This window comes from Microbacterium sp. Be9 (assembly GCF_011754135.1).
GTDB lineage: Bacteria > Actinomycetota > Actinomycetes > Actinomycetales > Microbacteriaceae > Microbacterium > Microbacterium maritypicum_A.
On record NZ_WNWT01000001.1, the window covers coordinates 1 to 56,120 of the forward strand.

Annotated in this window: 55 protein-coding genes and 3 tRNA genes (1 of these 58 running past the window's edge); 15 read left to right on the top strand and 43 right to left on the bottom strand. The window is 68.0% G+C overall.

Features of this window, described 5'->3' with window-relative positions:
* Positions 1-136: 136 nt before the first annotated feature.
* The 4 genes from truA to GLO27_RS00020 all read right to left on the bottom strand — a co-directional run bounded on the left by truA (position 137) and on the right by GLO27_RS00020 (position 3,511).
* Positions 137-991, bottom strand: a complete 855-nt coding sequence (truA, locus tag GLO27_RS00005) for a tRNA pseudouridine(38-40) synthase TruA (protein ID WP_021199046.1) — start codon at positions 989-991, stop codon at positions 137-139.
* A gap of 43 nt (positions 992-1,034) precedes the next feature.
* Complete coding sequence (rraA, locus tag GLO27_RS00010; protein ID WP_167253048.1) at positions 1,035-1,502, bottom strand: ribonuclease E activity regulator RraA; 468 nt, start codon at positions 1,500-1,502, stop codon at positions 1,035-1,037.
* Between the two features lie 2 nt (positions 1,503-1,504).
* A complete protein-coding gene (locus tag GLO27_RS00015) occupies positions 1,505-3,046 on the bottom strand; it encodes an APC family permease (protein ID WP_021199044.1) in 1,542 nt (513 codons plus the stop codon).
* Between the two features lie 99 nt (positions 3,047-3,145).
* On the bottom strand, positions 3,146-3,511 hold the full coding sequence (locus GLO27_RS00020) for a helix-turn-helix domain-containing protein (protein ID WP_021199043.1): 366 nt from the start codon (positions 3,509-3,511) through the stop codon (positions 3,146-3,148).
* Between the two features lie 93 nt (positions 3,512-3,604).
* Between GLO27_RS00020 and GLO27_RS00025 the strand changes: the two genes are divergently transcribed.
* Positions 3,605-4,453: an SDR family oxidoreductase gene (locus GLO27_RS00025; protein WP_029259831.1), complete on the top strand. Its 849-nt coding sequence runs from the start codon at positions 3,605-3,607 to the stop codon at positions 4,451-4,453.
* A gap of 32 nt (positions 4,454-4,485) precedes the next feature.
* Here GLO27_RS00025 and GLO27_RS00030 read toward each other — a convergent pair whose 3' ends face one another.
* The 5 genes from GLO27_RS00030 to GLO27_RS00050 form a co-directional block, all read right to left on the bottom strand.
* Positions 4,486-4,845: a hypothetical protein gene (locus tag GLO27_RS00030; RefSeq protein WP_029259830.1), complete on the bottom strand. Its 360-nt coding sequence runs from the start codon at positions 4,843-4,845 to the stop codon at positions 4,486-4,488.
* Positions 4,845-5,465: an Asp23/Gls24 family envelope stress response protein gene (locus GLO27_RS00035; protein WP_021199040.1), complete on the bottom strand. Its 621-nt coding sequence runs from the start codon at positions 5,463-5,465 to the stop codon at positions 4,845-4,847. Before GLO27_RS00035 ends, GLO27_RS00030 begins: the two co-directional genes overlap by 1 nt.
* Positions 5,462-6,028, bottom strand: a complete 567-nt coding sequence (locus GLO27_RS00040; protein WP_021199039.1) for an RNA polymerase sigma factor — start codon at positions 6,026-6,028, stop codon at positions 5,462-5,464. The genes GLO27_RS00035 and GLO27_RS00040 overlap by 4 nt, the downstream gene beginning before the upstream one ends.
* A gap of 120 nt (positions 6,029-6,148) precedes the next feature.
* Entirely contained in the window at positions 6,149-6,322 is a 174-nt protein-coding gene (locus tag GLO27_RS00045; protein ID WP_029259828.1) for a CsbD family protein, read from the bottom strand.
* Positions 6,323-6,381: 59 nt separating this feature from the next.
* Positions 6,382-6,822 carry an Asp23/Gls24 family envelope stress response protein gene (locus GLO27_RS00050; RefSeq protein WP_021199037.1) on the bottom strand — a complete coding sequence of 147 codons (441 nt, stop codon included), beginning with the start codon at positions 6,820-6,822 and terminating at the stop codon, positions 6,382-6,384.
* 178 nt (positions 6,823-7,000) lie between these two features.
* Here GLO27_RS00050 and GLO27_RS00055 point away from each other — a divergent pair, with 178 nt between their 5' ends.
* The 5 genes from GLO27_RS00055 (at position 7,001) to GLO27_RS00075 (ending at position 11,434) form a co-directional block, all read left to right on the top strand.
* Positions 7,001-7,639: a TetR/AcrR family transcriptional regulator gene (locus tag GLO27_RS00055; RefSeq protein WP_021199036.1), complete on the top strand. Its 639-nt coding sequence runs from the start codon at positions 7,001-7,003 to the stop codon at positions 7,637-7,639.
* Positions 7,640-9,319, top strand: a complete 1,680-nt coding sequence (locus GLO27_RS00060) for an MDR family MFS transporter (protein ID WP_167253050.1) — start codon at positions 7,640-7,642, stop codon at positions 9,317-9,319.
* 105 nt (positions 9,320-9,424) lie between these two features.
* A complete protein-coding gene (locus GLO27_RS00065) occupies positions 9,425-9,733 on the top strand; it encodes a hypothetical protein (RefSeq protein ID WP_021199034.1) in 309 nt (102 codons plus the stop codon).
* Positions 9,734-9,821: 88 nt separating this feature from the next.
* Positions 9,822-10,649: a CPBP family intramembrane glutamic endopeptidase gene (locus GLO27_RS00070; protein WP_021199033.1), complete on the top strand. Its 828-nt coding sequence runs from the start codon at positions 9,822-9,824 to the stop codon at positions 10,647-10,649.
* The gene (locus GLO27_RS00075; protein WP_021199032.1) at positions 10,646-11,434 is read left to right on the top strand and encodes a CPBP family intramembrane glutamic endopeptidase; all 789 of its coding nucleotides are present in this window, start codon (positions 10,646-10,648) and stop codon (positions 11,432-11,434) included. Before GLO27_RS00070 ends, GLO27_RS00075 begins: the two co-directional genes overlap by 4 nt.
* Here the strand turns inward: GLO27_RS00075 and GLO27_RS00080 are convergent.
* On the bottom strand, positions 11,423-12,487 hold the full coding sequence (locus GLO27_RS00080) for a zinc-binding alcohol dehydrogenase family protein (protein ID WP_243844685.1): 1,065 nt from the start codon (positions 12,485-12,487) through the stop codon (positions 11,423-11,425). The genes GLO27_RS00075 and GLO27_RS00080 overlap by 12 nt on opposite strands.
* Positions 12,488-12,648: 161 nt before the next feature.
* On the opposite strand from GLO27_RS00080, the gene GLO27_RS00085 reads away from it, so the two are divergent.
* Complete coding sequence (locus GLO27_RS00085) at positions 12,649-13,359, top strand: META domain-containing protein (protein ID WP_167253054.1); 711 nt, start codon at positions 12,649-12,651, stop codon at positions 13,357-13,359.
* Positions 13,360-13,416: 57 nt separating this feature from the next.
* Here GLO27_RS00085 and GLO27_RS00090 read toward each other — a convergent pair.
* From GLO27_RS00090 to GLO27_RS00135, 10 genes are all read right to left on the bottom strand, one after another.
* A tRNA-Met gene (locus GLO27_RS00090) sits at positions 13,417-13,490 on the bottom strand.
* Positions 13,491-13,525: 35 nt separating this feature from the next.
* A tRNA-Thr gene (locus GLO27_RS00095) sits at positions 13,526-13,597 on the bottom strand.
* Positions 13,598-13,665: 68 nt separating this feature from the next.
* Positions 13,666-14,874 (bottom strand): M23 family metallopeptidase, encoded by a 1,209-nt coding sequence (locus tag GLO27_RS00100; protein ID WP_167253056.1) that lies wholly within the window; start codon positions 14,872-14,874, stop codon positions 13,666-13,668.
* Between the two features lie 121 nt (positions 14,875-14,995).
* Positions 14,996-15,790 carry an inositol monophosphatase family protein gene (locus GLO27_RS00105; protein WP_029259810.1) on the bottom strand — a complete coding sequence of 265 codons (795 nt, stop codon included), beginning with the start codon at positions 15,788-15,790 and terminating at the stop codon, positions 14,996-14,998.
* Positions 15,787-16,821, bottom strand: coding sequence for a hypothetical protein (locus GLO27_RS00110; protein ID WP_167253058.1), 1,035 nt, complete (start codon positions 16,819-16,821; stop codon positions 15,787-15,789). Before GLO27_RS00110 ends, GLO27_RS00105 begins: the two co-directional genes overlap by 4 nt.
* A 117-nt stretch (positions 16,822-16,938) precedes the next feature.
* Complete coding sequence (locus GLO27_RS00115) at positions 16,939-17,739, bottom strand: enoyl-CoA hydratase/isomerase family protein (protein WP_167253060.1); 801 nt, start codon at positions 17,737-17,739, stop codon at positions 16,939-16,941.
* Between the two features lie 46 nt (positions 17,740-17,785).
* Entirely contained in the window at positions 17,786-18,277 is a 492-nt protein-coding gene (locus GLO27_RS00120; RefSeq protein WP_021199015.1) for an FBP domain-containing protein, read from the bottom strand.
* A 39-nt stretch (positions 18,278-18,316) separates the two neighbouring features.
* Positions 18,317-18,952 (bottom strand): DUF2510 domain-containing protein, encoded by a 636-nt coding sequence (locus GLO27_RS00125; protein WP_167253062.1) that lies wholly within the window; start codon positions 18,950-18,952, stop codon positions 18,317-18,319.
* A 150-nt stretch (positions 18,953-19,102) separates the two neighbouring features.
* A tRNA-Tyr gene (locus tag GLO27_RS00130) sits at positions 19,103-19,187 on the bottom strand.
* 86 nt (positions 19,188-19,273) lie between these two features.
* The gene (locus tag GLO27_RS00135; RefSeq protein WP_167253064.1) at positions 19,274-20,203 is read right to left on the bottom strand and encodes a PfkB family carbohydrate kinase; all 930 of its coding nucleotides are present in this window, start codon (positions 20,201-20,203) and stop codon (positions 19,274-19,276) included.
* A gap of 87 nt (positions 20,204-20,290) precedes the next feature.
* On the opposite strand from GLO27_RS00135, the gene GLO27_RS19975 reads away from it, so the two are divergent.
* Positions 20,291-20,425, top strand: a complete 135-nt coding sequence (locus GLO27_RS19975; RefSeq protein WP_279587966.1) for a hypothetical protein — start codon at positions 20,291-20,293, stop codon at positions 20,423-20,425.
* 212 nt (positions 20,426-20,637) lie between these two features.
* Here the strand turns inward: GLO27_RS19975 and rpoC are convergent, their stop codons facing one another.
* From rpoC to GLO27_RS00165, 6 genes are all read right to left on the bottom strand, one after another.
* The gene (gene rpoC, locus GLO27_RS00140; protein WP_021199011.1) at positions 20,638-24,513 is read right to left on the bottom strand and encodes a DNA-directed RNA polymerase subunit beta'; all 3,876 of its coding nucleotides are present in this window, start codon (positions 24,511-24,513) and stop codon (positions 20,638-20,640) included.
* A gap of 79 nt (positions 24,514-24,592) precedes the next feature.
* Complete coding sequence (locus GLO27_RS00145) at positions 24,593-28,096, bottom strand: DNA-directed RNA polymerase subunit beta (protein WP_021199010.1); 3,504 nt, start codon at positions 28,094-28,096, stop codon at positions 24,593-24,595.
* 244 nt (positions 28,097-28,340) lie between these two features.
* Complete coding sequence (locus tag GLO27_RS00150) at positions 28,341-30,059, bottom strand: ABC transporter ATP-binding protein (RefSeq protein ID WP_021199009.1); 1,719 nt, start codon at positions 30,057-30,059, stop codon at positions 28,341-28,343.
* The gene (locus GLO27_RS00155) at positions 30,056-31,021 is read right to left on the bottom strand and encodes an ABC transporter permease (protein ID WP_021199008.1); all 966 of its coding nucleotides are present in this window, start codon (positions 31,019-31,021) and stop codon (positions 30,056-30,058) included. The genes GLO27_RS00150 and GLO27_RS00155 overlap by 4 nt, the downstream gene beginning before the upstream one ends.
* Before the next feature lie 34 nt (positions 31,022-31,055).
* Complete coding sequence (locus GLO27_RS00160) at positions 31,056-32,060, bottom strand: ABC transporter permease (protein ID WP_017828176.1); 1,005 nt, start codon at positions 32,058-32,060, stop codon at positions 31,056-31,058.
* Positions 32,061-32,148: 88 nt separating this feature from the next.
* Positions 32,149-33,822, bottom strand: coding sequence for an ABC transporter substrate-binding protein (locus GLO27_RS00165; RefSeq protein WP_021199007.1), 1,674 nt, complete (start codon positions 33,820-33,822; stop codon positions 32,149-32,151).
* Positions 33,823-33,985: 163 nt separating this feature from the next.
* On the opposite strand from GLO27_RS00165, the gene GLO27_RS00170 reads away from it, so the two are divergent.
* Positions 33,986-34,906: a sugar kinase gene (locus GLO27_RS00170; RefSeq protein ID WP_021199006.1), complete on the top strand. Its 921-nt coding sequence runs from the start codon at positions 33,986-33,988 to the stop codon at positions 34,904-34,906.
* Positions 34,907-35,008: 102 nt separating this feature from the next.
* On the opposite strand, the gene GLO27_RS00175 is transcribed toward GLO27_RS00170, so the two are convergent.
* From GLO27_RS00175 to GLO27_RS00195, 5 genes are read right to left on the bottom strand one after another with little or no spacing between them, the layout of a single operon-like run.
* Positions 35,009-35,875: a MurR/RpiR family transcriptional regulator gene (locus GLO27_RS00175; protein WP_021199005.1), complete on the bottom strand. Its 867-nt coding sequence runs from the start codon at positions 35,873-35,875 to the stop codon at positions 35,009-35,011.
* A gap of 15 nt (positions 35,876-35,890) precedes the next feature.
* Positions 35,891-37,402 carry a glycoside hydrolase family 3 N-terminal domain-containing protein gene (locus tag GLO27_RS00180; protein WP_167253066.1) on the bottom strand — a complete coding sequence of 504 codons (1,512 nt, stop codon included), beginning with the start codon at positions 37,400-37,402 and terminating at the stop codon, positions 35,891-35,893.
* Positions 37,399-38,232 carry a carbohydrate ABC transporter permease gene (locus GLO27_RS00185; protein WP_017828171.1) on the bottom strand — a complete coding sequence of 278 codons (834 nt, stop codon included), beginning with the start codon at positions 38,230-38,232 and terminating at the stop codon, positions 37,399-37,401. Before GLO27_RS00185 ends, GLO27_RS00180 begins: the two co-directional genes overlap by 4 nt.
* On the bottom strand, positions 38,229-39,203 hold the full coding sequence (locus GLO27_RS00190) for a sugar ABC transporter permease (protein WP_167253068.1): 975 nt from the start codon (positions 39,201-39,203) through the stop codon (positions 38,229-38,231). The genes GLO27_RS00185 and GLO27_RS00190 overlap by 4 nt, the downstream gene beginning before the upstream one ends.
* Before the next feature lie 15 nt (positions 39,204-39,218).
* Positions 39,219-40,508 carry a sugar ABC transporter substrate-binding protein gene (locus tag GLO27_RS00195; protein ID WP_029259799.1) on the bottom strand — a complete coding sequence of 430 codons (1,290 nt, stop codon included), beginning with the start codon at positions 40,506-40,508 and terminating at the stop codon, positions 39,219-39,221.
* A 150-nt stretch (positions 40,509-40,658) separates the two neighbouring features.
* On the opposite strand from GLO27_RS00195, the gene GLO27_RS00200 reads away from it, so the two are divergent.
* The 4 genes from GLO27_RS00200 to GLO27_RS00215 all read left to right on the top strand — a co-directional run bounded on the left by GLO27_RS00200 (position 40,659) and on the right by GLO27_RS00215 (position 44,056).
* A complete protein-coding gene (locus GLO27_RS00200) occupies positions 40,659-41,945 on the top strand; it encodes an LCP family protein (RefSeq protein WP_021199001.1) in 1,287 nt (428 codons plus the stop codon).
* 30 nt (positions 41,946-41,975) lie between these two features.
* Entirely contained in the window at positions 41,976-42,836 is an 861-nt protein-coding gene (locus GLO27_RS00205) for a fused MFS/spermidine synthase (RefSeq protein ID WP_167253070.1), read from the top strand.
* 157 nt (positions 42,837-42,993) lie between these two features.
* The gene (locus GLO27_RS00210) at positions 42,994-43,521 is read left to right on the top strand and encodes a hypothetical protein (RefSeq protein WP_021198999.1); all 528 of its coding nucleotides are present in this window, start codon (positions 42,994-42,996) and stop codon (positions 43,519-43,521) included.
* 46 nt (positions 43,522-43,567) lie between these two features.
* Positions 43,568-44,056 (top strand): SprT-like domain-containing protein, encoded by a 489-nt coding sequence (locus GLO27_RS00215; protein WP_021198998.1) that lies wholly within the window; start codon positions 43,568-43,570, stop codon positions 44,054-44,056.
* A gap of 7 nt (positions 44,057-44,063) precedes the next feature.
* Here GLO27_RS00215 and GLO27_RS00220 read toward each other — a convergent pair whose 3' ends face one another.
* The 11 genes from GLO27_RS00220 to GLO27_RS00270 form a co-directional block, all read right to left on the bottom strand.
* Positions 44,064-44,567 carry a DUF3054 domain-containing protein gene (locus tag GLO27_RS00220; protein WP_167253072.1) on the bottom strand — a complete coding sequence of 168 codons (504 nt, stop codon included), beginning with the start codon at positions 44,565-44,567 and terminating at the stop codon, positions 44,064-44,066.
* Between the two features lie 138 nt (positions 44,568-44,705).
* On the bottom strand, positions 44,706-45,365 hold the full coding sequence (locus GLO27_RS00225) for a 2-phosphosulfolactate phosphatase (RefSeq protein ID WP_021198996.1): 660 nt from the start codon (positions 45,363-45,365) through the stop codon (positions 44,706-44,708).
* Between the two features lie 18 nt (positions 45,366-45,383).
* Entirely contained in the window at positions 45,384-46,844 is a 1,461-nt protein-coding gene (locus GLO27_RS00230) for an FtsX-like permease family protein (RefSeq protein ID WP_167253074.1), read from the bottom strand.
* On the bottom strand, positions 46,841-47,602 hold the full coding sequence (locus GLO27_RS00235; RefSeq protein ID WP_021198994.1) for an ABC transporter ATP-binding protein: 762 nt from the start codon (positions 47,600-47,602) through the stop codon (positions 46,841-46,843). The genes GLO27_RS00230 and GLO27_RS00235 overlap by 4 nt, the downstream gene beginning before the upstream one ends.
* Positions 47,603-47,705: 103 nt before the next feature.
* Positions 47,706-48,341 (bottom strand): response regulator transcription factor, encoded by a 636-nt coding sequence (locus GLO27_RS00240; RefSeq protein WP_021198993.1) that lies wholly within the window; start codon positions 48,339-48,341, stop codon positions 47,706-47,708.
* Positions 48,338-49,516 (bottom strand): histidine kinase, encoded by a 1,179-nt coding sequence (locus GLO27_RS00245; RefSeq protein WP_021198992.1) that lies wholly within the window; start codon positions 49,514-49,516, stop codon positions 48,338-48,340. The genes GLO27_RS00240 and GLO27_RS00245 overlap by 4 nt, the downstream gene beginning before the upstream one ends.
* A 61-nt stretch (positions 49,517-49,577) precedes the next feature.
* Positions 49,578-50,369, bottom strand: coding sequence for a class I SAM-dependent methyltransferase (locus GLO27_RS00250; protein ID WP_021198991.1), 792 nt, complete (start codon positions 50,367-50,369; stop codon positions 49,578-49,580).
* 26 nt (positions 50,370-50,395) lie between these two features.
* The gene (locus GLO27_RS00255) at positions 50,396-51,550 is read right to left on the bottom strand and encodes an AMP-binding protein (RefSeq protein ID WP_208323442.1); all 1,155 of its coding nucleotides are present in this window, start codon (positions 51,548-51,550) and stop codon (positions 50,396-50,398) included.
* Positions 51,551-51,578: 28 nt separating this feature from the next.
* Positions 51,579-52,499: a 1,4-dihydroxy-2-naphthoyl-CoA synthase gene (locus GLO27_RS00260; protein WP_021198989.1), complete on the bottom strand. Its 921-nt coding sequence runs from the start codon at positions 52,497-52,499 to the stop codon at positions 51,579-51,581.
* Between the two features lie 10 nt (positions 52,500-52,509).
* Complete coding sequence (locus tag GLO27_RS00265) at positions 52,510-53,514, bottom strand: permease prefix domain 1-containing protein (RefSeq protein WP_167253076.1); 1,005 nt, start codon at positions 53,512-53,514, stop codon at positions 52,510-52,512.
* 1 nt (position 53,515) lies between these two features.
* Positions 53,516-53,848: a helix-turn-helix transcriptional regulator gene (locus GLO27_RS00270; protein ID WP_031206907.1), complete on the bottom strand. Its 333-nt coding sequence runs from the start codon at positions 53,846-53,848 to the stop codon at positions 53,516-53,518.
* Positions 53,849-53,967: 119 nt separating this feature from the next.
* On the opposite strand from GLO27_RS00270, the gene GLO27_RS00275 reads away from it, so the two are divergent.
* Together GLO27_RS00275 and GLO27_RS00280 are read left to right on the top strand one after the other, a co-directional pair.
* Positions 53,968-54,987 carry a GNAT family N-acetyltransferase gene (locus tag GLO27_RS00275; protein ID WP_167253078.1) on the top strand — a complete coding sequence of 340 codons (1,020 nt, stop codon included), beginning with the start codon at positions 53,968-53,970 and terminating at the stop codon, positions 54,985-54,987.
* Positions 54,988-55,027: 40 nt separating this feature from the next.
* Positions 55,028-56,011 (top strand): o-succinylbenzoate synthase, encoded by a 984-nt coding sequence (locus tag GLO27_RS00280; RefSeq protein ID WP_167253080.1) that lies wholly within the window; start codon positions 55,028-55,030, stop codon positions 56,009-56,011.
* 42 nt (positions 56,012-56,053) lie between these two features.
* Here GLO27_RS00280 and GLO27_RS00285 read toward each other — a convergent pair whose 3' ends face one another.
* Positions 56,054-56,120 carry the 3' portion of a TetR/AcrR family transcriptional regulator gene (locus tag GLO27_RS00285; RefSeq protein ID WP_167253082.1) on the bottom strand. Its footprint extends 557 nt past the window's final position, so the window shows 67 of its 624 coding nt (coding positions 558-624); its start codon lies beyond the right edge, outside the window; the stop codon is at positions 56,054-56,056.

Here is a 56,120-nt window from a genome sequence, read left to right on the forward strand (position 1 = left end):
GCTCGCCGGCAGCTGACACACGGCACGGTTTCACGAAGAGGGTCGACCACCACGGTCGGCCCTCTTCGTCGTATGCGCCGCTCTCACACCGAGTGTCCGCGCGGGAGGTCGAGTGCTGCTGGGCGCGCCGACGCCTTCAGTCGCTGCCACGCGTGTCATCGCGTCGCGCGCGGGTCTGCTCCGCCCGCGCCGAGAGCAGCGCGTCGGCCGGATACCCGACCTCGGTGAGGATCAGGCCTCGCGCGGCCAGCACCTTGAACTCGCTCGTCCTCGTCAGCGCGTCACGCAGCACCACCAGGTCGTCCACATCGAGACGCCGCTCCCCCACCGCCACGCAGGCGCCGACCAGTGCGCGCACCATGCTGTGGCAGAACGCGTCGGCCTTGACCTCCGCCACGAGCACGCCATCGGCATCGCGCTCCCAGCGGTAGTCGAGCAGGGTGCGGATCGTCGTCGCCCCTTCCCTGGGCTTGCAGTACGCCGCGAAGTCGTGCAGCCCGATGAGCGTACGCGCGGCGGCATCCATCGCCTGATCGTCGAGCCGCCCGCGAACCGTGGTCGTGTCGTGGCGGCGCAGCGGATCGAACCCGGCCTGCGCGTCGGCGAGACGGTATCGGTAGCGACGCCACACCGCAGAGAATCGGGCGTCGAACCCCTCCGGGGCGATCGACGTCCGCGTGACCGTGACGTCGGAGTAGGCGCCGAGCACGCCCCTCATGCGACCGGCGATGGTCTCCGCGGGCTCCAGCGGCGCGCGTCCCTGCCGGGCCTCGATGCGCGCCCACTGTCTCTCATCCAGGTCGACGTGCGCGACCTGGCCGCTTGCGTGCACACCGGCGTCGGTGCGCCCCGCGACCACGAACTGCACGTCGGATCCGACGATCCGGGCGAGCGCGGCCTCCAGCGTGCCCTGCACGGTGCGGAGAGTCGGCTGCTTCGCCCACCCGCGGAAGTGGGTGCCGTCGTAGGCGATGTCGAGCCGGATGCGCACGGAGCAAGCCTAGGACACGCACTTCTCCTCCACCGGTCGCCCCTCAGCGTTCGACGAGGATCCCGTCCTCATCGCTGTAGAGGTGGGCCCCGGGCCGGAACACCACTCCGGCGATCACGAGCGTCACGTCGCGCTCACCCGCGCCGAGCTTGGCGCTCTTGCGCGGATTGGTGCCCAGAGCCTTCACCCCGAGGTCGAGCGCGTCGATGGCGACGCTGTCCCGGATCGCCCCGTTGATGACCACGCCCGCCCACCCGTTCGCAACGGCCGATGCCGCGATCAGATCGCCCATGAGCGCCGTCTCGAGCGATCCGGCGCCATCGACGACGAGCACGGCCCCCTCGCCGGGGCTCGCGAGGACGGACTTCACGATCGCATTGTCCTCGAAGCAGCGGACGGTACGGATCGGCCCGTCGAATGCCGTTCTGCGCCCGAACGAGCGCAACTGCAGCGAAAGGGATTGGATCCCCTCTCCGAGCTGGTCGTAGAGGTCGGCCGTCGCGACCGGCATCCTCAGATGCCTCCGTCGATCGAACGGATCGTCACCGCAGGCTCGTCCGGCACCATCACCTCGGTCTCGCGGTTCAGGCTCTCGCCGCGGAAGAACCGCTTCGACCGCGGGAACAGGTACCAGACGAACATCAGCACCAGGCCGAAGGCCAGCGATCCGACACCGATGACGAAAGTGCCGCCGATGCCGAACAGCACCGTGTAGCCGTAGTCGACGTCCCACATGTCGATCGCCGACTGGAGGAACGCCCACGTGAGCATGAGTCCGCCCAGCAACGGGAACAGGCCCTTGAAGAAGAACTCGCGGGCGGACGACGTCAGGTCCTTGCGGAAGTACCACACGCAGGCGAAGCCGGTGATGGCGTAGTAGAACGCGATCGCGAGACCGAGCGAGAGGATCGAGTCCTGAAGGATGTTGTCGCTGATCAGCGTCATCCCGACGTAGTAGACGGAGGCGACCACCCCCATGACGATGGTCGAGAACGACGGGGTCTTGTAGGTCGGGTGCACGTCCTTGAACTTCGCGGGCAGGGCACGGTAGACACCCATCGCGAGTGTGCCGCGGGCCGTCGGCAGGATCGTGGTCTGGGTCGACGAGATCGCCGAGATGATCACCGAGACCACCAGCACCCATCCGAACGGGCCGAGCAGCCCGTCCTTGATCGCCAGGAAGAAGTCGTCGGCGTTCGCCTCGTTGCCCAGGCCCGTGCCGTCCTCGCCGAGACCCGCGTACATCATGGCCGCGATGGTCACGGCGACGTAGGTGAACAGCAGGATCACGGTCGTCAGCAGCGCGGCACGACCCGGGATGCGCTTCGGGTCCTTGGTCTCCTCGTTGAGAGCGAGGCAGGTGTCCCATCCCCAGTAGATGAACAGCGCGAGCAGGATGGCCTCGGTGAAGCCCGACCAGTCGGTGAACGCGAACGGGTTCATCCACTCCCAGTCGAAGGGGGTCGGGTTCGGGGCGGTGCCGGCGAAGAACTGCCAGAGCGCCGCGACGACGAAGATCGCGAGCGCCAGGTACTGGATCCCGAGCAGGATGTTCTGGATGCGCTCGCCGATCTCGACCCCGCGCCAGCTGACCCACGTCATCGCCGCGATGAAGAGCACGGCGACGACCACGACGCGCCAGTCGTTGTTCTCGAGGTCCTGTCCGATCAGCGACCAGAAGTAGACCGAGGCGATCTGGGCGAGGTTGGCGAGCACGACCATGCCGGCGACCGCGACACCCCAACCGCCCATCCATCCCACCCAGGGGCCGAACGCCTTGGTCCCCCAGGTGAAGGTCGTGCCGCAGTCGGGCACCGCGTTGTTCAGCTCGCGATAGGCGAAGGCGATCAGGAGCATCGGGACGAAGGCGATGATGAAGGCGATCGGAGCCTGCGCACCGACGGCGAGCACCACGAAACCGAGCGTCGCGACCAGCGAGTAGACCGGGGCCGTCGAGGCGAGACCGATGACGGTCGACCCCCAGAGTCCCAGTGTTCCCGCAGCCAGACCCTTGCCGTCGGGTCGTTCCAGATGAATCGGCGTCGTTGCTGCCATGTCAGAACAGTAGAGCCACCACGGTTATCGCGTCAATGGGTTTCTTCGACCATCTGAATCCGAAGCACAAGATGCGCCTTGACGACGGATTCCGTCGATTCAGGTCCTTTCGAGCATGGCGTCAGCATGATCGGCCACCCACTCCATCAGGGGCAGCATCCGCTCCATCAGATCGCGACCGAGCGGCGTCAGGCTGTACTCCACGTGCGGGGGCACGGTCGGGAGCGATTCCCGGTGGACCAACCCGTCGTCCGCGAGCGTGCGCAGAGTGGACGCGAGCATCTTCTCACTGATCCCGCCGACCTCCCGACGCAGCGCACCCCAACGGTGGGTGCCGTCGGACAGGCAGGAGAGCACGAGAACTCCCCACTTGCTCATGATGTGATCGAGGACGACCCGCGTGCCGCAGTTCTGATCGAAGACGAATGGAGTCGATTCCTTTATCTGCGCGAAACTAACCGTCATGTGGGTACCTTACTTCAAAGTGGGTACCGTCGGATTGGAATGCCGGACGCCCACCCCGGGGTTGTCGAGGGTGTCACCTAAGAAAGGACCCTCATGACCATCCTCGTCACCGGCGCCACCGGCAACCTCGGCCGCCTCATCATCGCCAGCCTGCTCGAGCGCGGAGCCGACCCGCAGTCGATCGTCGCCGGAGCCCGCGACACGGCCAAGGCCGCTGATCTCGGCGTGCGCGTCGTCCCCCTCGACTACACCGACCCCGCATCCGTCGCCGCTGCCGTCGAGGGTGTCGACACCGTCGTGCTGGTATCCGGATCCGAGGTCGGCCAGCGCGTCGCACAGCACCAGGCGGTCATCGAGGCCGCCAAGGCCGCCGGCGTCTCCAAGTTCGTCTACACGAGCGCCCCGAAGGCGACCACGAGCGACCTGATCCTGGCGCCGGAGCACAAGGCGACCGAAGAGCTCATCGCCGCCGCGGGACTGCCTGCGGTGATCCTCCGCAACAACTGGTACACCGAGAACTACGCCGCCGACCTCGCGCGCGCCGCCGAGACGGGCGTGCTCGCCGCCGGCGCCGGAGACGGACGTGTCGCCTCGGCGAGCCGCAAGGACTTCGCCGAAGCCGCGGCCGCAGTGGCGCTCGAGGACGGGCACATCGGCGAGGTCTACGAGCTGGGCGGCGACGTCGCCTGGAACTACTCCGACCTCGCCGCGGCGTTCGCCGAGGTGACGGGACGAGAGGTCTCGTACGTCCCGCTCGGCTTCGACGACCAGATCGCCGCGCTCCGCGGCGCCGGCCTCGACGAGGGTACGGCCGGATTCGTCGCTGCGCTCGACGCCGGAATCAAGAACGGCGCCCTCGGCGACACCGACGGCACGCTCGCACGTCTGATCGGCCGCCCGACGACCCCGCTCGTCGAGGGGCTGCGCGCCGCCTCCGCCTGATCCCGCGGCACGCGGTGGCTTTCATCGCTGGGTCAGGTCGCCGCGTGCGCTTGCACCGGAACCTGCACGTGAGCGACGGTGAGGGTGATGCTCTCACGGCGGACGCCGCGCTCCGCGAGCACCGCATCGACGGCCGCCTGCACGGCGTGGAGGATCTCCGCCGAACGCGCTGCGGAGTCGACACCGAGGGTCGCCTCGATGACCACACCGTCACCGTTCCCGGCGACGGAGACGATCGGCTCCTCGTTCGTGCGCACGCCGATCGCCTCGGCCCCCGCACGCAGCAGGTTCGAGATCAACGACCCGGACCGATAGACGCTGCGGACGCCCGGCGTCGACCGGACGACCGCCTCGATCGCTGCGGCGAGCTCGCCGCGCTCCTGTGCATCCATCAGCTCTCCCCCGCCCACGACGACACCTCCCGGATGTCTCTGATCGCGATGTCGATCGCGACGACGTTCAACTCGGTGTGTGCACGCAGACCACGATCCACCTCGGCTCGCAGCTCGGCGGCGACCTTCGGGATGGACTGTCCGTGCAGCGCGCTCGCATCGATCTCGACACGGATCGGGGTCCCGGGTCGGGTCACGTCCCCGTCGAGTCGGCACCGTCCGATGAGAAGGCCGGGCACGGCGTTCTCCGCCGACCGGATGAGTCCTCGCACCGCACCCTCGGTGATCGCGAGATCCACCTGCGGATCCGGAGACTCGAATGGGATGCGCCTTCCGGCGCGCGCATCCATGGCGATGCCACTGAGGATGCGATCGACCCAGTTCTCGTCGACCGGAGGTTCGGCAGCGGCTTCCGCAGCGATGAGCTCGGCACCGAGCCCCTGCAGCCGTGTCAGTGCGTCGAGTGCGAGCTGGCAACCGGGAGACTCGTCGATCGAGCGATCTGCGGGCTGTCGCCCCGCATCGAGATAGTCGGTGAGCTCGTCGAGCGTGTGCCCGTCGAGATCGGTCGGTTCCAGGCCGAGCCGGCGGACGTCGGGACTCTCTCTGTCGTCGGTCATCGCCACTCCTCCATCCGTACGATCATGTATTTCCGTGCTCGGGCGAGCAGTCCGCGGGCCGTCGAGACGGGGATGTCGAGCTCCTCGGAGATCTCCTCATAGGAGTACCCGCCGATCTCCCGCAGAACCCAGCACTCGCGCTGCGCATCCGGCAGCTCGCGCAGGGCGGCACCGAGCGCCGCGACGCCCGCGCGCGCTTCGACGACCGCGGTCGGCGACGCGTGCAGCGGGGCGGGACGGTCGATCGAGTCGATGTCCACGGCCGGTCGGGTCGCACGGATGCGATCGACGGCCTTCCGACTGACGATCCGCATCAGCCAGCTCTTCACCTTGGTCGGGTCGTCGAGCTCGCCGAACCGCTGCCAGGCGGTGACGAAGGATTCCTGGACGATGTCGTCGACATCGGCCGATGCGTTCAGCATCCGCTGCGTGTACGCCCGCATCATGGGCGTGTACCTGCGCACGAGAACCGCGAACGCCGCGACGTCGCCATCCATCGCGCGGCCGGCGACGATGCCGTCGTCCGCATGTTCGAGCGCTGTGCGAAAGCGTTCGTCTTCCATCTACCCCACCCCTCGACCCGATCCCCTGAGAGGTTCGGAACAGTCGCCCCACCGGATCGGATCATTTCTCACCCACCTGGGAAGGATCGGGGAGAGGCCGCGCGGCCTCTCCCCGCCTCGTCACTTCTTGAAGGCATCCTTCACGTTCTCGGCGGCGTCGCGGACGTCGCCCTTCGCCTGCTCGGCTTTGCCCTCGGCGACGAGCTTGTCGTTGTCGGTGAGCTTGCCGACGGTCTCCTTCGCCTTGCCGGAGACCTTCTCCGCAGCGGCCTTGATCTTGTCTTCAGCACTCATGGCTTCTCCTTCTCCCATATCGGCCCCGGAGTTCGGGACCGCGTCTTCGACGAGGCGCCCTATGCGGTCGGCGCGTCGTCCGTGTCGTTGTCATCGTCGGAGGGCACGTGCACGTCGTCGATGGTGACGTTGACCTCGACGGCCTGCACGCCCACCAGCTCGACGATGTCCCGGTGGATGGCTGCGCGCACGTCGTCGGCGACCTTCTGCAGCGACACCGGATACTCCGCGACGATCGTCACATCGACCGTGATCTGTGCTTCGCCGACCGCGACGCTGATCCCCTGCGAGAGGTCGGTCGTGTTGAGCGCATCCCGAATCGCGCCCACCATGCGCGCGGCGCCCCCGCCGAGCGTGTGGACCCCACTGACGTCACGCGCAGCGATGCCGGCGATCTTCGCGATCACCGCATCCTCGATCGTGGTCGTCCCCACTGCAGCCCCCTGCACCGGAGTGACGACCTGGATCTCGGGCTGAATGCCACCCGTCGTGTTCGTCATCGTGAGCTCCTTCATCCGTGTGCCGCCCGCAGTGCGGTGCGCAGGTCGCGGTCGGCGACGCCATCACTAAGACGTATGCCGGAGGGCAGATGTCACAGATCGGTCGAAAAGATTCTCGTGAAGGCTCAACGCACCACTCTCAGTGCACTCCAAGGTTGAGAGTGCAATATTGCACTCCATGAGCGAGAGTGCAGATTCACTGCGGGAGCAACGCAAGCGGGACACCTCCCGCGCCCTCACCGATGCCGCGCGGCGACTGACGACGGAGAGGGGCTTCGCCGGTTTCACGATCGAGGAGCTGTGCGCCGAGGTCGGGGTCTCCCGTCGCACGTTCTTCAACTACTTCGAGAGCAAGGAGAACGCGGTCTTCGGGTTCGCGACGATCGATTCCCGCCAGGAGGCGCTCGAGGAGGAGTTCGCCGCCCGCCGCGGCGACCTCATCGACGACTTCATCCAGCTGACGATCAGCCGCTTCGAGCTCTTCAATCCCGTGGAAGACGCCCCGGCGATGTTCGCCGTGATCGAGCAGGAGCCGCGTCTGCTCAAGGCCGCATTCGAGCAGATCGCGAAGAACGAACGACGCGATGTCGGCCTGATCCTGCGCCGCACTGTCGACGCCGAAGGCTCCGATCAGACCGACGACACGGCCGACGCGGAGTTGCGCGCCGAGGTGGTCGTGCACACCGTCGGCGCGCTCGTGCGCATGAGCATGGACCAGCTCCTGCATCACCAGTCCATCGAGTCGTTCGCCGACCTCATCACCCGACGCCTCGACCTCGCCCGATCGCTGTACGCGCCGTCACAGAAAGCCCACTGAATGTCCGTCACCGCCACGAACGATGCGCCCTTCCTGCTCACGAAGCGCCGCATCTGGATCATCTTCAGCGCCCTCATCGCGGGCATGCTGCTCTCCAGCCTCGACCAGACCATCGTCTCCACCGCCATGCCGACGATCGTCGGGCAGCTCGGCGGCGTCGACCACCAGGTGTGGATCACCACCGCCTACCTGCTCGCGACCACCATCGTGATGCCCATCTACGGCAAGTTCGGCGACGTCCTGGGTCGGCGCAACCTCTTCCTGGTCGCGATCGCGCTGTTCACCCTCGCCTCGGTCGGCTGCGCGTTCGCCACCGACTTCTGGATGTTCGTCGTGTTCCGCGCACTGCAGGGTCTCGGCGGTGGTGGTCTGATGATCCTGTCGCAGGCGATCATCGCCGACATCGTCCCCGCCAATGAGCGTGGCAAGTACATGGGACCGCTCGGTGCCGTCTTCGGCCTCTCGGCTGTCGCCGGTCCACTGCTCGGTGGCTACTTCGTCGACCACCTCACCTGGCAGTGGGCGTTCTACATCAACATCCCGGTCGGCATCGCCGCCTTCATCATCGCCCTGGTCGCGCTCAAGCTGCCGAGCAAGAAGGCCGAGAAGCCGATCGACATCTTCGGGGTGATCTTCCTCTCCATCGCCACGACGTGCCTCATCTTCTTCACCGACTTCGGCGGAGACAAGGAGTTCGGTTGGGATTCGCTCGCCACCTGGGCCTGGGGCGCCGGACTCGTCGTCGCAGCGACCGCCTTCGTGATCACGGAGTCGCGAGTGCAGGACCCGATCATCCCGCTGAGCCTGTTCCGCAACCCGATCTTCGTGAACGCCACCGCGATCGGACTCGTCCTCGGAATCGGCATGTTCGCGGCGATCGGATTCGTGCCGACCTTCCTGCAGATGTCCTCCGGCACCTCTGCCGCGGAATCCGGTCTGCTGATGATCCCGATGATGGTCGGCCTGATGGGGACCTCGATCTTCTCGGGCATCGCGATCTCGAAGACCGGCCGATACAAGATCTATCCGATCCTGGGCACGATCATCACCGGCATCGCCATGGTCTCGATGACCACGCTGTCGGCGTCGACCCCGATCTGGCTGATCTGCGTGTTCCTGTTCGTGTTCGGCGCCGGTCTCGGCCTCATCATGCAGGTCGTCGTGCTGGTCGTGCAGAACGCGGTCCCGGCCGGCGAGATCGGCACCGCGACCAGCACGAACAACTACTTCCGCGAGGTGGGCGCCTCCCTCGGCACGGCGGTGTTCGGCACGATCTTCACCACGCGGCTCACCGAGAACCTGCTCGGCGTCTTCGCGGGAGCCGGCGCCTCACCCGAGGCGGCCTCCGAGGCCGCGTCGACGATCGATCCGTCCACGCTCAGCTCCCTGCCCGACGAGGTCCGAGAGGGCATCGTCACCGCCTATGCGGACGCCCTGGCGCCGGTGTTCTGGTATCTCGTCCCATTCATCGTGCTCGCGCTCCTGCTCTCGCTGTTCCTCAAGCAGATCCCGCTGTCGGATCAGGCCGGACTGGTCGCACGCGGCGAGGCCATCAGCGGTGACGAGGCGGAGCGGCTGGAGGCCGAGCAGCGCGGGGGCGGACGGTCGGATGCGGCCGTCGCCGACGCCACGACCGATGCCGGGCCGACGGACCCCGGCTCCAGGCCCGTCGCGCGCTGAGCGAGCCGCCCTTGCCCGCCTGGGGCAGGGGCGGCTCTCTGTCAAGGGGCTCCCCTTTCGCGTCCCGATCGAGCAGTGTTCATCGTGGGGGCAGCGAGGAGAATGATGGAGCACGATCCAGACCGGAGATTCACGCTGGTCGAGGTCAGCGCGAGCGACTGGGCGATCCACGATCTGCAGTACCCGGAGAACGACCACCGCAGAGTCGTCTGCACGATCTTCGAGGACGCCCCCACCGAGGTCGAGGTGCTGTGGCGCCGCGACCTCCCGCTCGCCCTGCGTTACTCCTCCGCCGAAGACGTCCTCGAGGCCGTGCGGCGGTTCCAGGACACCTCCCGAGCGACGCGCCCCATCCCGATCCCGCACCTTCCCCCGGCCCGCGGCGCGCACGGCAGAAGGTCTGCACCACGCTGACACGCCGTGATGATCAGGTGGACGCGATATGTCGGTCTGCGCCAGACTGACGACCAGTAGGCCGTCCCCCACCTCGCCTGGAGTCCCCGTGTCGTCACCCGCACCCGCCGCATCCTTCTGGAAGACCTTCTGGGAGAAGGGCGGCTGGTGGCGAGCCCTCTTGCTCACCGCCGTCTACTTCGCCCTGTTCCAGCTGTTGTCACTGGTCTTCACCCCTCTCGCCGAGCAGGTCCAGGACCCGGCGGGCACAGCCGGTGTCGCGGTGTTCTACCTGCTGCCCGAGATCATCGGAGCGGTGATCCTGGCGCTCTTCACCCTGTCGGTCGGATGGTGGCGCGAGCTCTTCGCGCGGCAGCCGATCCGCGGCCGTGGCTGGATGTGGATCGCGATCGTCGTCGTCCTGCTCTTCAACATCCTCCGGTTCGCCACGATCGACTATGGAGCTGTCGGCGTCGACGTCGTCCTCACGTGGCTGCTCACCGGACTCCTGATCGGGCTGACGGAGGAGGTCCTCACCCGCGGCCTGGTCGTGACCCTGATGCGCAAGGCCGGCTACCGCGAGATCGTCGTCGCGGTGATCTCGGCCACGCTGTTCTCCCTCCTCCACGCGGGCAACCTGCTCTCGGGACAGCCTCTGCTGACCACCGCGATCCAGGTCCTGTACACCTTCGCCTTCGGCATCCTGATGTATCTGGCCCTTCGCGTCACCGGCACGCTGATCGCACCGATCCTGCTGCACGCGAGCACGGACCCGAGCATCTTCCTGCAGTCCGCGTATCCCGCGGACGGTGCACTCACGGCCTTCGCCGCCTTCGGCAACATCGCGGTGATCATCACCGGGTTCGTGCTGATCTTCTTCATCCGCGGTCGCGTCGGCGACGCCCAGCCGTCCTTCTCCGAGACGCGCCCCGCATGACGGCGCCGTCGCTCCGCGTGCAGCCGCGGGTATGGATCGGCCTGGTCATCTGGGTCGGCTACATCGTCGTGGTGTTCGCGATCCAGAAGTCCACGGGGATCCCCTACGACACATGGGGCGACAGTGCCGGCAACCTCTTCTTCGGCGCCGGGCTCTCCCTCATCGTCGCGACGATTCTCCTCGCGATCACCACGAGCCTGCTCGGCTGGTGGGGCCCGGCGATCCACGAGGCGCAGCGCAGCCGTCACACCTGGCCGATCTTCGTACCGATCCTGGTCGCCGTGGCCGCCGTGCTGAATCTCGCCGGTACCGATTGGAGCGCGTACAGCGGTGCGTTCCTCGGCGCTTCGCTCGTGCTCCTCCTGGTCGGCTTCACGGAAGAGATCGTGCACCGCGGACTGCTGCTCACGGCTCTGCGATCCCGGTTCGCCGAGGTCTGGGTGTGGCTCCTCTCCTCGGCCCTCTTCGCGGTGATGCACTTCGTCAACGTGCTCCTCGGCGCACCGTTCGCCGGCACCGTCAGCCAGGTGGGCACCGCCTTCCTCATGGGGACGGCGCTCTACATCCTGCGCCGGGTGACCGGATCGCTCATCTGGGCGATGGTGCTGCACGGCGTGTGGGACTTCTCGGTCTTCGCCGCGGGGGTGGGCACGCCGAGCGGGGTCTCCGTGATCGCCAACCTCCTCTACCTGCTGGTGGGGATCGTCGGTGTCGCGATCGTCTGGGTCGTGATCCGCGGAGTGGACGAGCGGACCCCCGCGCTCGGGTCGGCCTCACTGCAATAGGTCTGCCTCCGGCCAGTCGGTCACGACGACCTTCCCGATGGTGCGCGACGATTCGACGATCTCGTGCGCCCGACGCATGGTCTCGGCGTTCAGCGGGGTGAGGTGGGTCGTGACCGTGGTGCGGAGGGTGCCGTCGTCGACGAGGGCGGCGACGCTCTCCAACAGGTCATGCTGGTAGTGATCGGCGGGGTCGGTGACCGGCCGGGTGAACATGAGCTCCCAGTGCCAAGTGACGCTCTTCGTCTTGAGCGCGTCGATGCTGCCCCCTGTCTCGTCGATGGAGACCACCTGTCCTCGTGGACGGATGACGTCGGCGATCGCGCGGACGTTGCCGGGCGTGAACGACGTGAACACGTAGTCGACACCGGTCGGAGCGAGCGCCGACACCTCGCTGGTGAAGTCACGGCCGACGACGTGATCTGCGCCCATCTTCCGCACCCACTCCGCCGTCTCAGGCCGAGAGGCCACCGCGACGACCTCGAGACGGGTGAGCGCCTTCGCGAGCTGGATGATCAACGATCCGACGCCCCCTGCGGCGCCGATCACCAGGAGCACGCCCTCGCTCTCGCGGGTGAGGGCGAGGCGGTCGAACAGGCTCTCCCAGACGGTGATGACGGTGAGGGGCAGAGCGGCTGTCTCGGCCACCGAGAGCGTGCGCGGCGCATGGCCCACGATGTTCTCGTTCACGAGGTGGTATCGGGCGTCGGTGCCGGGGCGGTCGATCTGCCCGGCGTAGTAGACGCGATCCCCCACCGCGAAACGCGTGATCTCGTCACCGACGGCGACCACGACTCCCGCCGCGTCATATCCGAGGATCCGCGGCGCACCCGACGTGGGAGCGCCGGCGCGCACCTTCACGTCGACGGGATTCACCGACACGCCCTGCACCTCGACGAGGAGATCTCGACCGACGGGGTTCGGCACGGGAAGCGAGATGTCGCTGAGGGACGTGGGATCGGTCACGGGACGCCGACCGCGGGCGCCGATCGCGGGCATGCGCTCGGGGAGAGGATGCGACGAGGAGGCGGAGTTCGGAGTGTTCATGGTTGTCATGCGCGTCACGCTATCCGAAGCACTCTAGTTACCCGCAAGCGCTCCTGGTATCCAAAAGATACTGGCCTGCATCGTGGAGATGGGCGACCTCGGCGGAGCGTTCCCGCCGCAAGGAGCGCCGAATCGCGATACCCAGCAGCGAGGCTGTTACATTCAACGGCATGCGCGCGGCGAACTCCTCGGTCGGAACAGCGGACCAGGAACGGTCGGATCGGCGCGGACTCGCGGTCAGCCTGTGGATCCTCATCCCTCTGATCCTCCTCGTGACGTACTTTGCGCAGATCCTCGAGTCGTTCAGCGCTGTCGGCTGCGAAGGCGACTGCGATCTGGATCTCGCCTTCGGCGCCCGCGCCGCTTATCCGTGGGCGATCGGGGCCTCGGTCCTCGCGGCGGTGGTCGTCGCCGTGGTGTCCCGACGCACGAGGAAGCCCGCGTACTGGGGCCCGTTGCTCGGCGTCGTCCTCGTCCTGCTGTCGGCGATCGTGACCAGCATCCTGTTCCAGGTCGGCCTGGCCCCGATGCACGAGCGGAACGACAGGATCGCGAGCGGCGAGATTCCGGTCGAGACGCCACCGCCGCTCCCCGACCCCGTCGGAGACTGGGAGGCGAGCGTCGGCGGCACCCCGTACCTGCGGTTCTCCGCCGACGGCACGGTTGACGGCAACGACGGATGCAACGACTTGAGCGGCCGATGGACGCAGGAGTCCTCCGGCAGGATCGACCTGGAAGCGCTCGTCCCCCAGACGACGAACGTGTGCGACGGCGTCGACACCTGGCTGAGCGTCGGTCACTCGGCCGACATCGTCGACAGGTACATGTACGTCAACGGCGATATGGACTCACCCATCGGAGGCCTGCAACCGGCGCGCTGAGGCTCGGATCGCACCCCGGGAACCAGAAAAACCCCGGCGAACCGGGGTTTCGTTCTGTAGCAGGAGCGGGGCTTGAACCCGCGACCTCACGATTATGAGTCGTGCGCTCTAACCAGCTGAGCTACCCTGCCGCGAGGCATCCGTCCGCGTGAGAAGAATGCTTGCGAGCCCCGAGTCAGGATTGAACTGACGACCCCTTCCTTACCATGGAAGTGCTCTGCCACTGAGCTATCGGGGCGTGCTGCCCCTCGCGGGGCAACCGTACGAGAATACCATCACTGTGGCGTCCTCATGAAATCGAGCCGGTCAGTACGACGTTCGACCCGCGTTCTCCTTGAGCCACGGCATCGGGTCGATGGTCGATCCGTTGACGATGAGCTCGAAGTGCAGGTGGGCGCCGTAGGAACGGCCCGTGTTTCCGGTCTTGCCGACGACAGTGCCGACCGTCACCGTGTCGCCGGCCTTGACGTTCAGAGACCCGTACTGCATGTGCGAGTAGTGGCTCGTGATGACCTGGCCATCGATGACGTGGTCGATGTAGACCGTGACACCGAAGGCACCGCCCTGTTCGGTCGCGATGCGGACCGTGCCGTCGGCGATGGCCTGGATCGGCGCGCCGTTGCCCGGCACGAAGTCGATGCCCTCATGGAGGCGGCCGCTGCGCATGCCGTAGCCGTAGCTCATGCCCACGCCGACGAGGAACGGCCACTGGATCGCGGCGTCGGGGTCGTTCGTGAAGATCTCGCGCGAATAGTTGATGCCCTGCTCCGCGGCGACCTCGGCGAGCGAGACCGTGCTGAAGTCATCGGCGCGGGTGAGCGCCTCGCTCTCGACACCGGATGGCGCGACGAACGCCTGGATCTCACCCTCGGCCGTGTCCTTCGCTTCTTCGGCGGAGGACGACACCAGCGACATCGATGCCGCCGAAGCACCCTGCACGCCGGCGACCGCCTCGGCGGGGAGCGTCATGGACACCGCGAGGAGACCGGCGAGGCTCATCACCCCGACAGTCGCGCTGAGAGTCACAGCCTTGCGGATGTTGCGGGGACGACGGGCGGCCACATGCACGGAGGCGACGGGCTCGTCGTCGGAGGCGCGCGCCGACTGCACCCGCGCACGGTCGGCTGCGGAGACGGTGGGAACGGGACCGGTCGCACGGAACGCGCGGGACGCACGCTCGAACGCGTCGGCGTCGTCGCCGGGCACATCGGGAACATCGGCGATGATCGGCTCCGGGTTCGGAGCGATGAAGGGCTCGACCAGCGGCTCGGCGGCGACATCGTCGGCCGTGGGGCGCTGGCGGGCGGCACGCCGGGAAAGCGGGGCGACAGCAGCCAGGGCGACGGCTGTGGCGTCGACCGCGGCAGTGGGGGCGGCGGCAGTGGGCGCGGCGGCGGATTCGGCGGCAGAGATGGGTGCCGTCGGTCCCGCCGCGGGGGCCTCAGAGGCCGCAGTGCGGAGTCGGCTGGACCGGCGCGTGGGCGCAGAGGCAGCCTGGGAAGTCTCGAAGGGCAAAGCGTTTCTCTCGGTCGTGCGTCAAGCTCGGGGGGCGCAAACTTTGACTTTCACCTTCGGGTGGCGAAAGTAACGATCGCATAAACCATATCTTGATCAGTCTGGGAATGCCATGAATCGTTCAATGTTTCTGGTCGAGGATGGCGCGCAGTCGCGAGTGCACTTCCACCCCGCCCGCGAGCAGCATCGGACGTGGGGAGTCGATGTCGATGCGCGACACCACACCACCCGCTTCTTCGACGAGGAGGGCACCGGCGGCGAAGTCCCACGGACGAAGCCCCCGCTCGAAGTATCCGTCCAGTCGCCCCGCCGCGACGAAGGCGAGGTCGAGTGCTGCGGCTCCCATGCGTCTCAGATCCCGGGCCATCGGCATCACCCGCCCCACGGTGGCGATGTCACCCTCGTGCGTGGTCGGGTCGTAGCCGAACCCCGTGGCGAGCAGCGCTCCGGCCGGGGTCTCTCCGGTCACCTCGAGACGGTCGCCGTTCGACCATGCGCCCTGGCCGCGGGCGGCCGTGAACATCTCGCCGAGCGCGGGGGCGTTGACCGCACCGGCGAGTGCTTCCCAGGTCTCCGGATCGGGATCGCCGCGGACGGCGGCGATGCTCACGTTGTACGCCGGGATGCCGTATGCATAGTTGACGGTGCCGTCGATCGGATCGACGACCCACGTGATCCCGCTGCTGCCGGCCTCGGCACCGGTCTCCTCCCCCAGGAAACCGTCGTCGGCCCTCGCGGCCCGAAGGCGTTCGCGGATGAGCGCCTCGACCTCTCGATCGGCTTCGGTGACGATATCGGCCAGCGACGACTTGGTGGCCGCCAGACGCACCCCCTCCTGTCGACGCGTGCGCGCGAGCCGTCCGGCTTCTTCCGCGATCTCGCTCGCGAGCTCGAGGAGCTCGAGTTCGAGTGTCACTGGGCAGGCCGCTGCGGGGCGGGGGGAGGCGGCGGGAAGGCCGGCAAGGTCTCCTGCGGAGGAGCCGTCGGCTGCGCGGCCGGCGCCGGTGGCACCAGATGCTCTCCCGGAGCCACCTGCGGCGAGGCGACCGGTTGCGTGAACTGCGGAGCAGCGGGCTGTGGCGATGTGGGCTGTGGCGATGTGGGCTGTGGCGATGTGGGCTGGGGCGCGACCGGAAAACTCGAGACCGGTGCTGCGGCGAGCGCCTGCTGCGGCGGCACGACGGTCGGGTGCCCCGTGTAGTAGGCGTTCCAGTCGGGCGATGCGTCGGGAAGCGCCGGGAGCGGGGTGATGCCGTCTGCGTAGGTGGGCCAGGACGGCGGCGATGCCACAGCGCGATCGGCGGGCGTCTTCTTCTTGGGAGCGAAGAGCGCGTTCAGCAGTGGGATCAGCGTCGTGCCGACGGCCACCAGGATCGTCAGCGCGACCACGATGCGCCAGTAGAGCTCGCCGTAGTGGAACGTGTTCGGGAAGGCCAGGAAGAACACGAGCATGCCGACGAGGCCAGCGAGGAACGTGATCGTGACGATGTAGATGACCCGCGTGAATGTTGTGACGTATCGCTGCGCCGCGGGAGTGAACAGGCGCACGTGCAGCAGGGCGAGCTGAAGGATGCCGATCACGAGGAGCAGCTGGAAGAAGCGCTCGGCACCGAAGTAGAAGCCGTCTTCCGGCAGCCAGATCTTCACGGCTCCGACGAGGAGCGCGACGATCCAGCTCACCATGCTCGCCAACTGGAGCCAGTCGGGACGGTTCGGCGCGAGACCGGCTTCGAGGATCGCGATGCCGGCGAACGCTGCGAGCAGCAGGATCGTGAGGAACGCCCGGCCGATCAGACCATCTTGATCACCGATGAGCACCCAGATGACGCACACGAGAGCCGCGGCGATCAGGGCCCCGATGGCGATCCACAGGGAACCCCTGATGAGCAGCGACATGTTCTTCTTCTCACCCTGCGTCTGATGCGTGGTGATGTCCGGCTGGGACATGGCGATCCTCTCGTCGTGCGGCGATGCCTTCATCCTGCCACGCGCGCCCGCAGATGCCACGGGCGTCGCCCTCGTCGCGAAAGACCTTTCTCGATCTCTGCCTCTGTGGAGGAGAGATCAGCCGGCCTTCTTCGCCGATGCTGCGGCGAAGGCTGCGACTCTGGCCTGCGCATCCGGCGTCTCCAGGGCTGCTCCGATCGAACGCGCCTCCTCACTCAGCTGCTCGACGAACGTGCGCTCCGGCTGCGATCGCACCAGCCGCTTCGCCTGGCCGTAGGCGTCTGCGGCGCCCGCCAACCAGAATCGCGCGATCTCCTCACCGCGAGCACGCACCAGTTCCGCCTCGGAGACGGCGTCCGCACCTTCGACGGCCTCGGCGACGAGACCCCACTCCACAGCCTCCGCCGACGACAGCAGTCGATCCTGCAGCACGAGCTGCAGGGCACGGCGCTGACCGACGGCACGGGCGAGCTGAGCGGAGACCGACAGATCCGGGGTCAGACCGATGTTCGCGTAGAGGCTGCCGAGCTTCGATCGCGAGCCGACCACGGCATAGTCGCTGCACAGCAGAATCCCCAGACCACCGCCGGCCGTGGTGCCGTGGGCAGCGGCGACGACAGGCACCGCCGATTCCGTCAACGAGCGGATGCCGGTGTTGATGACCTCGGCGAGAGCGGTGATCTCCGCGCCGGAAGCCCCCATCGTCGTCGCCATGTCGATCACATCGCCCCCGGCGCAGAAAGCGGGGCCGACGGCATCGATCAGGATCGCCTTCACATCGGATCTCGACGTCGCCTCGGCCGTCGCGTCCTTCCAGGCGTGTGCGAGGTCGGCGTTGAAGGCGTTGAGGCGAGCGGGGCGGTTCAGCGTCAGCCGTGCCAATCCCTCTTCGACGGCGAACAGGATGGCATCACTCATGGCTTCTCCTTCGAGCGCAGGACGTGTGGGACCAGCGTAACCGCGATCAGACCCGCTCCCAGACCTGCGAGACGAAGCTCTCCATTCGGCGACGCGTGCCGTCGAGGCGGAAGTCGACCTGCCCCGGAGTCCTGACCTCGTTCGGTGCGAGCGGGTGGGCGAGACGCACGTTCTCGTGGCAGGAGAGGTCGGCGCACATGTAGGTGCCGAACGAGTCGCCGCGCTTCCCCGCCTCCCCCGCCCGACGTGCGGAAAGGAGCGCGACCTGATTGCCGGGCTGCATCGTGTGACAGATGTTGCACATGCCCGAACGCGCACGTCCGGGATCCGTCGCGCGCAGCACGATGCCGACGATCTCCTCGTCGTGCGGGATCAGCACATAGCCACGGCGACTCGCGCCGGGATCCTGCCAGGCGAAGAAGTCGAGATAGTCCCAGTCGACGAGGAGGAAGTCGTGCGGCATCTCCATGAGGCGCAGTTCGTCGGCATCCGCATTGACGAACGAGGCCCGGACTTCGGCTTCGGTGAGCGGTCGCATCAGTCCAGTCTATGAACCGTTCGCACTCGCGGGGCCACGTCACATCCGCCGCATCGTGACCATCGAGAAGACCGTCTCGAACAGCTGAGCCGCGAACACCGATGCCCAGACGGACGCCGCGAGAAGAAAGACGACCTGGATGGCGATCATCACGATCAGCGGCGCCAACCCCCGTCCTCCCCGTCGACGGACCACGACATGACGACCGATCACGTAGACGAGAGAGGACAAGAAGGTCCACGCCCAGGGGAAAGGTCGGGAGAACCCTCGGCCGGCGAGCTCGCGGGCATCGAGGGCGGCGAACCAGACGGAGAGCCCGTAGATCGTCCAGCCCGACAGCGTCAGGACCAGGTACCACGGCGTGAGGAAGGCGTTGATCTCCGCGGCGATGAATCTCTCCACGTCGAGGGACGACGAGCCGTCCAGCGGGACGACGGCGAGCATGTCGAACATCCCCTGCTGCATCTGCACCAGGTATCCGATGGCGGCGATCGCGCTGAGCACCGGGAGGAGCACGATCAGCCACACCCATATGGTGTTTGCGCTCGTTCCCTCCGGGACCGACGGGAACTCCCCCGACGTCACGGGGGTCGGCGCCTCGCCATCCCATCGGGATCCGTCCCACCATCGCGTCGCTCCCTGGTCATCGGTGTACCACCCGGCGGGGGCGCTCATGGTCGCGCTCCGAGGTCGACGCGGGCGCGGATCGTCTGGAGCATGTGACCACCATATTCATGGTGGCGACATCCGGGAGGCGGGGATGAGAGAAGGCCCCCGCGGTGATCGCGTGGGCCCTCGGATTTCCGCAGTCTTCCGCGGAGGTGATGGTGGCGAGTGAGGGATTCGAACCCCCGAATGCAGAGCAGTCTGATTTACAGTCAGATCCCTTTGGCCGCTTGGGTAACTCGCCAGAGCGCACCCGTCCGACTTCGACAGCCAACCGGGGGCACGAGAGACAAGCATACCTGTCGGAGGCGGGTGCAAGAAATCGGACCGTCAGCTGCCGCTCACGCCGCGACCGGAGGCCTCCAGCGACTCGGGTGTCCGCAGGAGCCCGCCCTCTGCCCGACAGGTCGCGGCGGCAACATCCATGGCCCTCTGCAGCAGTGCCCGCCACTCCCCCAGCGCAGACGGCGACGCCTCGACCAGGCCTTCCGCGACGGCGGCGAGAGTCGCATCCCCTGCGCCGACCGTGTCGATCACCGCGCCGGGAAGCTGCGCGATGGGGGCGGAGACGATGCCGGCATCCGCGTCGATCGTGGCGCCGTCGGCACCCGCGGTCGCGAGGACGGCCGCAGCACCGAGGTCCCGCAGGCGCGCGCGCAGCGCGTCGAGGTCACCGTCGTAGAGGATCGCCGCATCATCCGCACCGACCTTGACGACGGCAGCCGAAACCACGAGCTGTTCGAATCCGCGGACGAACTCCTCCCGGTCGCTGAGCATCCCGGCGCGCGGGTTGGGATCGATCGCGACGCGTGCTTCTCCCAGGGCGTCGCTCAGTGCCTCGACCTCTGCGGGCACATCGAAGGGGAAGCAGCTGATCGCGACGAGCCCGGCGTCGGCGATCGCCTGACGAGCGTCGTCGGAGTATCGGATGCTGCGTCTCTGGGCGGCCTCGTTGAAGACGTACTGCGGTTCGCCGTCGGCCGCCCGCTGCACGATCGCGCGGGACGAGCCGAGGGGAGCCTCACTCCCGATCAGGCGCACGCCGTGGTCGGACAGGTACTCGCGGATGTGCGCGCCTGCCTCGTCCTCCCCGACCATGGCGATCAGCGTCGTCTCGACTCCCAGGCGCCGCAGTCCGACGGCGACGTTGAGTGCCGCACCGCCCACGAGTTCGCGGACGCCGGAATCGTCGCGGATCTCATCGATCAAGGCATCGCCGATCACGACAACGGAACCGGCGGAAGAAGTCTGATTGCTCACCTGCCGACACTATCGTGGCGCCGTGCACCGACGGGCTGCATCGCGCTCCTCTCCGGTCGCGCCGCCGACGAGCAGTACGGTGTGGACATGAAGCCCCGACTCGCCGGAGTTGCCGCCGCGTTCCTCCTCCTCGTCGTTCGCGATGTGCTCATCGACACGCGCTACACGAACCTCGCGCCGACCGGTTACACCTCGAGCATCGTGGAGCACATCTTCGGCTGACGTCCAACGCGCTCCGCGCGTGTCAGGATCCTCCGCCGACTGCACGGCTTCTCGACGAGTGCACGGCTCGGCGACACACGTCACCCGTGCGCTCGGCAGCTTCCCGTGCACTCGCGCCACGTCGCACACCGCCGGGCACGCAGAAGGCCCCAGGCGAGTCGCCTGGGGCCTTCTGCGTCATTCAGTACTCAGTACTGCGGCTCTCGCCTCGATCAGTTGTAAGTACCGGGGGTGATGTCGTCCGTCGAGAACGCGTCGAAGTCGACGTAGCCGAAGTCACCGTCGGCGTACGCACCGTCGGATGCGAAGATCCGGTTCGGGTAGCGCTCGCTCTTGGCTTCCTCGGTGGCCTCGACCGTGACGTCGCGGTACTTCGAGAGACCGGTTCCGGCGGGGATGAGCTTACCGATGATGACGTTCTCCTTGAGACCGACCAGCGGGTCGCGCTTGCCCTGCATCGCAGCCTCGGTGAGCACGCGGGTCGTCTCCTGGAAGGAGGCGGCCGACAGCCACGATTCGGTCGCGAGCGACGCCTTCGTGATACCCATCAGCTCCGGACGGCCGGACGCGGGACGCTTGCCCTCTGCCACAGCCTCGCGGTTGATCGACTGGTAGCGCTTGAGGTCGACCATCTCACCCGGTAGCAGGGTCGTGTCGGCGTGATCGACGACGGTGACCTTGCGGAGCATCTGACGGACGATGACCTCGATGTGCTTGTCGTGGATCGGCACACCCTGCGAGCGGTACACGCCCTGGACGCCACCGACGAGGTAACGCTGCACCTCGCGAGCACCCATGACGCGCATGATCTCCTTGGGGTCGAGCGTGCCCACCAGGATCGGCTGACCGACCGTGACGTGCTGCCCGTCCTCGACGAGAAGCGTCGCACGCTTCAGCACCGGGTAGATGACCGGCTCGTCACCGCTGTCGGGCGTGAGGATGACCTTCTTGCCCTTGTCGGTCTCGTCGATCGCGATGCGGCCATCGGCCTCGGCGATCGGCGACGCGCCCTTGGGGGTACGAGCCTCGAAGAGCTCCTGCACACGGGGAAGACCCTGCGTGATGTCATCCGCCGATGCCGAACCACCCGTGTGGAAGGTACGCATCGTCAGCTGGGTACCGGGCTCACCGATCGACTGGGCCGCGATGATGCCGACGGCCTCGCCGATGTCGACGGTCTTGCCGGTCGCGAGCGAACGGCCGTAGCACTGCGCGCAGACACCGACGGCGGAGTCGCAGGTCAGGACCGAGCGCACCTTGATGCTCTCGACACCGAGCCCGACGAGCTTGTCGATCAGCACGTCACCCACGTCGTCACCGGCCGAGGCGAGAACCTCGCCCGACTCGCTCACGACATCGGAGGCCAGCGTACGAGCGAACACCGAGTTCTCGACGTTCGCGTCGCGCACGAGCTCACCCTGCGAGTTCGGTGCGGCGATCGGGAGCTCGAGGCCCTTCGACGTGCCGCAGTCCTCTTCGCGGATGATGACGTCCTGCGAGACGTCGACCAGACGACGGGTCAGGTAACCCGAGTCGGCGGTACGCAGAGCGGTGTCGGCCAGACCCTTACGGGTACCGTGCGTCGCGATGAAGTACTCCGCAACCGACAGACCCTCGCGGTACGAGGAGATGATCGGACGCGGGATGATCTCACCCTTGGGGTTGTTCACCAGACCACGCATACCGGCGATGTTCCGGATCTGCAGCCAGTTACCACGAGCACCCGACGACACCATGCGGTTGATGGTGTTGTCCTCGGGGAAGTTCGCCTTCATGGCGGCCTGGACCTCGTCGGTGGCCTCGGTCCAGATCTTGATGAGCTCCTGGCGACGCTCGGAGTCGGTCGTCAGACCCTTCTCGTACTGCGACTGGACCTTCGCGGCCTGCTTCTCGTAGCCGGCGACGATCTCCGCCTTGTTCGGCGGGGTGAGGATGTCGCTGAGGGCGACGGTCACACCGGAGCGCGTTGCCCAGTAGAAACCGGCGTCCTTGATGCGGTCCAGCGAGGCAGCCGTCTCGACTTTGGGGTACTCCTCGGCCAGCTTGTTGACGATCTGCGACAGCTTGTTCTTGTCGGCCTGCTCGCGGACGAACGGGTAGCCCTTGGGCAGCGTGTCGTTGAAGATCGCCTGACCCAGCGAGGCGTCGACGAGACCGTGACGCTCGTAGCCCTCGGGAGCTTCGCCCTCGAGGAAGGTCAGACCGGGGATGCGGATGCGGATCTTCGCCTGCAGGTCGAGGGAACCCTCGTCCTTGGCCAGGATCGCCTCGCCCACGGAACCGAACGCACGGCCCTCACCGGCTGCGCCCTCCTTGACCGTGGTCAGGTGGTGCAGACCGATGATCATGTCCTGCGAAGGCAGGGTGACCGGACGGCCGTCAGACGGCTTCAGGATGTTGTTCGACGCGAGCATCAGCACGCGGGCCTCGGCCTGAGCCTCGACCGACAGCGGCAGGTGGACAGCCATCTGGTCGCCGTCGAAGTCGGCGTTGAACGCCGCGCAGACGAGCGGGTGCAGCTGGATGGCCTTGCCCTCGACGAGCTGAGGCTCGAACGCCTGGATGCCCAGACGGTGCAGGGTGGGTGCACGGTTGAGCAGCACCGGACGCTCGCGGATGATCTCCTCGAGCACGTCCCAGACCTCGGGACGGGTGCGCTCGACGGCGCGCTTGGCCGCCTTGATGTTCTGCGAGTGACCGAGGTCGATCAGGCGCTTGATCACGAACGGCTTGAAGAGCTCCAGAGCCATCTGCTTGGGCAGACCGCACTGGTGCAGCTTCAGCTGCGGGCCGACGATGATGACCGAACGGCCCGAGTAGTCGACACGCTTTCCGAGCAGGTTCTGGCGGAAACGACCCTGCTTACCCTTCAGCATGTCGCTGAGGGACTTCAGGGCACGGTTGCCGGTACCGGTGACGGGACGACCACGGCGACCGTTGTCGAACAGTGCGTCGACGGCCTCCTGCAGCATGCGCTTCTCGTTGTTGACGATGATCTCGGGGGCACCGAGGTCGATCAGACGACGAAGACGGTTGTTGCGGTTGATCACACGGCGGTACAGGTCGTTCAGGTCGGAGGTCGCGAAGCGGCCACCGTCGAGCTGGACCATCGGGCGCAGCTCCGGCGGGATCACCGGGACGACGTCGAGGACCATCGCGGCCGGGCTCATGCCGGTCTCGAGGAACGAGCTGACGACCTTGAGGCGCTTGATCGCACGGATCTTGCGCTGGCCCTTGCCCTCGGAGATCTGCAGACGCAGGTTCTCCGCCTCGGCGACGAGGTCGAACGCCGCGAGGCGACGCTGGATCGACTCGGCGCCCATGTAGGCCTCGAAGTACTGGCCGAAGCGGTCCTGCAGCTCGTGGAAGACGTCGTCCTCCGGGCGCAGAGCACCGACCTCGAGGGTGCGGAAGTCCTCCCACACGCGCTCCAGCTTCAGGATCGCCTCGTCGGCACCCTTGCGGATGAGCGACATCTCCTTCTCGGCGGCGTCCTTGACCTTCTTCTTGGCGTCGGCCTTGGCACCCTCTGCCTCGAGGGCAGCGAGCTCCTCCTCCAGCTTGGCCAGGCGCTCCGCGATCTTGGCATCGCGGCGGTCGCCGAGCGTCTTCAGCTCGAGGCGGATGTTGTTCTCCTGCGTGCCCAGGTCGCGGTGACGAGCTTCCTCGTCGACCGAGATGACCATGTAGGCGGCGAAGTAGATGACCTTCTCGAGGTCCTTCGGCGCCATGTCGAGCAGGTAGCCCAGACGCGAGGGCACGCCCTTGAAGTACCAGATGTGGGTGACGGGAGCGGCGAGCTCGATGTGACCCATGCGCTCACGACGGACGGAGCTCTTGGTGACCTCCACGCCGCAGCGCTCGCAGACGATGCCCTTGAAGCGGACGCGCTTGTACTTGCCGCAGGCGCACTCCCAGTCGCGGGACGGGCCGAAGATCTGCTCTCCGAAGAGACCATCCTTCTCCGGCTTCAGGGTGCGGTAGTTGATGGTTTCGGGCTTCTTGACCTCGCCGTAGGACCACGCGCGGATGTGGTCTGCGGTCGCCAGGCCGATGCGAAGCTCATCGAAAGTTGTGGACTCGAGCACTAGTTCTCCTGTGTCGGAAATTCTTTTTGAGAAGTCTGCTTCGGTGGGCCCGGAACGCGTGTCCCGGGCCCCCGAAGGATTAGATCTCGTCGATCGAGGCGGCCTCGAAGCGGCTGGAGATGTTGATACCGAGCTCTTCTGCGGCGCGGAACGCCTCATCGTCGGTGTCGCGGAGGTTCACCAGCGTGCCGTCGGCCGAGAGGACCTCGACGTTCAGGCAGAGCGACTGCATCTCCTTCATGAGCACCTTGAAGGACTCGGGGATGCCGGGCTCCTGGATGTTCTCGCCCTTGACGATCGCCTCGTACACCTTGACGCGGCCGAGGATGTCGTCGGACTTGATCGTGAGGAGCTCCTGGAGCGCGTATGCGGCGCCGTAGGCCTCGAGGGCCCACACCTCCATCTCACCGAAGCGCTGTCCACCGAACTGCGCCTTACCACCGAGCGGCTGCTGGGTGATCATCGAGTACGGACCCGTGGAACGTGCGTGGATCTTGTCGTCGACCAGGTGGTGCAGCTTCAGGATGTACATGTAGCCGACCGAGATCGGGGCCGGGAACGGCTCGCCGGAGCGGCCGTCGAACATCTGGGCCTTTCCGCTGGAGTCGATCAGGCGGACGCCGTCGCGCGTCGGGATGGTCGCGTCGAGGAGACCGGCGATCTCCTCCTCGCTCGCACCGTCGAACACCGGGGTGGCGACCTTCGTGCCGGGAGCGGCCTCGAATGCCTGCTCCGGCAGACGGGCTGCCCACTCCGGAGTGCCTTCGACCTTCCAGCCCTGCTTCGCGATCCACCCGAGGTGGGTCTCGAGGACCTGGCCGAAGTTCATTCGACCGGGGATGCCGAGCGGGTTCAGGACGATGTCGACCGGGGTGCCGTCCGCCATGAACGGCATGTCCTCGATCGGGAGGATCTTCGCGATGACACCCTTGTTGCCGTGACGGCCGGCGAGCTTGTCACCCTCGGTGATCTTGCGCTTCTGGGCGATGTAGACCACGACGCGGCGGTTGACCCCCGAGCCGAGCTCGTCGTCGCCGTCCTCGGCGTTGAACTCCTTGACCGCGATGATCGTGCCCTGCTCGCCGTGAGGCACCTTCAGGGACGTGTCGCGGACCTCGCGGCTCTTCTCGTTGAAGATCGCGCGGAGCAGACGCTCCTCGGCCGACAGCTCGGTCTCACCCTTCGGCGTGACCTTTCCGACGAGGATGTCGCCGGGGCGGACCTCGGCACCGATGCGGATGATGCCGCGCTCGTCGAGGTCCTTCAGCAGCTCCGGGCTGACGTTGGGGAGGTCACGGGTGATCTCCTCCTTGCCGAGCTTGGTGTCGCGGGCGTCGACCTCGTACTCCTCGATGTGGATCGAGGAGAGGGTGTCGTCCTTCACCAGGTCCTGGCTCAGGATGATCGCGTCCTCGAAGTTGTAGCCTTCCCACGTCATGAAGGCGACGAGGAGGTTCTTTCCGAGGGCCAGCTCGCCGTTCTCGGTGGCGGGGCCATCGGCGATGACCTCTCCGACCTCGACGCGCTCACCGGCGTTGACGACGACCTTCTGGTTGTACGACGTGCCCTGGTTGGAGCGGTCGAACTTGCGGAGGTGGTACTCCTGCGTCCCGCCCTCGTCGAGCATGACGACGACGCGGTCTGCGGAGACCTCGGAGACGACACCGGCCTTGTCGGCGGTGAGCACGTCACCGGCGTCGATGGCCGTGTAGCCCTCCATACCGGTTCCGACGAGCGGCGAGTCGCTGCGCAGCAGCGGCACAGCCTGACGCTGCATGTTGGCACCCATGAGGGCGCGCTGTGCGTCGTCGTGCTCGAGGAACGGCACGAGCGAGGTCGCGACCGACACCATCTGGCGCGGGGAGACGTCGATGTAGCCGATGTCCTCCGGGAGGAACATGTCGACCTCGCCGCTGCCGCCCTTGGGGCGCGCCAGCACGTGGCTCTCGATGAAGCGACCCTTGGCATCGAGCGGCGCGTTGGCCTGCGCGATGTTGAAGTCGACCTCTTCGGAAGCCGTGAGGTAGTCGATGTGCTCGGTGACGACGCCACCCTCGACCTTGCGGTACGGGGTCTCGATGAAACCGAACGAGTTGATGCGCGCGAAGGTCGCGAGAGCACCGATCAGACCGATGTTCGGGCCTTCAGGCGTCTCGATCGGGCACATGCGGCCGTAGTGCGAGGGGTGGACGTCACGGACCTCGACGCCGGCGCGGTCACGGGAGAGACCACCCGGGCCCAGCGCGGAGAGACGACGCTTGTTCGTCAGACCGGCGAGCGGGTTGTTCTGGTCCATGAACTGCGACAGCTGCGACGTTCCGAAGAACTCCTTGATCGCGGCGACGACGGGGCGCACGTTGATCAGGGTCTGCGGGGTGATCGCCTCGATGTCCTGCGTGGTCATGCGCTCGCGGACGACGCGCTCCATGCGGGACAGACCGGTGCGGACCTGGTTCTGGATCAGCTCGCCGACCGCGCGGATGCGACGGTTGCCGAAGTTGTCGATGTCGTCGGTCGCGAGACGGATCTCGGCCTTCTTGCCGCCGCGGATGCCCGTGAAGGTCTCCTCGGTGCCGGCGTGCAGGCGCACCAGGTACTTGATCGTGGCCACGATGTCCTCGACGGTCAGCACCGAGGAGGTCAGCGGCTGGTCCAGGCCCAGCTTGTGGTTGATCTTGTAGCGACCGACCTTGGCCAGGTCGTAGCGCTTCGGGTTGAAGTAGAAGTTGTCCAGGAGCGCGCGGGCGGCCTCGGCGGCGACCTGCTCGCCCGGACGGAGCTTGCGGTAGATGTCGCGGAGCGCATCTTCCTTGGTGACGATCGTGTCCTTCGCGAGCGTCTCCTCGATCGAGGTGTAGCCGGCGAACTCGGCGAGGATCTCCTCGCTGGTCATGCCCAGTGCCTTGAGGAAGACGGTGACCGACTGCTTGCGCTTGCGGTCGACGCGCACGCCCACCTGGTCGCGCTTGTCGATCTCGAACTCGAGCCATGCACCACGGCTCGGGATGACGCGCGCCGACACGATGTCCTTGTCGGACGTCTTGTCGGGGGTCTTGTCGAAGTAGACACCCGGCGAACGCACGAGCTGCGACACGACGACGCGCTCGGAGCCGTTGATGATGAACGTGCCCTTGTCGGTCTGCAGCGGGAAGTCGCCCATGAAGACCGTCTGGGTCTTGATCTCACCCGTGAGGTGGTTCATGAACTCGGCCTCGACGTACAGCGGAGCGGCGTAGGTCTTGCCACGCTCCTTGCACTCCTCGATCGAGTACTTCTCCGGCTCGAGGTAGGGGTTCGTGAACGACAGCTGCATCGTCTCGCCGAGGTCCTCGATCGGAGAGATCTCCTCGAAGATCTCGCCCAGACCGCTGTTCTCGTTGACGTCGGTGCGACCCTGCTTCTTGGCCTCGGCCACGCGCGCCTTCCAGGCGTCGTTGCCGACCAGCCAACCGAAGGACTCGGTCTGCAGGGCGAGAAGGTCAGGGACCGTCAGCGTGTCGGAGATCTTGGCGAACGAAAGACGGGAAGCTCCGCGTCCGTTCTTGGTGGTGGTGGATGTGGATGCGTTGCGAGCAGCAGCCAAGGGAATAACCTCCGTGAGCCCCGCAGGGCTTCTCGATTCCTTTGTCGTCGGGTGGAGTGTGCGCCCGGGAACTCGACAGATGCCGACCACCATATGAGGGCAGGGAGAAACGAGCGCAACTACTAACTATACGCACGATTATGCGACATGGCAAGCGCAGTCCTTGACCAATCTCGGAAGCTGCGGTATGAGTCTCCGATCGCCGGACCGGAACACATGCGGCCGGCGATCGGAGGAGGTGATCTCAGGACGCGATGCCCAGCTCGTTGCCGGGGATCGACGCCAGCAGACGCCGCGTGTACGGGTCACGGGGATTCGTGAAGATCTCCTCCGACGTCGCCGCCTCCACGAGCCTGCCGTCCTTCATGACGCACACGTAGTCGCTGATCAGCCGCACCACCGCGAGGTCGTGCGAGATGAACAGGTAGCTCAGGCCGTACTCCCGCTGCAGGTCGCCGAGCAGCTTCAGGATCTGGTCCTGCACCAGCACATCGAGCGCCGACACCGGCTCATCGCAGACGATCAGATCGGGCGAGAGGGCCAGGGCACGGGCGATCGCGACACGCTGTCGCTGGCCGCCGGACAGCTCGGACGGATACCGCCGCAGCATCGACTGCGGCAGGGCCACGTCGTCGAGCAGCTGCCGCACGCGCTTGCGCCGATCGGCGCCGCTCCCCCGCTTGTAGAACTCCAGCGGCTCGGCGATCAGGCGCTCGATCGTGAACATCGGGTTCAGGCTCGAGTACGGATCCTGGAAGATCGGCTGCACCTGCTGCCGGAACTCCTTCGTCTCGGCCCGGCTCAGCGACGCGATGTCCTTGCCCTCGTAGCGGATCAGCCCGCTCGTCGGCTCGATCACCTTCAGCAGCATCCGCGCGGTCGTGGTCTTGCCGGAACCCGACTCGCCCACGATCGCGACCGTCTCCCCGCGCGGGATCACCAGCGACACGTCGTCGACGGCCACGAAATCCTCGCCGCGGCCCCGCACCGGGTACACCTTGGTGAGGTTCTCGATCTCGACGATGTTGTCCGCGGGGGCCGCCTCGACGACGGCATCGGCAGCAGCGACGGCATCGGCCGCCCGTTCCCGGGTCCGGAAGGCCTCGGGTCGCAGGCGTGCCGCCGCGACGGACGGGGCCGCCTTCACGAGCGACTGCGTGTACGGATGCTGCGGGTCCTCCAGGATCTGGCGCGCATCGCCCTGCTCCACCACCTTGCCGCGGTGCATCACGATCACCCGCTCCGCACGCTCGGCGGCGAGGCCCAGGTCGTGCGTGATGAGCAGCACCGCCGTGCCCAGCTCGCGCGTCATCTGCCCGATCTGATCGAGGATCGTCTGCTGCACCGTGACGTCGAGCGCGCTGGTGGGCTCGTCGGCGATCAGCAGTCGCGGCTTGCACGCCAGACCGATCGCGATGAGCGCACGCTGGCGCATGCCGCCGGAGAACTCGTGCGGGTACTGCTTCGCGCGCCGCGCCGGATCGGGAAGGCCCGCGGCGGTCAGCGCCTCGACCACCTTCGCCTGCACGTTCTGCCGCGTGGCGAGGCCGTGCGCGAGCAACGTCTCGGCCACCTGCGTGCCGATCTTCGCCACCGGGTTCAGGTTCGACATCGGGTCCTGCGGCACGAGACCGATGTCACGACCGCGGATCGTGCGCAGTTCGTGCTCGGGTGACCGCGAGATCTCCTTGCCGTCGAGCCGGATGCTGCCGGACGCGATCCGGCCTCCCCCGGCGAGCAGTCCGATGATGGCCATCGCGGTGGTGGACTTGCCCGAGCCGGACTCCCCCACGATCGCGACGGTCTCGCCGGGGCGGATCTCGAGGTCGACGCCTTCGACGGCGTGCACGACGCCGTCCATGGTGGCGAAGTCCACGGCCAGTCCCTGGACCGACAGCAACGGTTCGGTCGACATCTGCTTCTCCTTCGCGGCGCTCACGGCACCGTCGTCCCGCGCGTTCATCGCGCCCTCGTCCGGGGGTCCATCGCCTCGCGCAGCGCTTCACCCAGCAGGGTGAAGCCGAGCGCCGTGACGGCGATGCAGATACCGGGGAGGAAGGCGAGCCAGGGCGCGATGGCGAGCTCGGCCTGCGCGTAGGTGAGCATGCGCCCCCACTCCGCCGTCTCGGGCCGTCCGCCGCCGAGGCCGAGGAACGACAGCGCCGCCGCATCGATGACCGCGGTGGCGAGCGTCAGGGTGCCCTGAACGATCACGGGTCCGATCGCGTTCGGCAGCACGTGTGACATGGTGATCTTGCCGCGACCCAGACCGAGCGTCTGCGCCGAGAGCACGTAGTCGCTGGAGCGCTGCTGCAGCATGGAGGCGCGCAGCAGCCGAGCGAAGATCGGCACCTGGGAGGCCCCGATCGCGATCATGATGGCGAACGGGGTCTGCCCGAGGATCGCGGCGATCGACACCGCCAGCAGCAGGTTCGGCACCGAGAGGATGATGTCGACGATGCGCATGATGAGCGTGTCGACCCAGCCGCCGAACGTGCCGGCGAGCAGGCCGAGGATCATGCCGCCGACCAGGCCCATCGCCGTGGAGATGACCCCGATCATGAGAGACGCCTGCGCGCCCCAGATGAGCTTGGACAGCACGTCGCCGCCGAAGCGGTCGAGGCCCAGCGGGAACTGCGGCAGCTCCCCCGGTCCCGGGATGTAGGTGGGCGTGATGTACTTCGCACCCGGCAGCGCCGTCTCCGGGTAGGGAGCGATCAGGGGCGCGAGCGCGGCGATGAGCAGGAACGCCACGACGATGGCCGCGCCGATCCATGCCGTCGGGTTTCGGCGGAGGCGGCGGAACACGTCCCGCCAAAAGCCGCCGGAGCCGTTCTTCAGATCGGCCTGGGCGATGGCGACGGTGTCGATGCTGCCGCCGCTCTCCGCTGAGGGGCCCTGGGCGGGCGGGAGCGCGATGGTCATGCGACCGCCTCCTTTCGGACGATGGGGAGGGACATCACTGCACCCTCACTCTCGGGTCGATGAAGCTGTAGGAGACATCGACCGCCAGGTTGATCAGCGCGTACGCGATCGCGATGAAGATGATGAAACCCTGGAGGACCGGGAAGTCCCTGGTGAAGATCGCTCTCGCCAGGAACGAGCCGATTCCGGGGAAGGCGAACACCGTCTCGGTGAGCACCGCCCCCGAGATCAGGAGCCCGGTCTGCAGGCCGATCGTGGTGATCACCGGGAGCATGGCGTTGCGCAGGATGAAGCGGTTCCGCAACGTCGGCGATCCGACACCCTTCGCGCGGCCGGTGCGCACGTAGTCGGCGTTCTGCACTTCCAGGACGCTGGCCCTGGTGATGCGGACGATGATCGCGAGCGGGATGGTGCCGAGCGCGAGCGCCGGGAGGATCAGGTGCAGGATCGCATCCCATGCGGCATCGAACTCGCCGGTGATGATGCCGTCCCACACATAGAACCCGGTGGGATGGGTCGCGTCTATTCGTGGATTCTGGCGCCCGTCCGACGGCAGCCATCCCAATTGCACCGCGAAGACGTACTTCAGGATGAACGCGAGGAAGAACACCGGGATGGTGATGCCGATCAGGCTCAGCACCACCGACGCGTGGTCGGTGAACTTCCCGTGGCGGCGGGCGGCCCAGTACCCCAGCGGGATGCCGATGCCCACCGCGAAGATGAGCGCCATGACGCTCAGCTCCAGCGTCGCGGGGAACCGGCGGAGGAACTCCTCCGTCACCGGTCGGTTGGTCTGGATGGAGGTGCCGAAGTCTCCCTGCAGGAGGCGTCCGATCCAGATGAAGTACTGCTCGATGAGGGGCTTGTCGAAGCCGTAGAGCTCGTTGACTCTCGCGACGGCCTCGGGTGTGGCCTTCTCGCCGAGCAGGGCGACCGCGGGGCCGCCGGGGAGGGCCCTGACCCAGGCGAACAGCAGGATGCTGAGCCCGAACAGGGTGGGGATGAGGAACAGCAGTCGCCTGCCGATGGTGCGCAGCACGAAGATCTCCGTCGATCAGAAGGTACGCCGTTCCCCCGGTCCCGTCGAATGCGCGGGACCGGGAGAGCGTCGTATCAGGTGGTCAGGCCTACTTGGTGAGGACGATGTCCGTGAAGACCTCGTCGTTCACCGGGCTGGCGGGATAGCTCTTCACGCGCGGGTCGAACGCCAGGGTCGGCGCCGGGTGCGCGAGCGGGACGCCCGGGATGAACTGGGCGACCATCTCGTTGATCTCCTCGTAGAGCGCCGTCTGGTCCTCGAGGTTGGAGACGCCGCGCGCCTCGTTCAACTTCTGGAACAGCTCGGGGTTGTCGAAGCCCCACTCGGAGCTCTGCTGGCCGAAGAAGACGCCGACGAAGTTGTCGGTGTCGTTGTAGTCGCCGGTCCAGCCGAGCAGGTGGATGCCGTGGTCCGAGGTGCCGGTGGTGCGGTCGAGGTACTCGACCCACTCCTCCGAGACCGGGGTGGTCTCGACGCCGACCTCGGAGAGCTGCGACGACAGCACCGTGAAGATCTGCTCGGGGTCCGGCATGTAGGGACGCGAGACGTTGACCGGGTAGTTGAAGGTGAGCTTCAACGGGTTCGCCTCGGTGTAGCCCGCCTCGGCCAGCAGCGACTTGGCCTTCTCGGGGTCGTAGTCGTAGGTCGTGACATCGGGGTTGTATCCGTTGACGACCTCGGGCACGAACTCGATCGCCTTCTGCGTGCCCTCCGGCAGCACCTGGCTGATCAGCGCATCCTTGTCGACCGCGTACGAGAGGGCCTCACGGACCTTCGGGTCCTGCAGCTCCGGGACCGCCTGGTTGAAGGCGAGGTAGAGGATCGTGAACGGCGGACGCGACACCATGGTGAAGCCGTCGTCCTCGAGCGCCTTGGTATCGGCGGGGCCGACCAGGTCGTAGCCGTCGATCGATCCGGACTCGAGCGCCTGGCGGCGAGCGGTCGGGTCGTCGATCGTGCGGAAGATGATCTCGTCGACCTGTCCCTTGTCTCCCCAGTACCCGTCATAGGACTTGAGCGTGACCTGCTCGCCCGGTGCCCATTCCTCGAAGGCGTAGGGCCCGGTGCCGACGGGGTGACCCATCGCGTACTCGGAGAGCTGCGGGGCCTCGGCGGAGCCGCTAACCTCATCCGCGCCGAACTCCTGCATCGCCGAGGGGCTCTGCATGGCGAAGGCCGGCAGCGAGAGCGAGGCGACGAAGCCGGCGAACGGCTTGTTCAGCTCGATCGTGACCGAGTTCTCGCCGTCGGGGGTGCAGGACTTGTACACGGCGTCCGCCGCGTTCGAGGCGTACCCCTTGAAGAGCTTGTTGTAGTAGTAGCCGAAGGCCTCGGACGCGGCGAGCCCCGTCCAGTTGAACCAGCGGTCGAAGTTCACGCAGACGGCCTCGGCGTTGAACGGCGTGCCGTCCTGGAACGTGACGTCCTTCTTCAGCTCGAAGGTATGGGACATGCCGTCCTCGGACGACTCCCACGACTCGGCGAGGAGCGGTGCCGGGTCGGCGGTACCGGGCTCGGTGCCGACGAGACCTTCGAAGATCTGACGCGAGACGCGGAAGCTCTCGCCATCCTGCGCGAAGGCGGGGTCGAGACTCGCCGGGTCGGAGGAAGCGGCGAAGACGAACGTGCCGTCGACGTCGCCGGAACCTTCTGACCCTTCGTCACCACGCTCGCTGGCGACGCAGCCCGCGAGGGCGAGCGCAGCGATCGTGGCTCCGGTTACGGCGATGAGTCCTCGCCGACGCTTGACTGATTGGTGCATTGTGTGACCTTCCCTGTCGGGCGCTTCGTTGCGCGTCCCGAGGCTTCTTCGCCTCGGGGACGGTGATGACTCGACGGTACCCAGCAGATCCTCAGATGCCAAACGCATCCATGTTGCAATCCGATATCAGCGCAGCCCGCACCGATCCGGTAGTGTCCAGATCGTGCCAGACACCACCCCGCTCGCCGTCTGCTTCGGCGAGGGCATGGTCGCCCTCGTCGCCGCCACCGCCGGTCCGCTCGAGGACTGCCGGACCTTCCACCGCTCCCTCGCGGGCGCCGAGTGGAACACCGCGATCGCCCTGGCCTCGGCGGGCATTCGCACCTCGGTCCTCTCCCGTGTGGGCGACGACGGATTCGGACGCTTCCTCCTCGCCGAGTTGCACGCCCATGACGTCGACGCCTCCGCGGTCGAAGTCGACGGCGACGCGCCCACCGGCCTCTACGTGAAAGAACTCTCGGCCCGTGACGACGGAGCGGTCGACGGCACCATGCACTATTACCGTGCCGGCTCCGCCGCCGCAGCCCTCTCACCGCAGACGCTGACCACACCGGCGGCATCCGCCCTCCTCGCCGATGCCGCACTCGTGCATACCTCGGGCATCACGCCGGCGCTCTCTGCCTCGGCGCTCGCGGCCCAGGAGGCCCTGTTCGCGGATCGACGATCCGACCGGCTGCTCAGCTTCGACCTGAACTGGCGCCCGGCGCTCTGGCGCGGCCGCGAGGCGGAGGGCAGGAGGATCGTCTCCGACTTCGCACGCCGGGCCGACGTCGTGTTCTGCACCAGGCCCGACGCGGAAGCCGTGTTCGGGACGAGCGATCCGCAGCAGCTGCGAGCACTCTTCCCTGAGCCGCGGTATCTGCTCGTCACCGATTCGAGCGGGGCCGTGGCGTTCGACCGCACGGAGACCGCCGAGAGCGACGCGCTGGACGCACCCGTGGTGGAGACCATCGGGGCCGGAGATGCCTTCGCGGCCGGCTTCCTCGCCGGGATCCTCACCGGCCTGTCGCTGGCGGGGAGCGTCGCCCGAGGGCACCGCATCGCGACGCGTGCCCTGGTGAGCACGCGCGATCACGTGGACTGAGGCGCGTCGCCGCGGACGGAGAGATCCCCGCGGGGAGGAACAGCTACGCCCACAACTCCGCCTCACGCAGCGGCCTCCGCCCGACGAGGCGGATACCGATCATCAGGTGCGGCGTCGTGTGGGAACGGCGTCGTGGGTCCGCTGAAGCGAGACCGCAACCGGTTCGCCGCGGTGCTGCACGACACGCACGAACAGCACGTCGACGAGCGCGAGCTGAGCGATGCGGCTCGACATCGCGGCCATCCGGAACGGCGATTCGTGCGCGTGCGTGAGCAGCACGACATCGGCTGCGAGCGCCAGCGGCGAGTCCGGTGCGCTGGTGACCGCCACGGTGAGGGCTCCGGCATCGCGCGCGACTTCGAGGGCACGCAGCGTCTCCGCGGTCTCTCCGCCGTGGGAGAACGCGATCGCCACATCGTCGGCAGTCCGCAGCGAAGCCGTCGTGACCGCGAGATGCGGGTCCGCCGAGTGCGACACGGAGCATCCGATACGTGACAGCTTCAATTGCAGGTCCTGCGCCGTCAGCGACGACGCCGCCTGACCGAAGAGGTCGATGTGCCGCGCGTCGACCACGGCGCGGGCGACCCGATCGAGGGCGAGGGGGTCGAGCGCCAGGGCGGTCTTCTCGATGGCGTCGATCTCCTGCGCAGCGAGCTTGGCGGCGATCGCCGCTGGACCGTCGTCGGGATCGATCGCCGTGGTGTCCAGACCGAACCGGGCCTGCTGCGCCTGTTCCAGGGTGACCGCGCGGGCGACTGCGACCCTGAGCTCCCGGTACCCGCTGTATCCGAGCGCCTGGGCGTACCGGGCGACCGTCGACAGCGACGTGCGGCAGAGCTGGGCGAGATCGTTGATCGCCAGGTCGACGACGAGTGTCGGGTCTCCCAGGATCGTCTCCGCGACGCGCGCTTCGGCGGCGCTCACCTTGGGAAGTGAGCGCCGCACCCGAGCGAGAACGTCGTCGTCCATGGAGGGAATCCCGTCTCAGCCGGCGCTGGTCATCCTCTGCTGCACCGGGAACCGCCCCAGGAGTGCTTCACGCGCCGTCTGCGCACCGAGCCTACTGGCTGCGGCGACCTCGATCGTCGGCAGCGGCAGCGGATTCGCCGTGGGGAGGCCGACGTTGACGACCACCGCACGAGGATCACGCACAGCGGCACGCTCGACGAGTGCACGCTGCGCGGCGTCCGTGTCGGGACGATCGATCAGCAGCACCGTCGTGCCTGCGGCTGCGGAGACCTCGTCGATCACGCGGTCCTGTTCGGAGACCGGGGCGGATGCCACGTCGAGGCGCACCCGCAGGCCATCTCCGGCCAGCGCACTCGCGACGTACGACCCCGCGCTGTCGACGGCGAGCGTCGAGCGTCGACGTGCGTCGATGACGGCGAGTTCGGACGTCGCCTGCGGGGCGTCGCCGGAGACGGTCACCACGCGGCGCACGATCTCCGCCGCGTCGAAGGGCTCGATCGGCTCGTGCGTCTGCTCCGCAGCGACGCGGAGCCTGGCGGCGAGGGATGCGACCCTGGCTGCCGCCTCCTCGACACGCGCCCGCGAGAGCGAACCGTCGCGCAGCGCGGCGACGATCCCGTCTCTGGCGGCGCGGAAGTCCTGCTCGTCCTGGTCGGGAAGAGCGGCATCGCCCGGATTCGTCGGGTTGCCGATGCAGAGGAGGTCTGCGCCGGCAGCGAGCGCCTGGGCTGCTCCCCCGCCGAGTCCGACCGTCTCACGGATCGCGGCCATGTCGAGGGCGTCCGTGATGATGACGCCGTCGTAGCCCCAGTCGCGCAGCATGCCGAGCACGCGCGGGTTGAGGGTGGCGGGCTGCTCTCCCCACGCCGGAACCACGATGTGCGCGGTCATGACGGCATCCACACCGGCATCGATCGCGGCACGGAAGGGTTCGAGGTGCACCCGTTCGAACTCGTCGAGATCCAGAGTGATCTCGGGGAGCGCGTGGTGCGAGTCCATGTGGGTGTCGCCGTGGCCCGGGAAATGCTTGACGCAGGCGGCCACCGCCCCGTCCTGGATGCCGTCGATCGTCGCCACCACGTGCCGTGAGACGAGCGCCTCGTCAGCACCGAAGGCCCGCACGCCGATCACCGGGTTACGGGGGTCGGTGTTGACGTCGGCGACCGGACCGAGCACCACGTTGGCCCCGACGGCGCGCACCCGACGCGCGAGTTCGGCGCCGGTCTTCTCCGACGCGACGAGGTCGTCGAGCAGACCGAGCTGGGCGGCGCCCGGAACCGTCGAGCCGGTGGCGGACTCGAGCCGGGTGACGCTGCCGCCTTCCTCGTCGATGCCGATCAGGGCGTCGGGGTTCGCGTCGAGGATCGCGGCGCTGAGGGCGGGAAGACCCGCGCCGACGTTCTGACCGAAGTACACGACCCCGGCCAGTCCGTCGCGCAGCTCGTCGCGGAGCCACTCCGGGGCTTCCGTGCCGAAGAAGCCCGGCCACAGCACGCCGTTCGCGAGGCGTTCGAGGTCGTCGGTCATCCCTTCACCGCTCCCGCCACCATGCCGGAGGCGAGCTTGCGCTGCACCAGCACGAAGAAGATCATGACGGGCACGGTGATGATCGTCGACGCGGCCATGATGCTGCCCCAGTCGTTGGAGTGCAGGCCGAAGAACGACTTCAGACCGATGGAGACCGTGTACTGGTCGGTCTGCGCGCCCAGGATGGTCATCGCGAAGATGAACTCGTTCCACGCGGTGATGAAGCTGAAGATGCTGGTCGCCACGAGGCCGGGCATCACCAGCGGCAGCAGCACCGATCGGAACATGCGCCACCAGCTCGCGCCGTCGATGTACGCGGCCTCCTCGAGCTCGACCGGGACGGCGGCGACGAAGCCGCGGAGCATCCAGATGCCGAACGCGAGCGACAGTGCGACGTACACGACCATCAGGCCGAGGATGCTGTTGAGCAGACCGAGGCTCTTCACCTGGAGGAAGAGCGGGATGACGAGCGCCTCGAGCGGCACCATCTGCACGATCAGGATCATCATCAGGATCGTGGTGCGGAACTTGAACTTGAAGCGCGCGACCGCGACCGCGGCGAGCAGGCACACGAGCGCGCTCACGAGGACCGTGACGAGCGCCACGATCGCCGAGTTGCGCAGGTAGGTGCCGAATCCGCCGTCGGTGAGCACGAAGGCGAAGTTGTCCCACGTGAACTCCTGCGGGAGCAGTGACTGGCCACCGCTGGACGCCTTGCCGTCGAATGCGCTGGAGACCATCCAGTAGACGGGGAACAGCGTGAAGATCAGGACGGCGGCGACCGCGATCCCGATTCCGATGCGGGAGCGGAGCCTCGGGCGCGGGTTCACAGCTCGTCCTCCTTCATGAGGGAGCGGATGTAGACGATCGTGATGCCGATCAGCACCAGCGTGAGCAGCACGGCGAGCGCCGCACCGAAGCCATAGCGGTTCTGGCCGAAGGACTCCACATACGACCAGACGCCGAGGTTGAGCACCTGACGGTTGCCACCCCCACCGCCGGGCATCAGGTACACCTGCGCGAAGACCTTGAAGTCCCAGATGGTCGACAGGATGATCACGACCGAGAAGACGGGCTTGAGCGTGGGGAAGATGATCTTCCAGAATCGACGCCAGGCGCCGGCACCGTCGAGAGCGGCGGCCTCGAGCATCTCCTTCGAGACACCGAGCAGGCCGGCCAGCACCGTGATGGCGACGAACGGGAAGCCGTGGTGCACCACATTGAGGAGCACGATGGCGTAGAACGACCACTGGTTGGTGAACCAGTTCACCGGGTCGTCTATGAGACCGAGGTCACGCAGCACCGTGTTGAAGATGCCGCGGTCGGCATCGAAGATGAAGGTCCAGACATAGGTTCCGGTCACGGCGGGCATCGCCCAGGCGACCATGATGCAGCTGGAGACGATGACGCGCCAGGTGGTGCCGAGGCGTGCGAGCAGGAGCGCGACGAGCGTGCCGACGGCGACCGTGACGAACACGGCCACGGCGGCGAACCCGACGGTGTTGGGCAGCACCACCGTCCAGAGGGTCGGGTTGGTGAGCGCCTCGACGTAGTTGTCGAGACCGATCCAGTTGTTCTCACCGGTGTTGATCTCGCGCAGACCGTAGTCCTGCAGCGAGTAGATGAACACCTGGACGAGCGGCCAGAGCATGAGCACCGCGAGGATGGCCAGCCCGGGCGCGAGAAGGAGCCAGGGGCGGGCCGCGACGATCGAGAGACCGCGTCGCTTCCGGCCGCCGGCCACGGAGGCGGAGGTGGACTCCGCCTTCGTGGCCGGCAGTGGCGCTTGCACCATCGACATGGAAGGGATGCTTCCTTACTTCTGGTTGAGGAGTTCGGTCATCTCGGCGGCGGCGTCCTTCGTCGCGGTCGCGACGTCCTTCTGTCCGCTGAGGATGGCCTGGATCATGGAGTTGGTCGTCTTCTTCGCCTGCACGGCTCCGAAGTTCGGGGTGACCGGAACGGATGCTCCGCCGTCGACCATCTGCTCGGCGAACGGTGCGACCAGCGGGTCGGTCGAGGCCAGTGCCTCTTCCATCGCGGACTGGACGCCCGGGAAGTAGCCGGTCTCGTTCGACCACTGCTCGGCGAACTCGCCGGTGGTCATGAGCTTGACGAACTCCCACGCCAGGTCGGCGTTCTTGGTCGTGTTGAAGACCGAGAGGTGCGATCCGCCGAGCACGGACGGAGCGATGCCACCGTCTTCGCCCGGGATGACCGCCGCGCCGATCTTGCCCTCGAGGTCGGGGTTCGCCTCGACGAGCGACTTCGGCGTCCACGAGCCCGAGAGCATCATGGCGACGTTGCCCTGGGTGAACGCGTCACGGAGGTCGGTCTCCTTCCAGGTGGTCGCACCCGCGGAGGAGAAGCCGTGCTCGGTGGCCAGGCCGGTGTAGAACTCGATGCCGGCCTGCGACTCCGTGCTGTCCAGCTCGCTGGTCCAGGTCTTGCCGTCCTTCGTGGCGATCTCGCCGCCGGCGCCCCAGACCCAGGGGTAGACCTGGAACTCGGCGTCGCCCGGGACCGGGAAGGGGAGCATGTCGGGCTTGGCGGCCTTGATGGCGTCGCCCGCAGCCACGATGTCGTCCCACGTCTTCGGGGCCTCGAGTCCGAGCTCCTCGAACACGTCGGCGCGGTAGACGAGCGAGCGGACGCCCGCGTACCACGGCATGCCGTACAGCTCGCCGTCGTAGGTGCCGGCGACCTCGAGGCCCTCGACGAGGTCGTCGCGGAGGCCCTTCTCGGCATCGACGTACTCGTCGAGCGGCTCGAGCGCACCAGCGTCGGCGAACTCGGCGGTCCAGGTGGTGCCGGTCTCGGCGATGTCGGGGGTCGTGCCGCCGGCGATGGAGGTCACGAAGCGGTCGTGGGCGTCGGCCCACTGGATCTCCTCGATCTTGACCGTCGCGCCGGTCTCCTTCTCGAAGGCGTCGGACACCTTGTCGTAGAAGGCGGAGGCATCGGGGTTCGTGCCCTTCATGATCCAGACGGTGAGTTCCTGGCCCTTGCCGTCGGTGGAGCCGGTGTCGCTGCCGCCGGCGCAACCGGCGAGGGCGAGCGTGGCCACGGCGCCGAGCGCCACGGCCGAGAGAATGCGCTTGTGCATTGCGGGGATCTCCTCTTTGAAAAGTCCTGGCAAGCATCGGGTACTCACCGGGGGTTAGGAAAAAGTATCCACGACTAACTAATTACCTGCAAGTTCCTCTCACAATCGTCACGCGGCCGTAACATCAGCTTCTCCCGGTAGGCTCCCCGGATGGTTCGCCGCACCCCTGACAAGGACCGTTCGACGGTCGCCCGCCACGCGACGCTCCCCTCCCGCCGGCCCGCCAGAGGAATCCTGAAGATCGCCGGCATCACCCTGGGCATCGTGCTCGTCTCCGCGATCGCGGTCGCTGCCTTCGTCGTGACCGACTACTTCAACCGCTTCAATGAGGGCGCCGTCACCCTGGAAGGGGCGCCCGAGGTCGAGCCGCCCTCGATCAGCGCGTACCCCGGCGAGTTCAGCATGCTCATCATCGGGACCGACGAGTGCGGTGAGGTGTCGACAGGGCTCCTCGCCGCGCGATGCTCGGAGGCCGACGGGGGGATCCTCAACGACGTGAACCTGCTCGTGCACGTGTCGGCCGAGCCCCGCAACGTCACGGTCGTCTCGCTCCCGCGCGACCTCATGATCCCCACACCCGAGTGCACCAGGGAAGACGGATCAGTCGCCTCGGAGACGAGCAAGTCGCAGATCAACTCGATCTATCAGAACGCCGGGATGTCGTGTGTGGCGAAGAGCGTCACCGAGCTCACCGGCATCGAGATCCCCTTCGCCGCGAAGATCGACTTCGACGGGGTGATGGAGGTCACCGACGCCATCGGCGGGGTCGAGGTGTGCATCGGCGGCGAGGGCATCCGCGACGAGCACACGTCGATCGACTGGGAGCCGGGACTGCGCACGGTCTCCGGCTACGAGGCACTGCAGTTCATCCGCACACGGCACGGCGTGGGTGACGAGAGCGACATGGCGCGCGTGTCGAACCAGCAGCAGTACATGTCGCGCCTGGTGAAGAAGATCATGAGCGACGAGGTGCTCTCCGACCCGGGGAAGGTGCTCGGGCTCGCTGACACGATCGTCGACAACATCGACCCCAGCGACGAGTTGGGCAACCCCGTCCGACTCGCACAGCTCGCCCTCTCGATCAAGGACGTGCCGTTCTCCGAATTCGTCTTCCTGCAGTATCCGGTGTTCGCCGATCCAGACGACTCCGACCGCGTCGTCCCGAACCGGGACGCCGCGGCCAGCATCTGGGACGCGTTGAAGGCCGGGCAGCCCGTGCAGCTCACCGGGGACGTCAGCAACAACGGAGGCGTCGAGCTCGTGGAGCCCGCGCCGGGAACCGCCCCCGAGGTTCCCGCGACCGACCCTCCGACCACCGACGCCCCGACCACCGACGCCCCGGCGACCGACGCCCCGGCGCCCCGTGCGACGCTCGACTCGGCCATCTCCGGCCAGACGGCGGAGCAGGAGACGTGCGCGAACGGCAAGCAGCGCTGAGCCGCATCGCCAGCGCGTAGGCTCGTGCCCATGGGCCGGACGAGATCGCGCGACACCGAGCATCCCCAGGTCCGGTTGGATCACGGCGGCATCGCCAGCATCATCCCGTCGGAGTTCACGAGCGGCTTCGAGCTGATCGTCGACGGCACGCCGCAGTCGCACGTCGATCTGGACGACCCGACGCACCTGCACTTCGAGTACATCGTGCGCATGGGGGCGGTGATCGACCAGCTGCCGCCCGGCCCGCTGACCGCCGTGCACCTCGGAGCCGGCGCCCTGACGATCCCGCGCTATATCGAGAGCACGCGTCCCGGTTCGCGCCAGCAGGTGATCGAGCTCGAGGCCCCGCTGGCTCAGCTGGTGCGGGAGCACCTTCCCCTGCCGAAGGGCGCGCCGATCCGGATCAGGATCGGCGATGCCCGCGAAGGCGTGGCGAAGCTGCCGAGCGGACTGCAGGCCAGCTGCGACCTCGTCGTCTCCGACGTGTACTCCGGAGCCCAGACGCCCGCCCACCTCACCAGCGTCGAGTTCTACCGTGAGCTCGCGGAGCTGCTCGCGCACGGCGGCGTGCTCCTCGTCAACGTCGCCGACGGCCCCGGTCTCGCCTTCGCCCGCCGACAGGCCGCGACCATCGCAGACGTGCTCCCCGAGATCGGCATCCTCGCCGACACACAGGTGCTCAAGGGCCGGCGGTTCGGCAACCTCGTCGTCGCGGCCTCGGCCGCTCCCCTGCCGACGGAATGGCTGCCGCGCATCCTGGCCGCCGGTCCCCACCCCGCGAAGATCGCGCAGGGCGCCGAGGCGGACGCCTTCCTCCACGGGGCGCGGATCGTGACCGACGCCGACGCCATCGCCTCCCCGCGACCCGACGCCTCGCTCTTCCTGCGCTGAGCCACGAGCGTCTCCGGCGTCCGAGGAGAGGCACGATCGGTGACAGCAGCGCCGGGGCGCCGTGTGTCGCAGAGAGGATGCGGAGACCAGGGCGCGCCGCCCCGACGACCCCGTCACCGGAAGGCAGACTGGTGGGGGACGCTGCGGAAGGAGAGCAATGAGTTTGATCCGGGGATACGACCAGGACACCCTCCGCGAGAAGGTCGATCTCGATGAGTGCGAGGCACGACTCGCGGAGATCGATTCGCAGCGCAGTCTGCCCGCTCTGCTGGAGCGCGTGTGGCTGCTGAAAGTGCTCGACCGCCTCGACGAGGCGCTCGCGCTGGCCGATGAGACGGTGCGTCAGGCGCGCATGGCCGGCACCCGGAAGGACGTTCTGCGCGCCCGCGTGCTGCACGCCACGATCCTGCAGTATCGGGGCGCGCACGCCGCAGCCGAACAGGAGCTCTCGACCTGCGCGACCGAGGCGGAGGGGCAGCGCTGGCTGTCGATCGCCGCGTTCGCGTACCAGCACCACGGCAAGAACGCCTACGACGCAGGCGACTACGAGACCGCCAGGGAGAGCTTCAAGCAGTCGTTGTTCCTCCGGCGTGAGTCGGGTGCGGAAGACCGCGAGCTCGAGACAGCGCTCCTGGCCATCGAGGCTGTCGAGCGGCGCCGCCCGCCGCAGCTCATCGCGGGCTGAGTCTTCGTGTCACCGCGATGTCGGCGGCATGGCTTAGCCTGATCGCATGGCGGAACTCGACCGTGTGCGCGTCTGGGGCGAAGCACTGATCACGCTGCACCTCGACGACAGCTGGTCGTTCGGCTTCGACAACGCCAAGCGGCGGGCCGGGCAGTGCGACTACACGAAGAAGCGCATCACCGTGTCCCGCTATCTCGCCGCACGCTTCGAAGACGACGACATCCATCAGGTGCTGCTGCATGAGGTCGCGCACGCCCTCGCCGGTCACGCCGCTGCGCATGGTCCCGCGTGGAAGCGCGTCGCCCGTGATCTCGGCTACGTCGGGGGAACGACCCACCACGGTGAGACGGCCGAGGAGCTCGCCCCCTGGGTGGGCAGCTGCCCCGCAGGTCACGTCACCTACCGGCACCGCCGCCCGACGAGACCGACATCGTGCGCCCGGTGCTCGCGCACATTCGACTCCCGCCATCTCTTCGCCTGGACCCGACGGGAGATCTCGACCGACGTACGCCTCGCCGCGCAGATGCCGCGCTGACCGCGGCTCAGCCCTTCGGGTCGTCGCGGCTCTCCGCATCGGTCGTCAGTGCTGCGCCGGGTTCGACGGCCGCGCCGGAATCGACCACTGCGCCGGAATCGACCGCCGCGCCGGAATCGACCGCCGCGCCGGATTCCACGGTCACATCGGCAGCGCTGCGCCGACGACGCAGCAGGGCTGCGATCGCGCGCCAGCCGACCAGGAACGCCCCGAGCACGAGCGTCGCCACGATGATGAACGGCAGCTCCGCCGTGTCGCCGCTGAGCACACGGATGAGCATCCCACCCGCGACCGTGACGGCCCACACCACTGCACCCCATGGCAGCGACCAGGGACGACGGGGGCGGCCGGGCAGCAGCGCGGCGAGGAGATGGCCCACGAGCAGAGCGATCAGGAACGGCCATGCCGTGAGCAGGAACCCCGCAGGGTTCTCATCGTGGGACGCGCGACCGATCGCGGCGAAGATCAGCACGAGCACGACATCGACGACGACAGCGGGAAGGTACCTCATGCCACGACCCTACGTGCCCGCGGCCGTGTCGGCGCCTGCCCCGCGGTGACCGGCGGAGATCTCCGTGTCGGGAGGATGTCCTGCGGCCGCGCGTCCGCCCGTCGGGGAGAAATCCTCCGAACGGGGTGGGCATGCGCATCAGTCGAAGCGGACGAACGATCCCTCGTGGAGCACCGGGACGACGTCGACCGCATCGAGGACGGCGGCATCCGCCACGGAGGTCGGAATCAGACCCGATGCTTCGATGCGGGCGGTCGCGACGACGCCGGCGGCGAGCTCACGGCCGGATCCGCTCGCACCGATCATGTGCCGCACCGCGCCGCGCAGGGCGTGGAAGCCCTCGGCGGCGACCGCGGCGTCCGGAGCCGTGTGATCGATACCCCGATCCGAGAGCGCCGAGACGATCGCACCGGCCCCGAGCTGATCCTCGACGGCGAACCGCAGCGCACCCGCCTCATCCAGCTCGCCGGCCGCGATCACCGCGACAGAGGTGCGTGCCTGCCGTCGCTCCTGGATGGTCTGCACGGCCCGTGCGACGGCCGCCGCGTTGCGGATGCCGCCGACGAGCACCGTCGCCTCGGAGGGAGCCGCAGCGACGACGGCCGCCCCGTTCCGCGACCACCCCTCCGCCTCCGCGAGCGCGACCGCAGAGCCGGACGCCGTGGCATCGATGACCGTGGAGGAGAACCGCAGCACATCGACGACCACGACGACGTCGGCATCGGCGAGGCGGGCGAGACCCGCGGTGCCCCAGTCGAGGCGGACCTGGTAGGTGGACTGATCGAACGGCGACGGCATCCGACAAGCCTAGAGGCGTCAGTCCGCCGCGAGCGCCTCGACCGGGGCCACCCTGGTCGCCAGTCGGGTGGGCGTCGCCGCCGCCACCAGCGTCAGCACCGCCGTCGCGACGACGATGATGGCGACGGGGATCCACGGGATCTGCGGAGCGATGAGTCCCGCGGGAACGAAGTCCGGCAGGGTCGGCACCGATCCGAGCAGCGACTGCGCGGCGATCCAGCCGTACACCACGCCCAGCACGAGTCCCGTCAGCGTCGCGGCGACCGTGATGTGGGTCGCCTCGAGCAGCACCATCCGTCGCACCTGGCGATTGGACAGCCCGATCGAGCGCAGCAGCCCCAGTTCGCGACGACGCTGCACCACGCCGATAGTGAGCAGGTTCACGAGCCCGACCGCCGCGATCACGGCCGAGACGGCGACCAGCACCATCATCACCGCCGCGAAAGCGTCCATCGGGGCGAAGAACGCCGCAGGAACCTCTCCGGTGGTCTGGCTCATCATCAGCCGCTTGGCCGACTCGAGGGCCACGGCGAACATCGTCACCAAGGTCACGCCCATGACCACGCCGATCGCCATCCTCGACGAGCGTTCCGGGTAGCGCAGCGCATTCTCGGCCGCGAGACGAGCCGTCGCGCTCGATCCGAACATCCGCCCCACCAGTCGCAGGACCGGGGGCATGAACAGCACGGATCCGAGAGCCAGGCCCGTGAACGAGAGCACACCGCCGAAGAAGGCGACGACGACCCCGAGCGGCGTGACGAGACCGATCAGCACCCCGCCCACGAGGAGCGCGGCACCGGCGATCAGCAGCACCCAGGCGCCGATGTGCCGACCCGGCGTGCCGGAGACGTCGTCGTGCGTGCGCTCGACAGACCCGCCGAGCGCCTGCAGAGGCGTCACCGACAGCACACGGCGGGAACCCGCCCATGCCGCCGCCCAGGTCGTGAGGGCCACGCCGATCGCCGGCAGCGCCACGAACGGCTGCACGAGGGAGAAGTCGGTCGGGGCGTTGGCGATCAGCTGCCCGCCGACCTGCACCCCGACGACCGCGAGCACGAGACCCGCGAGCATGCCGATCGCCGCCCCGAGCAGCCCGACGACGAGCCCCTGCGTGCCGACCTGAGCCCGCTGCGAGCGCGCGGTCGCCCCGATCAGACGCATGAGCGCGATCTGACGGGTGCGTCCGGCGATGATCGTCGAGAAGGTGTTCGCGGTGACGATCGCGGCGACGTACATCGCGACGACCGTCAGCAGCACCGACAGCAGTGCAACCACGAACGCGAGCGTCCCGCTGTCGCCGATGAAGGGATCGGCCTGCAGCACGGCGCCGATGTAGGCCGTGATCTCGACCAGGAGCACTCCGAACGCGGCGGACAGCGCGGCGACCAGGACGCTCGCGCCCATCCCCCGGTCTCGCAGCCAGGCCAGTCGAGGACCGGTCGCGCGGGTCTCGGGGACGACCGTGGCGACGGCGGTCATGCTGCCACCTCGGCGGCGAGCATGTAGGCCGAGATCTCTTCTGCGGTCTGGCGCGGGTGGTCGGCGACGATGCGTCCGTCACCGAGGTAGAGCACGCGGTCGGCATGGCTCGCCGCGATCGCGTCGTGCGTGACCATCGCGATGGACTGGCCGTGCTCACGGCTCGCGGTGGCGAGCAGACGCAGCACCTCGCGTCCGGTCTTCGAGTCGAGGTTGCCCGTGGGCTCGTCCGCGAACACCAGATCCGGTGCCGTGGCCAGGGCTCGGGCGATCGCCACACGCTGCTGCTGCCCGCCGGACAGCTGATGCGGGCGGTGAGAGAGACGCGAGCCGAGCCCGAGCGTCTCGATCAGTCCGTCGATGCGCGCCCTCTCGATCGCGCTCGGACGACGACCGTCGAGCTCGAACGGCAGCATGATGTTGCCGAGAGCGTCGAGCGTCGGCACGAGGTTGAAGGCCTGGAAGATGAAGCCGACCCGTCGACGCCGGAGGATCGTCAGATCGATGTCGCCGAGACCTGTGATCTCGGTGTCACCGATCCAGGCCCGTCCCTCGGTGGGGCTGTCGAGCCCCGCCATGATGTGCATCAGGGTGGACTTGCCGGAGCCCGATGGCCCCATGATGGCGGTGAACTGTCCGCGGCGGATGCCGACGCTGACGTCGTCCAGCGCATGGACGGTGCCCTCACCGGAGCCGTAGGTCTTCTTCAGGTGCTGGACGCGGGCGGCGAGCCCCAGGTCGGTGGTCGTGATCTCCATGCATCCGACGCTATTTCCGCGGTACCTCGCCGGTCATCGCTCCCGGGGACCCTTCCGCATACATCGCAAGGATGATCCGCGGACTCCGCCCGCGGAACGGCGTTCAGGCGAGGCCGTGCTCGAACGCGAAGACCACCAGCTGTACGCGGTCGCGCAGCGCGAGCTTGCTGAGGATGCGGCTGATGTGGGTCTTCACGGTCGCCTCGCTCAGGTACTCCCGGCCGGCGATCTCGGCGTTCGAGAGCCCCCGGGCGGCGAGCGCGAAGATCTCCCGCTCGCGGTCCGTGAGGTCGGCGTACTGCGGCGGCACGGGCTTGGGTGCTTCGGCGAAGTGCTCGAACAGGTCGCGTGTCGCGGCGGCGGCGATCACGCTCGAGCCCGAGTGCACCGTGCGGATCGCGGCGAGCAGGAACTCCGGATCGGCATCCTTGAGGAGGAAGCCGCTCGCGCCCTGCCGGATGGCCCGTGCCGCCGCTTCGTCGAGGTCGAACGTCGTGAGCATGACGACGCGCGGCGGTTCCGGGCGTGCCAGGATCTCGGCGGTCGCCGTGAGCCCGTCCATGACCGGCATCCGGATGTCCATCAGCACCACGTCGGGCCGGGTCGTGCGGACGACCTCGAGCGCCTCCTTGCCGTCGCCGGCTTCTCCGACGACTTCGAGGTCGGGCTGGGAGGCGACGAGCATGCGGATCCCGGCACGGAAGAGCGCCTGGTCGTCGACGAGCACGACTCTGATCATTCGGAGACTCCGATCGGGAGCGTGGCGTGGACGACGAACTGTGCCCCTCGGCGCTCGGCTTGCAGACTACCGCCGACGAGCTGCGCACGCTCGCGCATGCCGATGACACCGTGCCCGCCGGGAGACACCGTCGCTTCCCCCGTGACGGTGTTGCGCACATCGACGTCGACGCGGTCCGCGAGCCAGGCGAGGTGCACGTCGACCGCGCCGTCCCCATGCCGGATCGCGTTCGTGAGCGCTTCCTGCAGGATGCGGTAGACCGCGAGCTGGATGGCCGCCGGCGGCTCCCCCGGCGGCATCGGGTCGACGGTGACCCGCGGTTCGATTCCGGCCTGCCGCACCTGCGAGAACAGCGCTTCGAGGTCGGCGAGCGTGGGCTGCGGGCCGTCGCCCTGCCGGTGCCGTAGCTGTGTGAGCAGCATCCGCACGTCGCTCAAGGCGCCACGCGCCGTCTGGGCGATGGTGCCGAGCGCCTCGGTCGCGAGTTCGGGCTTCACCGCGGCCGCGTACCTGGCCCCGTCGGCCTGCGCGATCACCACCGCGAGCGAGTGGGCGACCACATCGTGCATGTCGCGCGCGATCCGCACCCGCTCCTGCTCCTCCGCGGCGAGCGACTCCGCCTGCAGCTGGGCCGACCGGGTGCGGCGAGCGCGCAGGACGACGCGCCACAGCAGCCCGCACACCCAGGCGAACCCGAGCGCCATGACGGAGACGACGAGCAGCAGTGTGCCCGCGCTGACCTTCTCCCACCCGCTGCCCGTGCCGAAGGCGACGCCGTTGACGATGACCATGAACACGGCAGCGACCAGGCCGCCGAACAGCGCCGAACCGAATCCCCACCAGAGCACGCGGCGTGTGCCCCAGGCGGAGGTGGCGTACAGCACGAGCAGGATCGCGATGTCGATCGGCAACGGTCCGAACCCGGAGAGCATCTGCAGCACGGCGCCGGCCCATGCGGCAACGAGCGCCCACCCGGGGGCGAGCCGGCCGATGGCGACGCCGCCCGACATCAGGACGCTCGCGATGACGATGCCAGCGACCGCTGCTCCCCCGATCGCGGTGTTCCCCGTTCCGGGCCCGTAGAACACCAGCGACATCGGCACGAGCACGAGGAAGAGCAGCGCCGCCCCGACGATGTCGAGGGTCAGCGCCGTACGAGAGAGCGGGCGGATCACTCCCCCACGCTACGCGAGGGGCCCTCGCGCCGGCATCCGTCGTGGGATGTATCCGCGTCCGTCAGGCGCGGGCGAGGATCTCGCCGTGCGGCACCAGATACCAGCCGTCGCCGTCGTCGGCCCAGCGCCTCCACGCATCGCTGATCTCCTGCAGATCGGCGCGCGTGGCCATGTCGCTGTCGACGAGCTGCCGCGCGAGGGCGGATTCGAGGATGCGGTCGGCCCACATCCCACCCCACCAGGCGCGCTCGGCGGGTGACGCGTAGCACCAGGTGGAGGCCGTCGCGGTGATATCGGTGAAGCCTGCGGCCCGCGCCCAGGACAGCAGACGGCGACCGGCATCCGGCTCGCCGCCGTTGGCTCGTGCGGCCGCACGGTACAGCGCCAGCCAGCGGTCGAGCTCGGGCAGCACGGGGAACCAGAGGAAGCCCGCGTAGTCGGCATCGCGCGCGGCGACGATCCCGCCGGGAACAGTGACGCGGCGCATCTCCCGAAATGCCTGCACCGGGTCGCCGACGTGCTGCAGCACCTGATGTGCGTGCACGACGTCGAAGGAGTCGTCGGCGAAGCCCAGTGCGTGCACGTCCTCGACCGAGAAGTCGAGGTTCGTCAGGCCCCGGTCGGCCGCGAGTCCCTGGGAGAGCGACAGCGCATCCTCGTCGATCTCGGTCGCGGTCACGTGCGCGACGATGCCGGCGAAGTCGACCGTGATGCTGCCGGGGCCCGCGCCGACATCGAGAAGGCGGGTCGTGGACGTGAGGTGGGGGCGGAGGTACGCGGCCGAGTTCGCGATGTCGCGCACGTTGTGCGAGCGGAGGACGGATTCGTGGTGTCCATGCGTGTACGAGGCCATGCGGTTCAGTCTGGCAGAGCCCGCCCTCAGCGCAGTCGCGCGACCATGCGGCGGATGGCCTCGCGGTCGGGTTTGCCGGAGGACAGCACCTCGATCTCGTCCACCATGATCAGACGAGCCGGTCGGGCATGCTTGCCGAGTTCGTTCTCGACCGCGTCGCGCGCCTGCGCGAGCTGCTCCGACTCGCTGCGACGCAGCACCTCGCCCCGGGCCGCGACGATCACGGACGCCTCGCCCCAGCGCTCGTCCTCCACGCCGACCACCACCGCCTCGTGCAGCCCCGCGATCCGGCGGACGACCCGCTCGACACGATCGAGCGAGATGTTGATCCCTCCGGACACGATCACGTTGTCGGCACGGCCGTGCACCCGGACGACACCGTCTTCGACGAGACCGAGATCCCCGGTCCGGTACCAGCGGATGCCGTGCTCGTCGCGCACGAACGTACGCGCGGTCAGCGATCCGTCACCGAGGTATCCCTCGGCGAGCATGGGGCCCGCGATACGCAGCTCGCCGTCGACCGTGCGCACGCCGACCGTGTCGAGAGGAACGCCGTCGTAGACGCAGCCGCCGCTGGTCTCGGTCGAACCGTAGGTGCGCACCAGACGCACCCCCAGATCGGCGGCACGCTCGCGCAACGGTTCGGGGAGCGATTGCCCGCCCACCAGGATCGCCCGGTAGGCCGTCAATGCGGCACGGACGGCGGTGTCGTCCGCGGCGTCGAGCAGAGTCGCGACCTGCGCCGGGACGAGCGACGTGAACAGCTCCGGGACCCCGGCCCCTGGCGATGGCCGCAGCATCTCGAGGGTCGCCTCGGCGAACGATGTCGGCGAGAAGCGGCCCTCGATCCGCGCGGGCTGCGTGTCCGCGAGGATCGAGCGGACCAGCACCTGCAGTCCCGCCACGTAGCCGGCGGGAAGGGCGAGCAGCCAGCGACCGCTCCCGATCCGCGCGGCCGTGGCCTCGGCGCTCGCCCGCAGGGCCTCCCCGCTGAGCGCGACCCGCTTCGGCACCCCACTCGACCCCGAGGTCGCGATCACGGCGGCGAGGCCGTCCGCCACGTCCTCCGGGGCGCCGGTCACCATCCCGAGCCCCAGCGCCGGACCGCCGTCGAGCGCGCGCTGCAGGGCCTCTCGCAGGCGAACCGGATCTTCGGCATCCGTGGGGATCAGGGCGGTCATGCGCGTCTCCGACTCTGGGCTGCCCTGGTCAGTAGTGCCAGGGGAAGGACGACCAGTCCGGGTCGCGCTTCTCGAGGAACGAGTCGCGGCCCTCGACGGCTTCGTCGGTGCCGTAGGCGAGGCGGGTGGCCTCCCCCGCGAAGACCTGCTGGCCGACCAATCCGTCGTCGACCGCGTTGAAGGCGAACTTCAACATGCGGATCGCCGTGGGAGATTTCGTGAGTACGGTGCGCGCCATCTTCAGCGCCTCGCGCTCGAGCTCGGCATGCGGCACCACCCGGTTCACGGCGCCCATCTCGTAGGCACGCTGCGCCGAGTACTCCTCGGCGAGGAAGAACACCTCACGGGCGAACTTCTGACCGGTCTGACGGGCCATGTACGCCGAGCCGTAGCCGGCGTCGAAGCTGCCGACATCCGCATCGGTCTGCTTGAAGCGCGCCTCTTCGGCCGAGGCGATGGTGAGATCGCACACCACGTGCAGGGAATGTCCGCCACCGGCAGCCCATCCCGGTACCACCGCGATGACGACCTTGGGCATGAAGCGGATGAGGCGCTGCACTTCGAGGATGTGCAGGCGGCCGACCGCTGCGCGGCTCGCCCCGTCGACGATCGCCGTCTCCGCGTCGGAGTACTTGTACCCGTCACGACCGCGGATGCGCTGGTCGCCGCCGGAGCAGAACGCCCAGCCGCCGTCCTTCGGGCTCGGTCCGTTTCCCGTGAGCAGCACCGCGCCGATGCGCGCATCCTGCCGGGCGATGTCGAGTGCGCGATAGAGCTCGTCGACGGTGTGCGGACGGAAGGCGTTGCGCACCTCCGGCCGGTTGAACGCGATGCGTGCGACACCGCCGTCTCGCGAGACGTGAGCGGTGATGTCGGTGTAGTCCTCCGCCCCGGGCGCGAGCACCCATTCGGCCGGGTCGAACAGATCGGAGACGAAGGCGGTGGTCACGGCATCCAGCCTATTCCTCGCGCCCACGCCGCGCCCGCCAGGTCTTCATCCAGCCGTCGACGATGTCCCAACCGACGCCCACCGCGATGCCGAACCCCAACAGGACGGCGAGGATGCGGAACACCCCGCCTTCGTCGGCCGACTCCGCCCGCCCTGACGCGAACTCCTCCCCGCCTGCTGCGGTGATCTGCGCGAGGAACTCCGGATTCACCAGGTCACCGGTCAGCAGCAGCACGAGAACCCAGGCGAGGAACGCGACGGCGAGCACCGTGTTCACCACGGCCAGTCCGGTGCTCCAGCGTCCCCTGCGGTAGAGGACGACGGCGAACACCGCCTCCGCGACGATGAGCAGTAACAGGACGCCGATCCCCCACGGCCACAACTGCGGATTCAAGATCGGCAACGCCCCGCCGTCGACGTGGACGAAACCACGGAAGCGATCCCAGAGGAGAGCACCGATCGCGATGCCGAGGAAGACGAGCGAGGCGATCAGCTCACTCCGCCCCACTCCCTTCTCTGTCGGCTCCGGCAGCTGATCCAGATCCCACTTCTCGATCGCGGTCGTGCTGTTCGAGCGCTCGAGGATGACGAACACGAGCGTGGTCCAGAAGCAGATGTGCAGGATCGCACCACCGGTCGCGAGGATCGAGGTCGAGATGATCTCCCCGACGGGGGCGTTGGAGATGGTCTGTCCCAGCGCGACGCCGCCCAGAACGCAGACGGGAACGATGATCAGCAGCAGCTTGAGCAGCCGCCACCAGGTCAAGTAGAAGCGCGGCCCGATGAGGTAGAGCGGGCGATCCGCGTAGCCTGCGGCCAGGATTCCCGGGTCGCCGAGTTCGGTGAGCACTGCGCGCTCTGCCGACTCCGGCGCCTCCCCCTGCTCGACCCTGGCCTCGATCGCGTCGGCGATGGAGGCCTCGAGCTCAGCGCGGACGTCGGCTTGGGCGTCGGGGCGCAGACTGCGGATCGTCGCGCTGATGTAGCGCTCGGTGAGTGTGACCGTCGTGGTCATGTCAGTTCTCCTCTGCGGTGAGGGACGCGATCGCGATGGTGAGTGATCGCCATTCGTCGGTGAGGGTGTCGGCGAGGCGGATGCCGGCGTCGGAGGTGCGGTAGAACTTGCGGGGCCGCGCCTCGTCGGTGTTCCACTCGCTCGTGAGGTACTCCTGCTTCTCCAGGCGGCGGAGCAGCGGATAGAGGGTGTTCGCGTCGGTAGCGAAGCCGCGCTGCTCGAGCTGCTCGAGCAGCGAATAGCCGTACCCCGGCGTGCGCAGCAGCTGCAGGCAGGCGAGCACCACGGTGCCGCGCCGCAGTTCCTGCAGGTGCGTGTCGAGCGTCTCGTTCATGACGATCACATTACTGTGCGTCACACACCATTGTCAATCACACATTTATGCGCGATCCAAGGCGAGACGAGAGAGCATCGAGACGGGAGAGTGTCGAGGCGGGAAAGTACCGTGGAGACATGACGCTCGAGATCACGCGCATCGACCCGTTCGACGCCGCTGCGGTGGATGCCTGGTGGGACGCCTATGCGTCCGCCGAGCGCGCAGACCGCGGGGACGACATCCCCGTCTGGTCCCGGGAGGAGACCCGCAGCGAGCTGCAGCAGGAGTCGCGGGTCAACGAGCGGCGCGCCTTCCTGCTGCACGACGACGGCCTCGTCGTGGGTGCCGCGAGCCTCACCCTCCCGCTGAAGGACAACACGCACGTCGCCTACCTCGACATCGATGTGCCCCTCGCGCACCGACGGCGCGGAGTCGGGTCCGCCGCCCTCGCGTTCCTCGAAAGCGAAGCCGCGGCCGCCGGACGCACCACCGCGCAGGGCGACACCTCGTGGCGGTACGAGCTCGGCTCCGACGGTTCCGGCGACCCTGGCCGGGAGTTCGCTCGTCGACACGGCTACGCGCTCGCGCTCGGCGATGTGCAGAACAGGCTCGCACTTCCCGTCGCGCCGACGGTGCTCGACGGCATCGACGCCGACATCGCCGCCGCGATCCAGGGCTACACGATCCGCAGCTGGGTCGGGCCGGTACCGGATGATGTCGTCGAAGGCTGGGCGATCCTCGATGCCTCGATCGACACCGAAGCGCCCAGCGGCGATCTCGACATCGAACCCGCGAAGCCCGATGTGGAGAGCATCCGCGAGCACGAGGACCTCCTCATCCGGCAGAACCGTCTGTCGATCGGCACGATCGCCCTCGACCCACAGGGCGAGGCGGTCGCCTACACCCAGCTGGTCGTGTCGGGGGACGACGGCAACGCCTACCAGTGGGGAACACTCGTACGTCGCTCGGATCGCGGCCACCGCCTCGGCACCGCGGTGAAGATCGCCAATCTCCGCCTGCTGCAGCACGCGGCGCCGCAGGCACGGGCGGTCTACACCTACAACGCCGAGTCGAACGCCCACATGCTCGCCGTCAACACCCTGCTCGGGTTCGCCCCCACCGAGCGGATGGGCGAGTTGCAGAAACACCTGGCCTGACGTGCGGCGCTCAGAGACGCCGCGGGGACAGAATGGGCACATGATCCCGCCACTCGCAGACCTGCTCGACTCGGCCAGGGTCGTCGCCCTCCCGATGCACAGCCGCTTCCGTGGCGTGGACGTGCGGGAGGCCCTGCTCTTCGAGGGGCCGGAAGGGTGGGCGGAGTTCTCCCCGTTCGTGGAGTACGAGGATGCGGAGGCGACGACGTGGCTCGCCGCCGCGATCGACTATGCGTGGCGTGCGCAGCCGGAGCCGCTGCGCGACCGAGTCGGCGTGAACGCCACGGTGCCGGCGATCGATCCGGAGCGCGTGTCCGAGCTGCTGGCACGGTTCCCCGGATGCCGCACGGCCAAGGTCAAGGCCGCCGAACCGGGCCAGACTCTGGCCGACGACGTGGCGCGAGTGCGCGCCGTGCGGGAGGTCATGGGGCCGGAGGGACGCGTCCGCGTCGACGCGAACGGCGCGTGGAACGTCGACGAGGCCGAGCACGCGGTGCACGCGCTCGGCGAATATGACCTGGAGTACGTGGAACAGCCGTGCGCGACGGTGCCGGAGCTGGCGGAACTGCGCCGGCGCGTGAAGTACATGGGCATCCCGGTGGCGGCCGACGAGAGCGTGCGCAAGTCGACCGACCCGCTCGCGGTCGCACGTGCCGGCGCCGCGGATCTGCTCGTGATCAAGGCCCAGCCGCTGGGCGGCATCACCCACGCCCTGCAGATCGTCACCGCCGCGGGGTTGCCCGTCGTGGTCTCCAGTGCCCTGGACACGGCGGTCGGCCTGTCACAGGGGGCCGCACTCGCTGCCGCGCTCCCGTCGCTCGACTACGACTGCGGGCTCGGCACGGCGTCGCTCTTCCTCGACGACGTGGCGGACCTGCGTCCCGTCGACGGCACGATCCCGGTCCGCCGCGTGACGCCCGATGCCGAGTCCCTCAACCGTCTCGCCGCCTCGGACGAGCGTCGCGAGTGGTGGTTCGCCCGACTCGCCCGCTGCCACTACGAGCTCTCGAACAGCGCGCGCTGAGCGGGGTGGACCCCTCCACCTCCACCCCGGCGAACCTGCGGACTACCGCTCGATGAGCAGCTGCACCAGACGACCGAGCTCTTCGCCACCGGAGTGCCGCAGCTGGGCG

What these genes read in the sequence shown, in the direction of transcription:
- GLO27_RS00265 (WP_167253076.1), bottom strand. Translation starts at nt 53,514, where the DNA reads ATGACCACGACGGTCACACTCACCGAGCGCTACATCAGCGCGACGATC.
- GLO27_RS00225 (WP_021198996.1), bottom strand. Translation starts at nt 45,365, where the DNA reads ATGCCGTCGCCGTTCGATCAGTCCACCTACCAGGTCCGCCTCGACTGG.
- GLO27_RS00205 (WP_167253070.1), top strand. Translation starts at nt 41,976, where the DNA reads ATGGGCCGGACGAGATCGCGCGACACCGAGCATCCCCAGGTCCGGTTG.
- GLO27_RS00250 (WP_021198991.1), bottom strand. Translation starts at nt 50,369, where the DNA reads ATGGCCTCGTACACGCATGGACACCACGAATCCGTCCTCCGCTCGCAC.
- GLO27_RS00280 (WP_167253080.1), top strand. Translation starts at nt 55,028, where the DNA reads ATGATCCCGCCACTCGCAGACCTGCTCGACTCGGCCAGGGTCGTCGCC.
- GLO27_RS00115 (WP_167253060.1), bottom strand. Translation starts at nt 17,739, where the DNA reads ATGAGTGATGCCATCCTGTTCGCCGTCGAAGAGGGATTGGCACGGCTG.
- GLO27_RS00255 (WP_208323442.1), bottom strand. Translation starts at nt 51,550, where the DNA reads ATGACCGCCCTGATCCCCACGGATGCCGAAGATCCGGTTCGCCTGCGA.
- GLO27_RS00065 (WP_021199034.1), top strand. Translation starts at nt 9,425, where the DNA reads ATGGAGCACGATCCAGACCGGAGATTCACGCTGGTCGAGGTCAGCGCG.
- GLO27_RS00215 (WP_021198998.1), top strand. Translation starts at nt 43,568, where the DNA reads ATGGCGGAACTCGACCGTGTGCGCGTCTGGGGCGAAGCACTGATCACG.
- GLO27_RS00155 (WP_021199008.1), bottom strand. Translation starts at nt 31,021, where the DNA reads ATGACCATCGCGCTCCCGCCCGCCCAGGGCCCCTCAGCGGAGAGCGGC.
- GLO27_RS19975 (WP_279587966.1), top strand. Translation starts at nt 20,291, where the DNA reads ATGAAGCCCCGACTCGCCGGAGTTGCCGCCGCGTTCCTCCTCCTCGTC.
- GLO27_RS00040 (WP_021199039.1), bottom strand. Translation starts at nt 6,028, where the DNA reads ATGGAAGACGAACGCTTTCGCACAGCGCTCGAACATGCGGACGACGGC.
- GLO27_RS00050 (WP_021199037.1), bottom strand. Translation starts at nt 6,822, where the DNA reads ATGACGAACACGACGGGTGGCATTCAGCCCGAGATCCAGGTCGTCACT.
- GLO27_RS00190 (WP_167253068.1), bottom strand. Translation starts at nt 39,203, where the DNA reads ATGTCGATGGTGCAAGCGCCACTGCCGGCCACGAAGGCGGAGTCCACC.
- GLO27_RS00235 (WP_021198994.1), bottom strand. Translation starts at nt 47,602, where the DNA reads ATGGAGATCACGACCACCGACCTGGGGCTCGCCGCCCGCGTCCAGCAC.
- GLO27_RS00025 (WP_029259831.1), top strand. Translation starts at nt 3,605, where the DNA reads ATGACCATCCTCGTCACCGGCGCCACCGGCAACCTCGGCCGCCTCATC.
- GLO27_RS00085 (WP_167253054.1), top strand. Translation starts at nt 12,649, where the DNA reads ATGCGCGCGGCGAACTCCTCGGTCGGAACAGCGGACCAGGAACGGTCG.
- GLO27_RS00175 (WP_021199005.1), bottom strand. Translation starts at nt 35,875, where the DNA reads ATGGACGACGACGTTCTCGCTCGGGTGCGGCGCTCACTTCCCAAGGTG.
- GLO27_RS00165 (WP_021199007.1), bottom strand. Translation starts at nt 33,822, where the DNA reads ATGCACCAATCAGTCAAGCGTCGGCGAGGACTCATCGCCGTAACCGGA.
- GLO27_RS00200 (WP_021199001.1), top strand. Translation starts at nt 40,659, where the DNA reads ATGGTTCGCCGCACCCCTGACAAGGACCGTTCGACGGTCGCCCGCCAC.
- GLO27_RS00015 (WP_021199044.1), bottom strand. Translation starts at nt 3,046, where the DNA reads ATGGCAGCAACGACGCCGATTCATCTGGAACGACCCGACGGCAAGGGT.
- GLO27_RS00030 (WP_029259830.1), bottom strand. Translation starts at nt 4,845, where the DNA reads ATGGATGCACAGGAGCGCGGCGAGCTCGCCGCAGCGATCGAGGCGGTC.
- GLO27_RS00275 (WP_167253078.1), top strand. Translation starts at nt 53,968, where the DNA reads ATGACGCTCGAGATCACGCGCATCGACCCGTTCGACGCCGCTGCGGTG.
- GLO27_RS00125 (WP_167253062.1), bottom strand. Translation starts at nt 18,952, where the DNA reads ATGAGCGCCCCCGCCGGGTGGTACACCGATGACCAGGGAGCGACGCGA.
- GLO27_RS00230 (WP_167253074.1), bottom strand. Translation starts at nt 46,844, where the DNA reads ATGACCGCCGTCGCCACGGTCGTCCCCGAGACCCGCGCGACCGGTCCT.
- GLO27_RS00045 (WP_029259828.1), bottom strand. Translation starts at nt 6,322, where the DNA reads ATGAGTGCTGAAGACAAGATCAAGGCCGCTGCGGAGAAGGTCTCCGGC.
- GLO27_RS00240 (WP_021198993.1), bottom strand. Translation starts at nt 48,341, where the DNA reads ATGATCAGAGTCGTGCTCGTCGACGACCAGGCGCTCTTCCGTGCCGGG.
- GLO27_RS00220 (WP_167253072.1), bottom strand. Translation starts at nt 44,567, where the DNA reads ATGAGGTACCTTCCCGCTGTCGTCGTCGATGTCGTGCTCGTGCTGATC.
- GLO27_RS00110 (WP_167253058.1), bottom strand. Translation starts at nt 16,821, where the DNA reads ATGTCCCAGCCGGACATCACCACGCATCAGACGCAGGGTGAGAAGAAG.
- GLO27_RS00055 (WP_021199036.1), top strand. Translation starts at nt 7,001, where the DNA reads ATGAGCGAGAGTGCAGATTCACTGCGGGAGCAACGCAAGCGGGACACC.
- GLO27_RS00195 (WP_029259799.1), bottom strand. Translation starts at nt 40,508, where the DNA reads ATGCACAAGCGCATTCTCTCGGCCGTGGCGCTCGGCGCCGTGGCCACG.
- GLO27_RS00270 (WP_031206907.1), bottom strand. Translation starts at nt 53,848, where the DNA reads ATGAACGAGACGCTCGACACGCACCTGCAGGAACTGCGGCGCGGCACC.
- GLO27_RS00210 (WP_021198999.1), top strand. Translation starts at nt 42,994, where the DNA reads ATGAGTTTGATCCGGGGATACGACCAGGACACCCTCCGCGAGAAGGTC.
- GLO27_RS00120 (WP_021199015.1), bottom strand. Translation starts at nt 18,277, where the DNA reads ATGCGACCGCTCACCGAAGCCGAAGTCCGGGCCTCGTTCGTCAATGCG.
- rraA (WP_167253048.1), bottom strand. Translation starts at nt 1,502, where the DNA reads ATGCCGGTCGCGACGGCCGACCTCTACGACCAGCTCGGAGAGGGGATC.
- GLO27_RS00180 (WP_167253066.1), bottom strand. Translation starts at nt 37,402, where the DNA reads ATGACCGACGACCTCGAACGCCTCGCGAACGGCGTGCTGTGGCCGGGC.
- GLO27_RS00035 (WP_021199040.1), bottom strand. Translation starts at nt 5,465, where the DNA reads ATGACCGACGACAGAGAGAGTCCCGACGTCCGCCGGCTCGGCCTGGAA.
- GLO27_RS00080 (WP_243844685.1), bottom strand. Translation starts at nt 12,487, where the DNA reads ATGACAACCATGAACACTCCGAACTCCGCCTCCTCGTCGCATCCTCTC.
- GLO27_RS00060 (WP_167253050.1), top strand. Translation starts at nt 7,640, where the DNA reads ATGTCCGTCACCGCCACGAACGATGCGCCCTTCCTGCTCACGAAGCGC.
- GLO27_RS00020 (WP_021199043.1), bottom strand. Translation starts at nt 3,511, where the DNA reads ATGACGGTTAGTTTCGCGCAGATAAAGGAATCGACTCCATTCGTCTTC.
- GLO27_RS00150 (WP_021199009.1), bottom strand. Translation starts at nt 30,059, where the DNA reads ATGAACGCGCGGGACGACGGTGCCGTGAGCGCCGCGAAGGAGAAGCAG.
- GLO27_RS00075 (WP_021199032.1), top strand. Translation starts at nt 10,646, where the DNA reads ATGACGGCGCCGTCGCTCCGCGTGCAGCCGCGGGTATGGATCGGCCTG.